Source organism: Thauera mechernichensis (genome assembly GCF_029588855.1).
Taxonomy (GTDB): domain Bacteria; phylum Pseudomonadota; class Gammaproteobacteria; order Burkholderiales; family Rhodocyclaceae; genus Thauera; species Thauera mechernichensis.
On record NZ_JARQZE010000017.1, the window covers coordinates 1 to 54,819 of the forward strand.

General features: G+C 65.6%; 57 protein-coding genes (1 of these 57 only partly in view). 30 read left to right on the forward strand and 27 right to left on the reverse strand.

Features of this window, described 5'->3' with window-relative positions:
• Together P7F68_RS16565 and paaN are read right to left on the reverse strand one after the other, a co-directional pair.
• The coding region (locus P7F68_RS16565) for an enoyl-CoA hydratase-related protein (protein ID WP_277834796.1) at positions 1-304 on the reverse strand (304 nt) is incomplete at its 3' end.
• 10 nt (positions 305-314) lie between these two features.
• Positions 315-1,982 (reverse strand): phenylacetic acid degradation protein PaaN, encoded by a 1,668-nt coding sequence (gene paaN / locus P7F68_RS16570; RefSeq protein ID WP_277834798.1) that lies wholly within the window; start codon positions 1,980-1,982, stop codon positions 315-317.
• 359 nt (positions 1,983-2,341) lie between these two features.
• Here paaN and paaX point away from each other — a divergent pair, with 359 nt between their 5' ends.
• Positions 2,342-3,436 (forward strand): phenylacetic acid degradation operon negative regulatory protein PaaX, encoded by a 1,095-nt coding sequence (gene paaX, locus P7F68_RS16575; protein WP_277834800.1) that lies wholly within the window; start codon positions 2,342-2,344, stop codon positions 3,434-3,436.
• A 19-nt stretch (positions 3,437-3,455) separates the two neighbouring features.
• Here paaX and paaY read toward each other — a convergent pair whose 3' ends face one another.
• Positions 3,456-4,079, reverse strand: a complete 624-nt coding sequence (gene paaY / locus P7F68_RS16580) for a phenylacetic acid degradation protein PaaY (RefSeq protein WP_002929391.1) — start codon at positions 4,077-4,079, stop codon at positions 3,456-3,458.
• Between the two features lie 64 nt (positions 4,080-4,143).
• Between paaY and P7F68_RS16585 the strand changes: the two genes are divergently transcribed.
• From P7F68_RS16585 to P7F68_RS16625, 9 genes are all read left to right on the forward strand, one after another.
• Positions 4,144-4,965, forward strand: a complete 822-nt coding sequence (locus P7F68_RS16585; protein WP_277834803.1) for an IclR family transcriptional regulator — start codon at positions 4,144-4,146, stop codon at positions 4,963-4,965.
• 346 nt (positions 4,966-5,311) lie between these two features.
• A complete protein-coding gene (locus tag P7F68_RS16590) occupies positions 5,312-6,460 on the forward strand; it encodes an ABC transporter substrate-binding protein (protein ID WP_002938929.1) in 1,149 nt (382 codons plus the stop codon).
• 111 nt (positions 6,461-6,571) lie between these two features.
• Positions 6,572-7,609, forward strand: a complete 1,038-nt coding sequence (locus P7F68_RS16595; RefSeq protein ID WP_002929384.1) for a branched-chain amino acid ABC transporter permease — start codon at positions 6,572-6,574, stop codon at positions 7,607-7,609.
• Positions 7,606-9,399, forward strand: a complete 1,794-nt coding sequence (locus P7F68_RS16600) for a branched-chain amino acid ABC transporter ATP-binding protein/permease (protein WP_002938928.1) — start codon at positions 7,606-7,608, stop codon at positions 9,397-9,399. Before P7F68_RS16595 ends, P7F68_RS16600 begins: the two co-directional genes overlap by 4 nt.
• A 14-nt stretch (positions 9,400-9,413) precedes the next feature.
• Positions 9,414-10,205, forward strand: coding sequence for an ABC transporter ATP-binding protein (locus tag P7F68_RS16605; RefSeq protein ID WP_002929376.1), 792 nt, complete (start codon positions 9,414-9,416; stop codon positions 10,203-10,205).
• A gap of 43 nt (positions 10,206-10,248) precedes the next feature.
• A complete protein-coding gene (locus P7F68_RS16610) occupies positions 10,249-10,851 on the forward strand; it encodes a hemerythrin domain-containing protein (protein WP_277834807.1) in 603 nt (200 codons plus the stop codon).
• Positions 10,852-11,031: 180 nt separating this feature from the next.
• A complete protein-coding gene (gene argA, locus P7F68_RS16615; protein WP_277834872.1) occupies positions 11,032-12,357 on the forward strand; it encodes an amino-acid N-acetyltransferase in 1,326 nt (441 codons plus the stop codon).
• Positions 12,354-13,715 carry a GGDEF domain-containing protein gene (locus P7F68_RS16620; protein ID WP_002929371.1) on the forward strand — a complete coding sequence of 454 codons (1,362 nt, stop codon included), beginning with the start codon at positions 12,354-12,356 and terminating at the stop codon, positions 13,713-13,715. The genes argA and P7F68_RS16620 overlap by 4 nt, the downstream gene beginning before the upstream one ends.
• A 70-nt stretch (positions 13,716-13,785) precedes the next feature.
• Entirely contained in the window at positions 13,786-14,058 is a 273-nt protein-coding gene (locus tag P7F68_RS16625; RefSeq protein ID WP_002929370.1) for an oxidative damage protection protein, read from the forward strand.
• An 81-nt stretch (positions 14,059-14,139) separates the two neighbouring features.
• On the opposite strand, the gene phoU is transcribed toward P7F68_RS16625, so the two are convergent.
• The 4 genes from phoU to P7F68_RS16645 all read right to left on the reverse strand — a co-directional run bounded on the left by phoU (position 14,140) and on the right by P7F68_RS16645 (position 17,859).
• Positions 14,140-14,835, reverse strand: a complete 696-nt coding sequence (phoU, locus tag P7F68_RS16630) for a phosphate signaling complex protein PhoU (protein WP_277834810.1) — start codon at positions 14,833-14,835, stop codon at positions 14,140-14,142.
• Positions 14,836-14,929: 94 nt separating this feature from the next.
• Positions 14,930-15,589 (reverse strand): ribose-5-phosphate isomerase RpiA, encoded by a 660-nt coding sequence (gene rpiA / locus P7F68_RS16635; protein ID WP_277834812.1) that lies wholly within the window; start codon positions 15,587-15,589, stop codon positions 14,930-14,932.
• Between the two features lie 26 nt (positions 15,590-15,615).
• Complete coding sequence (moeA, locus tag P7F68_RS16640; protein ID WP_277834814.1) at positions 15,616-16,866, reverse strand: molybdopterin molybdotransferase MoeA; 1,251 nt, start codon at positions 16,864-16,866, stop codon at positions 15,616-15,618.
• Between the two features lie 363 nt (positions 16,867-17,229).
• Entirely contained in the window at positions 17,230-17,859 is a 630-nt protein-coding gene (locus P7F68_RS16645) for a c-type cytochrome (protein WP_002929361.1), read from the reverse strand.
• Positions 17,860-17,981: 122 nt separating this feature from the next.
• Here P7F68_RS16645 and yihA point away from each other — a divergent pair, with 122 nt between their 5' ends.
• From yihA to P7F68_RS16660, 3 genes are all read left to right on the forward strand, one after another.
• The gene (gene yihA, locus P7F68_RS16650) at positions 17,982-18,632 is read left to right on the forward strand and encodes a ribosome biogenesis GTP-binding protein YihA/YsxC (protein ID WP_270069432.1); all 651 of its coding nucleotides are present in this window, start codon (positions 17,982-17,984) and stop codon (positions 18,630-18,632) included.
• A 177-nt stretch (positions 18,633-18,809) separates the two neighbouring features.
• Positions 18,810-19,826 (forward strand): porphobilinogen synthase, encoded by a 1,017-nt coding sequence (hemB, locus tag P7F68_RS16655; RefSeq protein ID WP_002929357.1) that lies wholly within the window; start codon positions 18,810-18,812, stop codon positions 19,824-19,826.
• Between the two features lie 8 nt (positions 19,827-19,834).
• Positions 19,835-20,341 carry a GNAT family N-acetyltransferase gene (locus P7F68_RS16660; RefSeq protein WP_277834874.1) on the forward strand — a complete coding sequence of 169 codons (507 nt, stop codon included), beginning with the start codon at positions 19,835-19,837 and terminating at the stop codon, positions 20,339-20,341.
• A 5-nt stretch (positions 20,342-20,346) separates the two neighbouring features.
• Here P7F68_RS16660 and P7F68_RS16665 read toward each other — a convergent pair whose 3' ends face one another.
• Both P7F68_RS16665 and P7F68_RS16670 read right to left on the reverse strand, forming a co-directional pair.
• Positions 20,347-20,994, reverse strand: a complete 648-nt coding sequence (locus tag P7F68_RS16665; protein ID WP_277834818.1) for a pyrimidine 5'-nucleotidase — start codon at positions 20,992-20,994, stop codon at positions 20,347-20,349.
• 23 nt (positions 20,995-21,017) lie between these two features.
• Complete coding sequence (locus tag P7F68_RS16670) at positions 21,018-21,941, reverse strand: methyltransferase domain-containing protein (protein ID WP_277834820.1); 924 nt, start codon at positions 21,939-21,941, stop codon at positions 21,018-21,020.
• 98 nt (positions 21,942-22,039) lie between these two features.
• Here P7F68_RS16670 and P7F68_RS16675 point away from each other — a divergent pair, with 98 nt between their 5' ends.
• Both P7F68_RS16675 and P7F68_RS16680 read left to right on the forward strand, forming a co-directional pair.
• Positions 22,040-22,759, forward strand: a complete 720-nt coding sequence (locus tag P7F68_RS16675) for a ComF family protein (RefSeq protein ID WP_051018794.1) — start codon at positions 22,040-22,042, stop codon at positions 22,757-22,759.
• A gap of 60 nt (positions 22,760-22,819) precedes the next feature.
• Positions 22,820-23,290, forward strand: coding sequence for a tRNA (cytidine(34)-2'-O)-methyltransferase (locus P7F68_RS16680; protein WP_277834824.1), 471 nt, complete (start codon positions 22,820-22,822; stop codon positions 23,288-23,290).
• 79 nt (positions 23,291-23,369) lie between these two features.
• Here P7F68_RS16680 and P7F68_RS16685 read toward each other — a convergent pair whose 3' ends face one another.
• The 6 genes from P7F68_RS16685 to P7F68_RS16710 are packed head-to-tail and all read right to left on the reverse strand — an operon-like array spanning position 23,370 to position 26,424.
• Complete coding sequence (locus P7F68_RS16685) at positions 23,370-24,362, reverse strand: NAD(P)H-dependent glycerol-3-phosphate dehydrogenase (RefSeq protein ID WP_002938912.1); 993 nt, start codon at positions 24,360-24,362, stop codon at positions 23,370-23,372.
• On the reverse strand, positions 24,359-24,838 hold the full coding sequence (locus P7F68_RS16690) for an SH3 domain-containing protein (protein WP_002938908.1): 480 nt from the start codon (positions 24,836-24,838) through the stop codon (positions 24,359-24,361). Before P7F68_RS16690 ends, P7F68_RS16685 begins: the two co-directional genes overlap by 4 nt.
• Positions 24,839-24,848: 10 nt before the next feature.
• On the reverse strand, positions 24,849-25,313 hold the full coding sequence (gene secB / locus P7F68_RS16695; RefSeq protein ID WP_002929331.1) for a protein-export chaperone SecB: 465 nt from the start codon (positions 25,311-25,313) through the stop codon (positions 24,849-24,851).
• Between the two features lie 56 nt (positions 25,314-25,369).
• Positions 25,370-25,645 carry a glutaredoxin 3 gene (gene grxC, locus P7F68_RS16700; protein ID WP_232431598.1) on the reverse strand — a complete coding sequence of 92 codons (276 nt, stop codon included), beginning with the start codon at positions 25,643-25,645 and terminating at the stop codon, positions 25,370-25,372.
• Positions 25,642-26,058: a rhodanese-like domain-containing protein gene (locus tag P7F68_RS16705; RefSeq protein ID WP_002938900.1), complete on the reverse strand. Its 417-nt coding sequence runs from the start codon at positions 26,056-26,058 to the stop codon at positions 25,642-25,644. The genes grxC and P7F68_RS16705 overlap by 4 nt, the downstream gene beginning before the upstream one ends.
• 36 nt (positions 26,059-26,094) lie before the next feature.
• Positions 26,095-26,424: an ArsR/SmtB family transcription factor gene (locus P7F68_RS16710; protein WP_002929327.1), complete on the reverse strand. Its 330-nt coding sequence runs from the start codon at positions 26,422-26,424 to the stop codon at positions 26,095-26,097.
• A gap of 172 nt (positions 26,425-26,596) precedes the next feature.
• On the opposite strand from P7F68_RS16710, the gene P7F68_RS16715 reads away from it, so the two are divergent.
• Genes P7F68_RS16715 through P7F68_RS16730 form a run of 4 tightly spaced genes read left to right on the forward strand, consistent with a single transcriptional unit; the run spans position 26,597 to position 30,591 of the window.
• Positions 26,597-27,937: a murein hydrolase activator EnvC family protein gene (locus P7F68_RS16715; protein ID WP_037982611.1), complete on the forward strand. Its 1,341-nt coding sequence runs from the start codon at positions 26,597-26,599 to the stop codon at positions 27,935-27,937.
• A gap of 49 nt (positions 27,938-27,986) precedes the next feature.
• Positions 27,987-29,354 (forward strand): S41 family peptidase, encoded by a 1,368-nt coding sequence (locus P7F68_RS16720; RefSeq protein WP_277834830.1) that lies wholly within the window; start codon positions 27,987-27,989, stop codon positions 29,352-29,354.
• Positions 29,355-29,377: 23 nt separating this feature from the next.
• Positions 29,378-29,827: a hypothetical protein gene (locus tag P7F68_RS16725; protein WP_277834831.1), complete on the forward strand. Its 450-nt coding sequence runs from the start codon at positions 29,378-29,380 to the stop codon at positions 29,825-29,827.
• An 8-nt stretch (positions 29,828-29,835) separates the two neighbouring features.
• Positions 29,836-30,591 carry a HesA/MoeB/ThiF family protein gene (locus tag P7F68_RS16730; RefSeq protein WP_277834833.1) on the forward strand — a complete coding sequence of 252 codons (756 nt, stop codon included), beginning with the start codon at positions 29,836-29,838 and terminating at the stop codon, positions 30,589-30,591.
• Between the two features lie 27 nt (positions 30,592-30,618).
• Here P7F68_RS16730 and ribD read toward each other — a convergent pair whose 3' ends face one another.
• From ribD to pmbA, 8 genes are all read right to left on the reverse strand, one after another.
• Positions 30,619-31,710 (reverse strand): bifunctional diaminohydroxyphosphoribosylaminopyrimidine deaminase/5-amino-6-(5-phosphoribosylamino)uracil reductase RibD, encoded by a 1,092-nt coding sequence (gene ribD, locus P7F68_RS16735; RefSeq protein ID WP_277834835.1) that lies wholly within the window; start codon positions 31,708-31,710, stop codon positions 30,619-30,621.
• The gene (gene nrdR, locus P7F68_RS16740) at positions 31,691-32,206 is read right to left on the reverse strand and encodes a transcriptional regulator NrdR (protein WP_002931684.1); all 516 of its coding nucleotides are present in this window, start codon (positions 32,204-32,206) and stop codon (positions 31,691-31,693) included. The genes ribD and nrdR overlap by 20 nt, the downstream gene beginning before the upstream one ends.
• 59 nt (positions 32,207-32,265) lie before the next feature.
• Positions 32,266-33,516 carry a serine hydroxymethyltransferase gene (gene glyA / locus P7F68_RS16745; protein WP_277834837.1) on the reverse strand — a complete coding sequence of 417 codons (1,251 nt, stop codon included), beginning with the start codon at positions 33,514-33,516 and terminating at the stop codon, positions 32,266-32,268.
• A 104-nt stretch (positions 33,517-33,620) separates the two neighbouring features.
• Positions 33,621-34,259 carry a histidine phosphatase family protein gene (locus tag P7F68_RS16750; protein WP_002931691.1) on the reverse strand — a complete coding sequence of 213 codons (639 nt, stop codon included), beginning with the start codon at positions 34,257-34,259 and terminating at the stop codon, positions 33,621-33,623.
• Positions 34,260-34,263: 4 nt separating this feature from the next.
• A complete protein-coding gene (locus P7F68_RS16755; RefSeq protein ID WP_277834839.1) occupies positions 34,264-35,937 on the reverse strand; it encodes a TRAP transporter large permease in 1,674 nt (557 codons plus the stop codon).
• The gene (locus tag P7F68_RS16760) at positions 35,934-36,521 is read right to left on the reverse strand and encodes a TRAP transporter small permease subunit (protein ID WP_002938886.1); all 588 of its coding nucleotides are present in this window, start codon (positions 36,519-36,521) and stop codon (positions 35,934-35,936) included. Before P7F68_RS16760 ends, P7F68_RS16755 begins: the two co-directional genes overlap by 4 nt.
• A gap of 131 nt (positions 36,522-36,652) precedes the next feature.
• Positions 36,653-37,735: a TRAP transporter substrate-binding protein gene (locus P7F68_RS16765; protein WP_002938884.1), complete on the reverse strand. Its 1,083-nt coding sequence runs from the start codon at positions 37,733-37,735 to the stop codon at positions 36,653-36,655.
• Positions 37,736-37,859: 124 nt separating this feature from the next.
• Positions 37,860-39,206, reverse strand: coding sequence for a metalloprotease PmbA (gene pmbA / locus P7F68_RS16770; RefSeq protein ID WP_002938883.1), 1,347 nt, complete (start codon positions 39,204-39,206; stop codon positions 37,860-37,862).
• A 56-nt stretch (positions 39,207-39,262) separates the two neighbouring features.
• Here pmbA and yjgA point away from each other — a divergent pair, with 56 nt between their 5' ends.
• The 3 genes from yjgA to P7F68_RS16785 are packed head-to-tail and all read left to right on the forward strand — an operon-like array spanning position 39,263 to position 41,682.
• A complete protein-coding gene (gene yjgA, locus P7F68_RS16775; protein WP_277834843.1) occupies positions 39,263-39,868 on the forward strand; it encodes a ribosome biogenesis factor YjgA in 606 nt (201 codons plus the stop codon).
• 31 nt (positions 39,869-39,899) lie between these two features.
• Complete coding sequence (mog, locus tag P7F68_RS16780) at positions 39,900-40,490, forward strand: molybdopterin adenylyltransferase (RefSeq protein ID WP_277834844.1); 591 nt, start codon at positions 39,900-39,902, stop codon at positions 40,488-40,490.
• 13 nt (positions 40,491-40,503) lie between these two features.
• Positions 40,504-41,682 (forward strand): class I SAM-dependent methyltransferase, encoded by a 1,179-nt coding sequence (locus P7F68_RS16785; protein WP_277834876.1) that lies wholly within the window; start codon positions 40,504-40,506, stop codon positions 41,680-41,682.
• Here the strand turns inward: P7F68_RS16785 and P7F68_RS16790 are convergent.
• Both P7F68_RS16790 and msrP read right to left on the reverse strand, forming a co-directional pair.
• Entirely contained in the window at positions 41,669-42,340 is a 672-nt protein-coding gene (locus tag P7F68_RS16790; RefSeq protein ID WP_277834846.1) for a protein-methionine-sulfoxide reductase heme-binding subunit MsrQ, read from the reverse strand. The genes P7F68_RS16785 and P7F68_RS16790 overlap by 14 nt on opposite strands.
• A complete protein-coding gene (gene msrP, locus P7F68_RS16795; RefSeq protein WP_002938877.1) occupies positions 42,340-43,293 on the reverse strand; it encodes a protein-methionine-sulfoxide reductase catalytic subunit MsrP in 954 nt (317 codons plus the stop codon). Before msrP ends, P7F68_RS16790 begins: the two co-directional genes overlap by 1 nt.
• A 163-nt stretch (positions 43,294-43,456) precedes the next feature.
• Here msrP and aroG point away from each other — a divergent pair, with 163 nt between their 5' ends.
• Positions 43,457-44,542, forward strand: a complete 1,086-nt coding sequence (gene aroG, locus P7F68_RS16800; protein WP_002931714.1) for a 3-deoxy-7-phosphoheptulonate synthase AroG — start codon at positions 43,457-43,459, stop codon at positions 44,540-44,542.
• Positions 44,543-44,621: 79 nt separating this feature from the next.
• On the forward strand, positions 44,622-45,716 hold the full coding sequence (gene dinB / locus P7F68_RS16805) for a DNA polymerase IV (RefSeq protein WP_277834849.1): 1,095 nt from the start codon (positions 44,622-44,624) through the stop codon (positions 45,714-45,716).
• A gap of 3 nt (positions 45,717-45,719) precedes the next feature.
• Here the strand turns inward: dinB and P7F68_RS16810 are convergent, their stop codons facing one another.
• Positions 45,720-46,271 (reverse strand): cob(I)yrinic acid a,c-diamide adenosyltransferase, encoded by a 552-nt coding sequence (locus P7F68_RS16810; RefSeq protein ID WP_002938875.1) that lies wholly within the window; start codon positions 46,269-46,271, stop codon positions 45,720-45,722.
• Between the two features lie 151 nt (positions 46,272-46,422).
• Between P7F68_RS16810 and P7F68_RS16815 the strand changes: the two genes are divergently transcribed.
• The 3 genes from P7F68_RS16815 (at position 46,423) to alaS (ending at position 49,762) form a co-directional block, all read left to right on the forward strand.
• Positions 46,423-46,674 carry a ribbon-helix-helix protein, CopG family gene (locus P7F68_RS16815; protein ID WP_002931721.1) on the forward strand — a complete coding sequence of 84 codons (252 nt, stop codon included), beginning with the start codon at positions 46,423-46,425 and terminating at the stop codon, positions 46,672-46,674.
• Complete coding sequence (locus P7F68_RS16820) at positions 46,664-47,077, forward strand: type II toxin-antitoxin system VapC family toxin (RefSeq protein ID WP_002938874.1); 414 nt, start codon at positions 46,664-46,666, stop codon at positions 47,075-47,077. Before P7F68_RS16815 ends, P7F68_RS16820 begins: the two co-directional genes overlap by 11 nt.
• Before the next feature lie 63 nt (positions 47,078-47,140).
• Positions 47,141-49,762 carry an alanine--tRNA ligase gene (gene alaS / locus P7F68_RS16825; protein WP_002938873.1) on the forward strand — a complete coding sequence of 874 codons (2,622 nt, stop codon included), beginning with the start codon at positions 47,141-47,143 and terminating at the stop codon, positions 49,760-49,762.
• A gap of 52 nt (positions 49,763-49,814) precedes the next feature.
• Here the strand turns inward: alaS and P7F68_RS16830 are convergent, their stop codons facing one another.
• Positions 49,815-50,594: a ParA family protein gene (locus P7F68_RS16830; RefSeq protein ID WP_277834855.1), complete on the reverse strand. Its 780-nt coding sequence runs from the start codon at positions 50,592-50,594 to the stop codon at positions 49,815-49,817.
• 353 nt (positions 50,595-50,947) lie between these two features.
• Here P7F68_RS16830 and P7F68_RS16835 point away from each other — a divergent pair, with 353 nt between their 5' ends.
• From P7F68_RS16835 to P7F68_RS16845, 3 genes are all read left to right on the forward strand, one after another.
• Entirely contained in the window at positions 50,948-53,242 is a 2,295-nt protein-coding gene (locus P7F68_RS16835) for an NADP-dependent malic enzyme (RefSeq protein WP_002931737.1), read from the forward strand.
• A 98-nt stretch (positions 53,243-53,340) separates the two neighbouring features.
• Positions 53,341-54,528 carry a phospholipase A gene (locus P7F68_RS16840; protein ID WP_232431596.1) on the forward strand — a complete coding sequence of 396 codons (1,188 nt, stop codon included), beginning with the start codon at positions 53,341-53,343 and terminating at the stop codon, positions 54,526-54,528.
• A 56-nt stretch (positions 54,529-54,584) separates the two neighbouring features.
• Positions 54,585-54,819, forward strand: partial view of a quinone oxidoreductase family protein gene (locus tag P7F68_RS16845; protein ID WP_002931739.1) — the 5' end (the start) only. The gene runs 740 nt beyond the window's last position; 235 of the gene's 975 nt are visible here — the first part of the coding sequence; it begins with the start codon at positions 54,585-54,587; its stop codon lies beyond the right edge, outside the window.

The following is a 54,819-nucleotide window of genomic DNA, read 5'->3' on the forward strand; positions in this document are numbered from 1 at the left end:
GCAGGTTCTGCAGGCGCAGCACCAGCGGCTTGTAGTTCTTGTCGACGACGTCGCCGATGTCGGGTAGGCGGCCGTCGGGCTGCGTGGCCATGTCGGGGTCGGCGAGGTCCTGGCCGGCGCAGAAGGCTCGCCCGGCACCGCTCAGCACCAGCACGCGCGCGGCATGGTCGGCGTGCACGCGGTCCAGTGCGTCACGCAGTTCGGCATGCATGTCGCCGGTGAAGCTGTTGAGCTTGTCGGGGCGGTTGAGCGTCAGGCGGGCGACGCCCGCCTCCACTGCGAACTGGATGTTCTGGTATTCCACGAGCGCCTCCTCAGACGTGATAGCGGCGCTGAACGACACGGAAGCGGTTGGCGACGAAGGCGGAGTCCGCATACGAGGCGTTGGCAGCCGGGTTGCCACCTGTGCCGTGGTAGTCGGAGAAGGCGGCCGACTGGTTCACGAACACGCCGCCGGTGAGGTTGATCGACAACGCAACCTTGCCGCGCCAGGTGGCCTCGGTCATGGCGTCGATGACGGCCTGCTTGGTCGAGTACAGGCCGACTGTGAGCGCACCATGGACGCTGACTACGCGCTCGGACAGCGCGATGCCGGCGGCGGTGTCGGCGACCTTGACAATGAAGCTGATCGGTCCGAAGCGCTCCTCCATGTAGGCCTTTTCGTCGGCGGCGTCGCAGGCGAGCAGCACCGGGGTGCGTACCTTGGCGTTCGGGAACTCCGGGTTGTCGAGCTTCTGCGAGGCGAGCACCACCTTGCCCAGTTCGCCGCTGTTGGCGATGTCGATGCGCTCTGCGGTGTCGGCCGACTGGATCGCGCCGAGCACCGCGTGAGCGACCTCGGGCTTGGACAGGAAACGCTCGACGGCGCGGGCGAGGTCGGCGCAGAACTCGTCGTAGCTCTTGTGGCCGTCTTCGGTCTCGATGCCGCCCGCGGGCACGAAGATCGCCTGCGAGGTGGTGCACATCTGGCCGGAGTAAAGCGACAGCGTGAAGGCCAGGTTGCCGAGCATTGCCTTGTAGCTGTCGGTGGAGTCGATGACGATGTTGTTCACGCCAGCGAGCTCGGCATAGACCTGGGCCTGGCGGGAGTTGTCGATCAGCCACTGGCCGAACACGTTGCTGCCGGTGAAATCGACCGACTTGACCGCCGGGTGGGTGGCGAGCTTCTGGGTGACACTGCGCTGGGTGGCGACGCACAGGCTCACCAGATTGGGGTCGATGCCATTTTCGGCGAGCACGGCGCGGATGGTGCGCACGGTGATCGCTGCCGGCAGGATGGCGTTGCTGTGCGGCTTGACGATGACTGCATTGCCGGTGGCGAGTGCTGCAAACAGGCCCGGGTAGGTGTTCCAGGTCGGGAAGGTACCGCAACCGATCACCAGGCCTACGCCGCGGCCGACGACCTGGAAGTGCTTCTTCATGACCAGGGGCGGGTTCTTGCCCTGCGGCTTTTCCCAGGTGGTCTCAGCCGGCACGAAGCTCTGCTCGCGCCAGGCGTAGGTTACGGCCTCGAGCCCGCGGTCCTGGGCGTGCGGGCCGCCGGCCTGGAAAGCCATCATCCAGCCCTGGCCGGTGGTCATCATCACCGCGTGAGCGATCTCGAAGCTCTGTTTGTTGAGGCGGTCGAGGATCTCCAGGCAGATTCCGGTGCGGCCATCCGCTCCCACGGCCTGCCAGCCCTTCATGGCCTCGAGACCGGCAGAGATCAGTGCATCCGGGTCGCACACCGGGTAGCTGACGTCGAGCGCGATGCCGTAGGGCGAGGCTTCGCCTCCGTGCCAGCCGGTCTGGCCCGGCTGATCGAGCTCGAAGCGCTTGCCCAGGTGCGCCTCGAAGGCACGCTTGCCGTCGTCGGCTGAGGTTTCGCCGTAGAGCTTCGGGCTCGGCATCTCCGGGAAGGGCGTCCAGTAGCCACGCGTCGCAATCGCGGACAGCGCGCCATCGAGGGTGTCACGGTGCTTGTCAAGAAGGGGGTGGCTCATTCGTCTCTCTCCGGGGGAGTGGTTCTGTGTTCAAACGATACAAATGTGATGCCGAATGGTCAATAGAAAGTATCGTTCTGATGTTGTTGAAAACGCTCGTATTACACTATTGGAAAGACGTTCCGTAAAACAAAATAATAATAAAAACAGATGGATAGGATTTATTTCGTCTGCACTACAGGTCCTGTATATTTTCCATAGAAAGTTTTTATGATTTATGGTGGTTGTTGATGTGATACAAAAATGGTCAGAAAAAATGTTTTCAGGAGTCGTTTTGTGGATTCTTTCAGATCGTCCGCTGCAGCGCCGAGAACCTGCCCTCGGACCGGCTTCGATATGGCGGGTGGGGCGTGGCGCGAGTGATCGGCGGCGGTACTGCGATGGCGTCGAAACGGGGGCTCGGCGTTGCCGAAGAGGTGCCTGAGGGGCGTCATCTGCCTGTACGCAAGCCACTGAATCCGCTAGACTTCCGCCCCCAAAACGCACGCTCTCCCGCCGCTATCGTGTCCTCTCCCTCGCAGCAGATCCTCGACGATTTCCGTCGCAAAGACCGTGTGCATGCGGGCTCGCTCATCATCTCGGTGTTCGGCGATGCCGTGGTGCCGCGGGGAGGGCGCATCTGGCTGGGGAGCCTCATCCGCTTGCTCCAGCCTCTGGGTCTCAATGAGCGTCTCGTGCGGACGGCGGTGTTTCGTCTGGTGCGTGACGAGTGGCTGGCGAGTGCGCCTGCAGGGCGGCGGACGGACTACCTGCTCACGCCGTCGGCAGAGCAGCGCATGGATGAGGCGTCGCGGCTCATCTACGCGGCTGCGATGCCGCAATGGGACCGGCGTTGGCGGCTGATCGTCACTGTCGGCGAGTTCTCGTCCCGGGACCGTGATCGCCTGCGCAAGGCCTTGACGTGGCACGGCTTCGGGGCACTCAACAACGACTGCTTCGTGCATCCAAGCGTTGACTTGATCGCTACCTTTGACGCGCTCGTGGCCGAGGGCCTGGGCAGCCTGCTCGATCGGCTGAAGCCGCTGATCGCGGCGGACGCTGCGCTGGGCGCGGCGGCGACGGATGCGGCGATGGTGCATTCGGCCTGGGACCTGGCGCACCTTGCTGACTTGTATCGGGACTTCGTGGCGCGCTACCGGCCCGTGCTGGGGCAGTTGCGCGAGGGCAGCTTCGAGACGAGCGATGAGACAGCCCTGCTGCTGCGCGTGCTGCTGATCCACGACTACCGTCGTCTGCTGCTGCGCGACCCGGTGCTGCCCGACGTCCTGCTGCCGTCCGACTGGCCGGGTCAGAAGGCCCGGCTGCTTTGCCGAGAGCTTTACCGCAGGCTTCTGAGCGCGTCGGAACGCCACCTCGATGCCTGCTTCCAGCTTGCCGACGGTTCGGTGCCCGAGGCGTCGCCGCGCCTGCATGAGCGTTTCCGGGACCCGGACCTGCTTTCCCTGCCGACCTGATGCAGTGCTTGTGCGGGGCTCAGCCCTCGCGCTTGCGGGTTTCGACGAGCGGGATCACGTCCGGCATCTCGATGCGCTTGCGGCCAGGCTCGACCGCGGCCAGCGGTGTCGTTTCGCATAGCGTTGCCAGGCAGCGCCGGGTCAGGTCCTGATAGGTCGCGGTGCCCTGGCTCTTCCAGCGGATCTCGTCTTCACTGAGCGGGCGGACGACCTTTGCCGGCACGCCGGCGACGAGCACGCGTGCCGGGATCTCCGCTCCCGCCTTGACGAAGGCCGAGGCGGCGACGATGGCTTCCTCGCCGATCACCACGTTGTCCATGATCACCGCGTTCATTCCGATCAGCGCATTGCGCCCGATGCGGCAGCCGTGCAGTACGGCGCCGTGACCGATGTGGCCGTCCTCTTCAACCACCGTGTCGGTGCCCGGGAAACCGTGCATGACGCAGGTGTCCTGCAGGTTTGCACCGCGTTCCAGGATGAGGCGGCCGAAGTCGCCGCGCAGGCTGGCACAGGGGCCGACATAGCAGCCCGGGCCGATGATCACGTCACCGATAAGGATCGCCGAGGGGTGAACGTAGGCGGTCGGGTCGACCACGGGCACGATGCCATCGATTGCATAGACTTTGAGTTCCGGCTTGATCACGCGCGCGCTCCTGAGGTTTGTGTTACATATAAATAAACGATTTCTCCAATAAGGAATAGTCCCGATGGGCAGCGCGAACGAAGAACTTGACGGCAAGCATGGGGTTCAGTCGCTCGAGGTGGGCATGAGCATTCTGCGTGCGATGGCGACGGGAAGGCGTTCGATGATGCTCAAGGAGATCGCCGAGGCAGCTGGCATGCCGCCGTCGAAGGCGCACCGCTATCTGGTCAGCCTCATCCGCAGCGGGCTGGTCGAGCAGGACCGGCTGACCTCGCGCTACGACCTGGGGCCCTTTGCGCTCAACCTCGGCCTGGTGGCCCTCGATCGCATTGATCGCATCCGTCTGGGTCTGCTCGCGATCACTGATCTGCGTGACGAAACCAACGAGACCGTCGCCCTCACGGTGTGGAGCGATGCCGGTCCGGTGGTGGTGCGCTGGGAGCGTCCGCGCCGACCGATCACGGTGAACGTTGTCACCGGTACGCATCTGAGTCTGCTGCGCTCGGCGGGTGGGCGCGTGTTTGCGGCCTGGCTCCCCGAGCGCCAGACCGAAGCCCTGCTGCGTCGCGAACTGGAGACGGGCAGGGCGCCCGCGGGGGTTGCGACCCTTGAGGACGCGCGGGCGCTGCTGGCGCAGGTGCGCGAGTCCGGTGTCGTCGTCCTCAGTGGCGACTATTTTGCGCGCGGCGTCGAAGCTGCCGCGGCGCCGGTTTTCAACTTCAAGAACGAGATCACCATGGCGATCGCGATCGTTGGTGTCGAAGGGTCGATGGACCTCTCCATGGACGGCGAGACGATTGCGGCGCTGCGTCGTACCGCGGCAGCGCTCTCGCGACGGCTTGGCGCCACGTTGGACTCGCTTGCGATGGACGCCGATATTCAATAGAGCGGCACGGCGCGGGCTTGGCGCGACCGCGGCGAAGGTCGCGGATGAGAGTGCGGATGAGGCAGGAGGAGGCTCGGTTGTGAGCGTCCTCCTGCCTTTTTCGTTGTTGGGGCAGAGGGGCTCAAGCAGGGTGTTCATGCGATACAAAATAATGTCTTGACGCGCTGTTTTGTATCATTTCTAATAAGAGAAACGTTTTCTGTAATGCAGAATTTGGTCCAGGCGGATGCCTCGCCCAGGTTCTCGGCAAGGTCCAGAAGCACAAGGCGCCGAAGTCCGGGGCGGCGCCGTGAGACAGGCCCGTCACGGGTACCCGGCTGTTTGCATCAATATCGGAGGAGAAACCATGAAACTGCGTCATACCCTGCTGGCAGCAATCAGCCTCGCCTTTGCCGCCTCCGCCGCCCACGCCGAAATCAAGGTCGGTGTCGTCGTCTCGGCCACCGGTCCTGCGGCGTCGCTGGGCATCCCGGAGCGCAACACCGTGGCGCTGCTGCCGACCACCATCGGTGGCGAACCGGTGCGCTACATCGTGCTCGACGACGCTTCGGACACCACCACGGCGGTCAAGAACGCGCGCAAGCTGGTTGCCGAGGACAAGGTCGATGTGCTGATCGGTTCGACGACCAGCCCGGCCTCGCTGGCGATGATCGATGTCGCGGCCGAGACCAGTACGCCGATGATCTCCCTTGCCGCTTCGGCGCGCATCGTGTCGCCGATGGACGACAAGAAGCGCTGGATCTTCAAGACGCCGCAGAACGACCAGCAGATGGCTTCGGCGATCGTCGAGCACATGACCGCCAACAACGTGAAGCGGGTGTCCTTCATCGGCTTTGCCAACGCCTACGGCGAAGGCTGGTTCGAGCAGTTCAAGAAGCAGGCCGAGGAGAAGGGGATCGAGCTCGTCGCCAACGAGCGCTTCAACCCGGCCGATACCTCGGTAACCGGCCAGGCACTCAAGCTCATGGCCGCCAAGCCGGATGCCGTTTTCATTGCCGGTTCGGGTACGCCGTCCGCGCTGCCGCAGAAGACGCTGCGCGAGCGTGGCTACAAGGGGCCGATCTACCAGACGCACGGCGTGGCCAACAACGACTTCCTGCGTATCTGCGGCAAGGACTGCGAAGGCACGCTGCTGCCGGTCGGTCCGGTGCAGATGGCACGCAGCCTCGACGACAGCCACCCGGTCAAGGCGAGCGCGCTGGCCTATGTGGAGAAGTACGAGGCGGTGCATGGCGAGGGTTCGGTGTCGAGCTTTGGTGCCTACGCCTGGGATGCGGGCGTGCTGCTCGAAGCGGCCGCTCCGGTTGCGCTGCAGGTGGCCAAGCCCGGGTCGGCCGAGTTCCGCAGCGCCTTGCGCGACGCGCTCGAGGGCGTGAAGGAGGTGGCGGGTGCGACCGGCATCTACACCATGAGCGCGGATGACCACCTTGGTCTGGACGAGCGCTCGCGCGTGATGATCGAGATCCGCAACGGCACCTGGTCGCTGCTCAAGTAAGTCCTGAGGCGCGGAGCGCTTGCGCTCCGCGCCTGCCCGTGTCGCGCGGCCGGCACGGTGTTTTCAACTCGACTGGCGTTTTATGGCGGCCAGCGGACATGGGGTACATCCATGGATATGTCAATTGCACTGATCCTGGGCCAGGACGGCATCACCAACGGCGCGATCTACGCGCTGCTGGCGCTGGCTCTGGTACTGGTGTTTGCGGTCACACGGGTGATCTTCATCCAGCAGGGCGAGTTCGTGGCCTACGGCGCGCTGACACTGGCGATGATGCAGTCGGGTGCGACCCCTGCGACGGTTTGGCTGCTGGTGGCGATGGGGGGGCTGGTGACGGCGTTCGACGGCCTCAAAGCCCTCAAGGCCGGCCAGATGCAGCGTGCGGGCATGGTGGCGGGCTGGAACCTGGCCTATCCGTTGGCGCTGGTGGCTGTGTTGTCCGCGCTGCCGGTCAATGAACTGCCGCTGGTGCTGCAGGTTGTGCTCACGCTGGCGATCGTGGTGCCGATGGGACCGATGATGTACCGCCTGATGTACCAGCCGATCGCCTCTGCGCCGGTGCTGATCCTGCTGATCGTGTCCGTGGCCCTGCATATCGCGATGGTGGGCCTGGGGCTGCTGTTCTTCGGCGCCGAGGGGCACAGAACGCCGGCCTTCAGCGAGCTCAGCTTCGATCTCGGCCCGCTGATGGTGACGGGGCAGACGATCTGGGTGCTGGTGGTGTCGGTGCTGCTGATCGTGGCGCTCTACCAGTTCTTCGAACGCACGCTGTACGGCAAGGCCTTGCGCGCAACCGCGATCAACCGCGTCGGGGCGCAGTTGATGGGGATCTCGCCCGCGCTTGCCGGCAAGCTCACCTTCTTCCTGGCCGCTTTCATTGGCGCGCTCTCGGGCGTGCTGATCGCCCCAATCACCACCATCTATTACGACACCGGATTCCTGATCGGGCTCAAGGGCTTCGTTGCCGCCATCATCGGCGGCCTGGCCAGCTACCCGATCGCCGCGCTGGGCGCCATTGCAGTCGGGTTGCTCGAAGCCTTCGCTTCATTCTGGGCCAGCGCGTACAAGGAAGTCATCGTGTTTACGCTGATCATCCCCGTGCTGCTGTGGCGTTCGCTGACCAGCCACCACGTGGAGGAGGAAGAATGAGAACCGACCGTCTGGTGCTGGGGGCCTTCCTTGCCCTGCTGTTGATGGTGCCGGCGATCCTGTCGCCGTACTACGTGACGCTGCTCAACTACATCGGCCTGTATGCGATGGTCGCCCTCGGCCTGGTGCTGCTCACCGGCGTGGGCGGGCTCACGAGCTTTGGCCAGGCGGCCTTCGTCGGCCTGGGGGCCTACACCACCGCTGCGCTGACCACGGCGACGGACCTGCCGGCCTGGCTGGCCTGGGTGGGGGCTTCGCCCTGGCTCACGCTTGTGGCGGGCTTGCTCATTACCGCTGCCGTGGCGGTCCTGCTGGGTTCGCTCACGCTCAAGCTGTCGGGCCATTTCCTGCCCTTGGGTACGATCGCCTGGGGCATCAGCCTGTACTTCCTGTTCGGCACCATGCAAAGCCTGGGCGGGCACACCGGCATCACCGGCATTCCGCCCATCGAGTTGTTCGGCTGGACGCTCGATGGCGGCGGCGAGATCTTCTACCTGATCTGGGCCTTCCTGCTGCTGGGCATGCTCACCACCCACAACCTGCTCGACTCGCGCGAAGGGCGCGCGATCCGCGCCTTGAAAGGAGGCAGGGTGATGGCAGAGGCGATGGGTGTCGACACCGGCCGTGCGCGCATGATCATCTTCGTGATTGCCGCGCTGCTGGCCTGTGCCTCGGGCTGGCTGTATGCGCACATGCAGCGCTTCGTGAACCCGACTCCGTTCGGTGTGCATATCGGCATCGAGTATCTATTCATGGCGGTGGTCGGCGGTGCTGGCTATGTGTGGGGGGCGATCGTCGGCGCGGGCGTCATCACCGTGCTCAAACAGTGGCTGCAGGATTGGCTGCCGAGCCTGCTGGGCGCGAGCGGCAACTTCGAGATGATCGTATTCGGCATCCTGATGGTGCTGGTGCTGCACCGCGCCCGTGAGGGCCTGTGGCCGATCCTCAAGAAGCTTGTGCCGATGCGTACCATCCACAAGACGATCGATGCCCAGGCCGAGCCTCTGCCGCGGCGTACGCTGCCCGCGCCCGGGACGCTGATCCTCGAGGCCAAGGACGTCACGCGCAGGTTCGGCGGTCTGGTGGCGAACAACAACATGAGCCTCGAGGTCAAGGCCGGCGAGATCCTCGCCTTGATCGGCCCCAACGGTGCGGGCAAGAGCACGATGTTCAACCAGATCTCGGGTGTCGATACGCCGACCTCGGGCGAGGTGCTGTTCCTGGGCAAGCCGGTGGCCGGTCGTGACTCGCGTGAGATCGCCCGCATGGGCATGAGCCGCACGTTCCAGCATGTGAAGCTGCTGCCCACCATGAGCGTGCTCGAGAACGTGGCCATCGGCGCACACCTGCGCAGCCACAAGGGCGTGCTCAGCTCGGCCTGGCGCCTGGACCGCGCCGAAGAGGCGCGCATCCTCAAGGAGGCCGCGCACCAGATCGAGCGTGTGGGTCTCAAGGACCATATGTTCGACGAGGCCGGCAGTCTTGCGCTTGGCCAGCAGCGCATCCTCGAGATCGCACGGGCCCTGTGTGCCGACCCCTGCCTGCTGCTGCTCGACGAACCCGCGGCCGGCCTGCGCTACAAGGAAAAGCAGGCGCTCGCCGAACTCCTGAAGAGGCTGCGCTCGGAAGGCATGGCCACGCTGATCGTCGAGCACGACATGGATTTCGTGATGAACCTGGTCGATCGCGTGGTGGTGATGGAGTTCGGCCAGAAGATCGCCGAAGGCCTGCCGGAAGAGGTGCAGCAGAACCCGGCGGTGCTTGAAGCCTATCTGGGCGGCGTGGAGTGAGCGAGGAGAACGCGATGACACAACAAACCCAAGCCAGCGCGCCCTCGAACGCGAGTGCGAAGAACCCGGTGCTCGAGGTCAAGGAGCTGTGTGTGTCCTACGGCAAGGTGGAGGCGCTGACCAACGCCAGCATCACCGTCGGCGAGGGCCAGATCGTCACCGTGATCGGCCCCAACGGGGCGGGCAAGACGACGATGCTGTCGGCGATCATGGGGGTGCTCGGTTCCAGAGGGCAGGTCGCCTTCGACGGCAGCCTGGAGGTGGTACCCGAGGTCGAGCGCATGGTTGCGCGCGGCATGACCCTGGTGCCGGAGAAGCGCGAGCTTTTCGGCGAGATGAGTGTCGAAGACAACCTGGTGCTTGGCGCCTTCCAGCGCTACCGCATGGGCAAGCGCGACCACGCGCAGACGCTCGAGGAGGTCTATGCGCTGTTCCCGCGTCTGAAGGAGCGCCGCGATCAGCACGCCGGCACGATGTCGGGTGGCGAGCGCCAGATGCTGGCGGTGGGCCGCGCGCTGATGGCCAAGCCCAAGCTGCTGATGCTCGACGAGCCGAGCCTCGGGCTTGCGCCGCTGATCGTGCGCGAGATCTTCCGCATCATCAGCGAGCTGCGCCGGCGCGGCGTGTCGATCCTGCTTGTCGAGCAGAACGCGCGCGCCGCGCTGCAGGTGGCCGACTACGCCTATGTGCTCGAGACCGGCCAGATCGCCATGCAGGGCCCGGCGCACGAACTCGCGGATGACCCGCGCGTGATCGAGGCCTATCTCGGCTTTGGTGGCAAGCACCAGGCGATGCTGTCGACCTGAGCTCGCCCGCGAAGCCGGACCCCAAACGTTAAAGGACATTCCCATGGACGCGATGCGCATCCTGATGGACGAACACCAGTCGCTGGCGGCGATCATCCACGCCATCCGCCACATGATCGGCGAGATCGGTGCGGGCCGCCTGCAGCCCGACCACAAGTTGCTCGAGGCGATGGTGCACTACCTCGATGCCTACCCCGAAAGGCGCCACCACCCGAAGGAAGACGAGTTCCTCTTCGGGCCGCTGCGCGCACTCACGCATGATGCCGATGCCGCGCTCGACCGTCTCGAAGCCGAGCACGCTCAAGCCGAGGCGCGCATCGCCGTGCTGGACGCTGCGGTCAAGGGCTACGCGCAGGACCCCACGGGCGGACTCGAGGCTTTCAAGCGTGCCTTCGAGGACTATGCGGCCTTCTACCGCAGCCACATGATCACCGAGGAGCGTGAGGTGCTGCCGCTGATCCGCAAGCACTTCACCGCCGAGGACTGGGACAGGGCCAATGCCGGCTTCATTGCCGATGATCCCTTGAGCGGCGCGCGCGCCGGCGCCAGGGCAGGCGAGGAGGACTTTGCGCAGATCTTCTCCCGGCTGGTCGCTGCCGCACCGGCGCCGATCGGGCTTGGTGCGGGGCCGTACAAGGCCGATTAGCGCGCTGCACCGCCCTTTCGGCGGCGAGGGCCGCGCTGCGGCGGAGGATCCGGGCTAGAATTCCGGCATCAATTCCATTTGGCCGGGCAGCCCGCGCGCACGCCCGGCTTCAGCAGCGGTGAATGTGTGAGCGCCGAAAACAACAACGCCAGCCCCGGATCTACTTCTTCCTCTCCCACCGTGCCGCGGGTCGATGACGCCACGGCTCAGTTCGTCGCCTGGGTGCGCGGCGCGGCGCCTTATATCCACGCCTTTCGCGGCCGTACCTTCGTCGTCGGATTCGGTGGCGAGGTGGCAGCCGGTGAGCGCGCACAAAGCCTCGCCTACGACTGCAACCTTCTCGCGGCGCTCGGCATCCGCCTCGTGCTGGTGCATGGCGCGCGTCCCCAGATCGACGCCGAGCTTGCTCGTCGCGGCCTGGAGTCGCGCTTCCACCACGGTTTGCGCGTCACCGATGCAGAGGCGCTCGAGTGCGTCAAGTCGGCCATGGCGGTGACCCGCTTCGAGGTCGAGGCGCTGCTCTCCCAGGGCTTGCCCAATACCCCGATGGCCGGCAGCTATATGCGCGTGACCGGTGGCAACTTCATCACCGCGCGGCCAGTGGGGGTGATGGAAGGCGTCGATTACCAGTACACCGGCGCCGTGCGCAAGATCATCGCCGACGAGATCAACGCCGACCTCGACCAGCAGAACGTTGTGCTCATCACGCCGCTCGGCGTGTCGCCGGCCGGCGAGATCTTCAATCTGGCCATGGAAGAAGTGGCCGAGGCGGTGGCGATCGCACTCAAGGCCGAGAAGCTCATTTACCTTTGCGACGCCCCTGGCTTGCTTGACGAGGCAGGCCTGCTCATCGAGTCGGTCACCGCGGACGAGGCCCAGCGCAAGCTCGACACTGGCGAAGGCCTGACCGAGGACCTGCACTTCTTCCTGCCGAGTGCGATTCGTGCAGTACGCAAGGGTGTTGCACGCTGCCACCTCATCGATCGCGACCTCGACGGCGGCCTGCTGCTCGAGTTCTTCACCCATGCCGGCGTCGGTACGGTGGTGTCGCGCGACCCGCTGTTCCGCCTGCGTGAGGCCTCGGTGGACGACGTGGCGGCGCTGGTGTCGTTGATATCGCCGATGGAGGCCGACGGCACCCTGGTCAGGCGCGGGCGTGAACTGCTGGAACAAGAGATCGAACGCTTCACCGTGGTCGAACACGATGGTGTTCTGGTCGGCTGCGCAGCGCTTTATCCGTTCAGCGAGGACAACGCGGCCGAACTCGCCTGCCTGGCGGTCATGCCCGAGTATCGCCGAGCCGGGCTCGGCGACCAGCTGCTGCGGCGCATCGAGCGGCGGGCGCGCCTGCAGCGCCTGGAGCGCCTGTTCGTGCTCACCACGCGCACCGCACACTGGTTCCGCGAGCGCGGCTTCAGCGAGATCGGCCCGGAGGCGCTGCCGCGCCAGAAGCGCGAGCTCTACAACCTTCAGCGGCGCTCGAAGGTGTTCGTCAAGACCTTATGATCTGGGGGCGCAAGCTGGACCGGGACGATGAGCTCGCCAGCCTGCGCGAGCTGGCCGAGGGCGTTCACGGCGTCGAGGCCTTGTTCGACGAGGCGCTGCGTCTGACCTGGATCAGTCCCTCGATTGGCCGGCTCACCGCGCAGGCGCCTGCCGACTGCATTGCGGCCGGGGACTTCTTTGCGTTCCTGCTCCACGAGTCGGATCGCGATTTCTGTCGGCGCATGGCCAGGCAGGTGCTCGACACCGGCTTGCCGCAGGATTTCGAGTTGCGTCTGGTGGCGCGCGATGGGCGGGTGGTGTGGGTCGCCATGCACTGGCGGCGTCGGGCTGGCGGCCTGCGCCTGTCGGCCGAGGATATCCAGGCGCGCAAGGAGGCCGAGTACGCATTGCTCGAGACGGTGGCCGAGTTGCGCCGCGCTCAGGCCCTGCGTGAGCACTACCTGTTGCGCAGCAACGACGAGCGCCAGCGTTTGTCGGCCCTCTTGAATCTGATCCGCTTGGGGATCCTGTTCATCGATCATGACCGTCGCGTGCTTTACCACAACCGCGCCATGCTCGAAATCTGGGCCTATCCGCCCGCTACGGAGCTGGTCGGCAGCAGGGAGGCCGTGCTCAAGCGCCAGGCCGCGCACGTGCTGGCAGATCCTGAAGCGTACTTCGGTCATATCGATGCGGTGGTGGGTGGCCGGGAATCCGCAAGCGAGGAGCACGAGTTCGTATTCGCTGATGGTCGTGTGGTGACCGATCGCTCGGCCGTCGTGCAGGGGGGGGAGCAGGGGCGAGGTATCGGCCGGGTGTGGATCTACGAGGACGTGAGCGAGGCACGCCGGACCTCGCGGCAGTTGGTAGAGCTGGCGGTGCGCGACGAACTGACCGGGCTCTACAATCGCCGCCGTTTCCATGAGGAGCTCGAGCGCTTGCTCGCGGACGCCGAGCGGCGACATTCGGCAGTGGGCCTGCTCGCTTTCGATCTCGATGGCTTCAAGCCCATCAACGACTCATTCGGGCACCAGGCCGGAGACGAGGTGCTCGTTGGACTTGCACGGGCGCTCGGGCGCATCGTGCGCAGGAACGAACTGCTTTTCCGTATCGGTGGCGACGAATTTGCCCTGCTTGTGCCCGATGCGAGCATTGATGAGTTGCTCGAGCTTTCGCACCGTTTGCTTGAGACGGTCGCGGCGTCGCGATTCTGCTTCGAGGGTGATGAAGTGGGTGTTACCGCGAGCGTGGGCATTGCGCGCTTCCCGGCAAACGCCCGACGTGGTGATGCGCTCGTGGCGGCGGCCGACGAGGCGCTCTACCGCTCCAAGAGCGAGGGGCGCAACCGCGCGACGGTGTCGGGACGGATGGGCGCCTAGGGTTTGCGCCGAATCGGCTAGAATCGGGGCTTCGTGTATCAATGAACCCGACAGCAGAGAGGATTGAAAGATGGCTCGCATGGTCAACTGCGTGAAGCTCGGTCGCGAGGCCGAAGGTCTGGACCTTCCGCCGGTTCCGGGCGCGCTCGGCAAGCGCATCTTCGAGAGCGTTTCGAAAGAGGCATGGCAGCAGTGGGTCAAGTACCAGACCATGCTGATCAACGAGAACCGCCTCAACCTGATGGATGCGCGCGCGCGCAAGTACCTCGCCGAACAGATGGAGAAGCACTTCTTCGAAGGTGGCGCGGATCAGGTCTCAGGCTACGTACCGCCCAGCAACTGAACCCGGGCGATCGGCAAGAAAAACGGGGATGCCTGCGCATCCCCGTTTTTCTTTTACCGCGGCTTCGATTCGTGCGGACGCTCAGTGCTTTCCGCCGAGCACGGCTTGCGTGTTTTCGAAGCGCACGTCTTCGCCGCTCACCATATAGACGACGTGCTCGGCGACGTTCATCGCGTGATCACCGATGCGCTCGATCGACTTGGCGATGAACAGCGTCTCCAGGCTGCTGGTGATGGTGCGCGGGTCTTCCATCATGTAGGTGATGAGCTGGCGCATCGTGCCCTTGAACTGGGTGTCGACCTCGGCGTCCTTGAGCTTGATCTCCTGAGCGTGGCTGGCGTCTGCGCGGGCGAAGCCGTCGAGCGCGGTACGCAGCATCTCGAGCACGAGTTGAGCGGACTGGCTCAGGCCCACGCGCGGCGTGAAAGGGACGTCGGCCGAATGCAGGCGGCGGGCTGCCTTCGCGATCTTCTTGGCTTCGTCACCGATGCGCTCGAGGTCGGCCACGGCCTTGATTGCCGACAGTACGAAGCGCAGGTCGGTGGCGGCAGGTTGGCGCCGGGCGATGAGCCGGCTGCATTCGTCATCGAGCTTGATCTGCGCGAGGTTGACTTCCTTGTCTCCCGCTGTAACCGCATCCAGCAGGGCCAGGTCGCCACTTGCCAGGCCTTCCAGCGCGCGTGCGACCTGGGTTTCGACCAGACCGCCCATCTGCAGTACGCCGCGGCGGATTTCTTCGAGTTCGACGTCGAACTGCTTAAGAGTGTGTTGAGTCATTGTTGCCATGGTCCAGTCGGAAGAAATGGAAGGCTAGCAGGCGTTTGTTAAGCTTTTGTTTCATTCTGCTCTTGCCGTCCTGATTTGCTCCGCCCTATCGAACGTAGCGCTCGACGCCGCCGGCGGTTGCCAGCAGCAGGATGTCGGCGCCGCGCTCGGCGAACAGGCCGTTGGTGACGACGCCGACGATCTGGTTGATGCGCGCTTCCATCTCGATCGGGGTATCGATCGACAGGCCGTGGACGTCGAGGATCAGGTTGCCGTTATCGGTCACGAAGCCCTCGCGCATGCGGGGTTCGCCGCCCAGGCGCCGCAGCGCACGGGCGACGTGGCTGCTCGCCATCGGGATCACCTCGACCGGTAGCGGGAAGCGGCCAAGCACGTCGACGCGCTTGCTGGCGTCGCAGATGCACACGAAGCGCTCGGCAACCGCGGCGACGATCTTCTCGCGCGTCAGGGCGCCGCCGCCGCCCTTGATCATGGCGAAGCCTGCGTCGATCTCGTCGGCGCCATCGACGTATACAGGGAGGGTGTCGATGCTGTTCAGATCGAACACGTCGATGCCGTGCGCGCGCAGGCGGGCCGAACTCGCCTCGGAGCTCGATACGGCGCCGCGGATGCGTTCACGCATGCCGGCCAGGGCGTCGATGAAGTGGTTGACCGTCGAGCCGGTACCGACGCCGACGATGGTGCCCTCGGTGATGTAGTCCAGCGCGGCATGGGCGGCGGCTTTCTTGAGTTCGTCCTGGGTCATGGCTTGGGGTCCGGGAGGATGGCTGCTCAGAGCAGGCCGTGAAAGGGTTGAACGTAAACGGTGTCGCCCGGTTGCACCGACAGGCAGTCCTCGGGAAGGACGACGAAGCAGTCGGCCTCCGACATCGAGCTGAGCACGCCCGAGCCCTGAGCGCCGGCGAGGGCGACCGAGCATGCCGCGCCGTCGCGCTGCAGGCGTCCGCGCAGGTACTCGGTCCGTCCTGGCTGCTTGCGCAGGGTGAAGGCCGCCTGGACGGCAAAGCGCTGGGCGGGAGGCAGTGGGGTGACGCCCATGAGCTTGAGCAACGCGTCCTGGACGAACTGAAAGTAGGTGACCATGACGGCGACCGGGTTGCCCGGGAGTCCGAACAGCACTGCATTGCGGATGCGGCCGAAGGCCATCGGCCGTCCAGGCTTGATCGCCAACTTCCAGAACGCGACCTCGCCCATGCGCGCCATCATCTCGCGGATGAAGTCCGCCTCTCCCACCGAGACGCCGCCGCTGGTGATGATCACGTCGGCCGCTTCCGACGCGTCGCGAAAGGCCGCCTCCAGCGCATCGGGCCGGTCGGGGATGACCCCCATGTCAATCAAGTCGCAGCCCAGCCGGGACAGTGCGCCGAAGAGGGTGTAGCGGTTGCTGTCATAGACCTCGCCAGGGCAGAGCGGCCGGCCGATCGAGGCGATCTCGTCCCCGGTGGAGAAAAATGCCACGCGCAGTGGCCGGTATACATCCACTTCGGCAATGCCCAGGGAGGCGATCAGGCCGAGTTCCGCCGGGCCGCAGCGCCGGCCCGCGGCAAGGGCGACCCCGCCTTCGGCAAGATCCTCGCCTGCGCGGCGAAGGTTCTGGCCCTTCTTCTGGCCTGCAGGCACGAAGACCCGGTCGTCGCTGCGGCGCACGACCTCCTGCACGACGATGGTGTCCGCGCCTTGCGGGATCGAAGCGCCCGTCATGATGCGCACTGCCTGGCCCGCGCCGACGATGCCCGAGAACGGCCGTCCGGCGTAGGCCGTGCCGACCACGGCGAGCGCGGTGTCGGTGCCCGCATCGAGATCTGCAGCACGGATCGCGTACCCGTCCATCGCCGAGTTGTCATGCGAAGGTACGTTGTAAGGGGCGATGACGTCGGTACGCAGTACGCGGCCAAGCGCCGCTCGCACAGCCACTTTTTCCCAGCCGCACAGCGGAGAGAGTGAGTCCAGTATGGCTGCGCGTGCCGTATCGACCGACAGAAAGCTGCGTGCGGGATCGGCGCTTGAGCTGGAGGAATTCATGGCTGTCGTGGTCCTGAGTGAGGGCCGGCCTTCGGCGTCAAGGGTCTGGCGTGCGGCAGGTCGCCAGCGTGATCGTGGGCGGGGCGCCACCGTCGCCTCTGCATGCGGACTTGAAAGCGGGGCGGCACGGCGATCTCAGGCGGCGCAATCCTGGCGCAGAGGCTCACCGGAGCGGCGCCGCGCGCGCGCGGGGCCAGCAGCGCAGGGCTCGCCTGGGGCGGCTGGAGCGGACCGAAGAATCGGCGCCGAGGGGCTGGAAACCAGCCGGAAGGGTGGGCTGCGGCGCTCAAGGAGGGCAGGGCTGCGGCCCGCCGCGGCAACCAGGGCGGGTGAGCCGCCCCCGTTGCCGCGGACTGCAGTTGCTTAGCGCAGGCCGGCAGCGTAGTCCGAAACGGCCTTGATTTCCGCATCGGTCATCTTGAGCGCAATCATGCGCATCATGCTGTTCGGGTCGTTGTGGCGAACGCCGTCGCGGAAGGACTTCATCTGCGCTTCGGTGTACTCGGCGAACTGCCCGGACAGGCGCGGGTACTGTGCAGGCATGCCGGCGCCGGCGGGGCCGTGACAGGCTGCGCACGCAGGTACGCCCTTGTCGGCGATACCGGCACGCCAGATGGCACGGCCGCGCTCGATGGTGTCGAGGTTCTTGGCCGGCTCGGGCTGCAGCTCGAAGGAGGCGTAGTAGCGTGCCAGCGCCCGCATGTCGTCTTCCTCGAGGCCGGCGACCATGGCCGACATGACTGCGTTTTCACGCGCCGGGGTGTTGCCGTTCCAGCCCTTGAATTCGCGCAGTTGCTTGAAGAGGTAGTCTTCATGCTGCCCGGCGATCTTCGGGTTGGCCGAGAGCTGGCTGTTGCCATCGGCGCCGTGACAGGCCGCGCAGAGCGTCTCGGCGGTCTGTTTCGCCTTGGCGAGGTCCGGAGCCTGGTCCTGAGCCTGGAGGCTGCCGGCGACCAGCAACAACGACGAGAGCAGCAGGGAACGCTTGATCATGATGTCCTCGGAAAGCCGTGAGTGATTATTTCAAACGCGGTATTCTATAACACGAAACCCCGCTTGCGCGATGCGAAGTGGGGTTTATCCCGCAGCCAACCGGCTTTTCCGGCCGATTCTTCATGCCAATTTTCCGCAACGCACAATTCGAGATCTCGATCGCCAAGCCATCCGGCCTGCCTCCGCCCTCCGGGCCGGAGGTTGCCTTCGCAGGGCGTTCCAATGCCGGCAAGTCGAGCGCGATCAATACGCTCGCCGGACACGTCCGCCTGGCTTACGTGTCGAAGACGCCTGGGCGTACCCAGCTCATCAACTTCTTTCGTCTGAACAATGGCGCGCTGCTCGTCGACCTGCCGGGCTACGGTTACGCGGCCGTCCCGGAGAAGGTCAGGCGTGACTGGCAAGGCCTGATCGAGACCTACCTGAAGAAGCGCGAGAGCCTCATCGGCCTGGTGCTCATCATGGACTCGCGCCACCCGCTCACGCCGCTCGATCGCCAGATGATCAACTGGTTCGCTGGCACCGGGCGACCGATGCATGTCCTGCTGACCAAGAGCGACAAGCTGTCGCGTGGCGCGGCTGCGGCGACCTTGCAGGATGTGCGAGCGCAGCTGCGTCCGCTCGGCCCGCTCGTTACCGTGCAACTCTTTTCGAGCTTGAAGAAGAGCGGCGTGGAGGAGGCGGAGAGGGTGATCGGTGGCTGGCTCAACGGGGAGGCTGCGCCCCCCGATGAAGCTGGAGAGGAAACAAAAGCCCCCGACCAGGGGACTTAGTCGGGGGCCAAAAATGCCTCACGGGGCGTGAGGCACCCGCTCAGGGAGGTGAAGCGGGAGATGGCCGGCAAGCGGCCGGGCGCCATCTGCTTGCTAAGATGCATGACTTCGGCCGGAAGTTCCGCGGCCACTGCCCGGGCAGCCTTTGAGAATTTGCGAGAACAGCGAGAACACACTATGCGACCGACTGGAGCATTCCCCTCGATCCGCATGCGCCGCATGCGTCGTGACGATTTTTCGCGGCGATTGATGCGCGAGCATGTGCTGACTGCGGACGACCTCATCTACCCGGTTTTCGTCCTCGATGGCAGCGCGCGCAGCGAGGCCGTGCCGTCCATGCCTGGCGTGGAGCGGGTGTCGATCGACCGCCTGCTGAAGGTGGCCGAGGAGGCGGTGGCGCTGGGTGTGCCGGCGTTGGCGCTGTTTCCAGTCATCGATGCCGCAGGCAAGACCGAGGGGGCTGAGGAGGCGTGGAATCCCGATGGTCTTGTGCCGCGCACCGTCCAGGCCCTCAAGGCGCGTTTCCCCGAGCTTGGTGTGATCACCGACGTCGCGCTCGATCCCTACACCAGCCACGGCCAGGATGGCCTGATCGATCCCGCAGACCCGCGCGGCTATGTCATGAACGACGAGACGCTCGAGGCGCTGGCCAAGCAGGCGCTGTGCCATGCACAGGCGGGCGCGGACGTGGTGGCACCCTCCGACATGATGGATGGGCGGGTCGGGCGCATCCGTGCCGAGCTCGATGCGGGCGGGCACATCCACACGCGCATCCTCGCCTACTCGGCCAAGTATGCCTCGAGCTTCTACGGCCCTTTCCGTGATGCCGTCGGTTCCGCGGGCAACCTGGGCAAGGGCAACAAGTACACCTACCAGATGGATCCGGCCAACAGCGACGAGGCGATCCGTGAGGTTGCGCTCGACATCGCAGAGGGGGCGGACATGTTCATGGTGAAGCCGGGCATGCCGTATCTCGATATCGTGCGGCGGGTCAAGCAGGAGCTCGAGGTGCCGACCTACGTTTATCAGGTCAGTGGCGAGTATGCGATGCTCAAGGCGGCTGCGGCCAATGGCTGGCTCGACGAGAAGGCGTGTGCGCTCGAGGCGCTGCTTGCCTTCAAGCGCGCGGGCGCGGATGGCATCCTCACTTACTACGCGCTCGACGCCGCGCGCTGGATGAAAGCCGGCGCGTGAGCGGGTGGATGGAGATGGAGGAGGTGGCAAACGGCGTGACGCTGCGACCGATGCGGCAGGCTGACCTTGGCGCGGTGCTGGCAATTCAGCGCCTCGCCTACGGCGACGATTACCAGGAGGGCGCCGAGGTGTTCGCCCGCAAGCTCGCACTCGCGCCCGCTGCGTGCTGGTTTGCCGAGCATGGGGGTAAGGCACTCGGCTATGTCTTTGCTCACCCCTGGTCGTCGGGTGTTCCTCGCCTGCATGCGCCGATCGAGCGCCTGCCGGACGTCCTCGAGCAGGGCTTCCTGCACGATCTCGCGGTGTCGCCCGCAGCGCGCGGGCTGGGCCTTGGACGGGCCTTGTTCGGCAAGGTGCAGGCCTGGTCTCGGGCGAGCAATCTGCAGGCTCTCGGCTTGGTCGCGCTCGCCGATGCGGTCGATTTCTGGCGCGGGCTTGGTTTTGCTGCCGATGGCGCTGAGTTGCCCTGTGGGTACGGTGCAGGGGCGCTCTACATGCGTCGCTCCGCGGTCTGATCGCCTCAGGCAAGCAGGGCGCCGAGGCGTCGGCGCAGGTCTAGGATCGAGGCCAGCTTCAGATCCACATACCCCGGCGTGCGCAGACCTCGGCCAACCAGCACCGTGCGCATGCCCAGGCGCTTGGCCGTGCGCAGATTCACCGCTGAGTCTTCGAGCATGATGCAGTGCGCCGGGTTGAGACGGTGCGCACTCAGCAGGCTGCGATAGGCGCGAATGCCGGGTTTGGGGTGGAAGTCCAGGTCCTCGATGCCGATCACTGTCTCGAACAGATCGGACACGCCCATGATGTCGAGGACGGCGTTCGCATAATGGCGGGGTGCGTTGGAGAACACGAAGCGCCGACCGGGCAGTTTGCGCAGCATGCCGCGCAGGGCGCGATCGAATACCATCATTTCGTGCAGGCGGTCGAAGCGGTGAGTTTCGTGCAGGAAATGGCGTGGATCGGTGCCGTGGTGGCGCATCAGGCCGAGCAGCGTGGCGCCGTAGCGGTGCCAGTAGTGTGTGCGCAAGGCGTTGGCCTCGCCGCGGGCCAGCCCGAGGTGCTGCTCGAGATAGTCCGTCATGCTGCGGTTGATGTGCGGGAAGATGTGCGGGCTGGCGTTGTGCAGGGTGTTGTCGAGGTCGAATAGCCAGATCGGGGTGCGGGGCATCTTGTTCGGCTTCCGTGTCGGGGTCAGCGTCCGCCGTGGCGAGGCTGGAACCGCACGATGCTGCGGCCATCGTCGGTGGTCTTCGCTGCCGTTTTCCAGGCATGGCCCTGGATGATCTCGAAGGTTGCGGGCAGTCGGCCGTCCTTGCGCAGGCGCTCGTATGCGGCGCGCGCGGCTTGCCAGCCGCTGCGCCCGGACAGGCCGCGCGGGCGGTTCGTCGCTGCGTTGCGTGCGCCGCAGGCACGCAGGTCGGCGAACAGGGTGTCGAGATCGGTGTAGGTGAGGGTCAGCACTTCCATGTCCATCACCGGGTCGGAGAAACCGGCTTGCACAAGGGCGTCGCCGAGGTCGTGCATGTCGATGAAGCGGTGCACGCGTTCGCCGTGGGTGGTCGGCAGGGTCGCACGCAGTTCGCGCAGCGTGTCGGGGCCGAGGGTGGAGAACATCAGCAGTCCGCCCACCTCGAGGCTGCGGTGAGCCTCCTTGAATACCGGCAAAGGGTCGGTCAGCGCGGGCAGCATGAGGTTGGACCAGATCAGGCTCAGGCTCGCTCGCGCCAGCGGCAGCGCTGCAGCGTCGGCCACCAGGTGCGGCAGTGGGGTTGCGGGATGCCTGCCGAAGAGGCGGTCGAGCAGGCCGCGACCACCCGTGGTGTTCGCGCGCGTGCGCGCGCCGGCCCGGGCCAGCATTGCGGGAGAAAAGTCGGCGGCGAGTACACTTGCCTCGGGGAAGCGTGCGCTGAGGCGGGCGAGGTCTGCGCCGGTGCCGCAGCCGAGGTCGAGGATGCGCCGCGGCGCGATGCGTATGTAGTCGAGACGCTCATCCATTCGCCGTGCGACTTCGCGGGCAAGGACGTCGGCGCCGTCGACCGTGCCCGCTGCACGCTCGCAGCGGCGGCGCAGTAGTGCGCGGTCGAGCGCGAAGACCGGGGCGGTATCGGTGCTCATCGCTGCGGGTTGCGGTCTGGCGGCTTCGACACCGTTGTCATGAGCGGCATTCCGGGCTGTAATTGCGAGGTGCGCATGTTCTTTCATCGGAAGAAAACTTGTCAAACTCCGCGCTTGATCTGCTCGCCCTGTGGCAACGCGTCGCCGACGTCCTTGCGCCGCAGGATTGCTTCGTCTGCGGAGCGAATGCGGGTGGCCAGGCTGTGTGCGAGCACTGCGTTGCAGAGTTGCCGCGGCGTCCCGCAACGGCGTGCCCGCGTTGCGCCTTGCCGGGGCTGGCGGGGGCCGAGTGCGCAGCCTGTCAGCGTACGCCTCCCGCGTTCGATGCGACACGCGCCCTGTACGATTTCGCATTCCCTGTCGATGCGATGGTGCATGCGCTCAAGTATCGGCATCAACTCGCGCTGGCATCATTCTTTGCCGATGCGCTCATCGCGCTTGCGCGCGACTTCGGCGGCGATGCGGACCTGGTATTGCCGATGCCATTGCATCCGCTGCGCCTGGCCGAGCGTGGGTTCAACCAGGCAGTCGAGATCGCACGCCCCTATGCGAGAGCAAGGGGCTTGCCGCTCGCGCTCGCCCTTGTCGCCAAGGTGCGCAACGCCGAGCCGCAGGCCGGCCTGGACCGCGCGGCACGCTTGCGCAATCCGCGCGGCGCTTTCGGCTGCGACACCGCACTCCATGGCAAGCGGGTCATCGTGGTGGATGACGTGATGACTACGGGCGCCACCCTCGACGAACTTGCACGCTGTCTCAAGTTGCGCGGTGCGGCGTGGGTGGGCAACCTGGTGGTCGCGCGTACCCCCGCCCCTTACTGAACAGGCCGTGCTGCGGTACAGTGCGCGCCCGATACCCCTTCCGTTTCCGCATGGGCCCCGATGTTCGAGATCGTCCTCTACCAGCCCGAGATTCCGCCCAATACCGGCAATGTGATCCGCCTCGCGGCCAACAGCGGCTGCCGCCTGCATCTGGTCGAGCCGCTCGGTTTCGACCTGACGGACAAGCAGTTGGCCAGGGCCGGGCTCGATTACCACGACCTCACCTGCGTGAGCGTGCACTCGGACTGGGCGCATTGCCTGGAGGTACTTGCTGGCCGCCGGATGTTCGCCCTCACTACGCGCGGAACGGTACGTCATGACAAGGTGGCTTGGCTGCCCGGCGATGTTCTCGTCTTCGGTCCCGAAAGCAGGGGCTTGCCCGACGCCGTTCTGGATACGTTCGCGCCGGAGCAGCGCATTCGCATCCCGATGCGCCCGACCAATCGCAGCGTGAATCTCTCGAACTCGGTCGCGATCGTGACCTATGAGGCCTGGCGCCAGCACGATTTTGCCGGGGCGCTTGCGGTTTAGCGCCCGATGGCTGCAGATCGACGTCGCATGCTACGGCGCCGAGCCGATGCGGCCCGTAGCACTGCGCGGTCCATGCGGGTTACTCGTCGCGGGGGTCGCGGGCGAGCAGCAGCTCAACCGCCTTGCGAGCATTGAGGCCGTGGTGGAGCAGGGCGTCGATCGCCTCGCAGATCGGCATCTCGATGGCGTGGCGATGGGCGAGCCCCACCACTTCGCGCGCCGTCGATACCCCTTCGGCAACATGACCAAGTTCGCGCAGGATGTCGTCCAGCGTCTTTCCGGCAGCCAGGGCGAGGCCGACACGCCGGTTGCGTGAAAGGTCGCCGGTGCAGGTCAGGATCAGGTCGCCCATGCCGGCAAGGCCCATCAGCGTTTCCGCGCGACCGCCCAGCGCCTGGGCGAGGCGGGCGATTTCGGCCAGTCCGCGCGTAATGAGCGCGGCACGGGCATTGAGGCCGAAGCCCATGCCGTCGGAGACCCCCGCAGCAATTGCCATCACATTCTTGACCGCGCCGCCGATTTCGCAGCCGACGAGGTCGGTGTTGGCGTACAGGCGCAGGCGCGGTTGATGCAGCGCTCCGATCCAGTGGCGGGCAAAAGCGGGGTCGTGGGCAGCCAGGGTGATGGCGGCAGGCAGTCCGCGTGCGACCTCTGCGGCGAAGCTCGGGCCAGTCAGAACCCCGCACGGCGCATCCTTGCCGAGCTCTTCGGCCACGATCTCGTGCGGGAGCAGGCCGGTACCCGCCTCGAAGCCTTTGCAGGCCCATAGCAGCGGGGTCGCCGGCTGCAGGCGGTGGAGCTGGCGTGCGGTGTCACGCAGCCCGGACAGCGGGGTCACGACGAGATGAAGGTCGGCGCGGTGTGCCGCAGTTTCAAAATCGGGTTCGATGGCCAAGGCGTCGTGGAGCCGAACGCCCGCCAGGTATCGCAGGTTTTCGCGGCGATCCGCCATCTCGCCGAGATGTACGCGGTCGCGGCCCCACAGGCAGACGTCGTGGCTCGCGCTGAAAGCCTGGGCGAGCGCGGTGCCCCAGGCGCCCGCGCCGAAGACGGCAATGCGGCAGCGCTTCACAGGCCCCACACCTCACTCACGCGCACGTAGCCCTCGACGCCGTCGCGATGGCGCACGCGCGCCCAGCCCACCGCTGCCGGCTCGACGAGATCGAGCACGACGTTTCGTGTGGCTTCGAAGCTCACGGCTGCATCCTCGCGAGCTTCCCGGCGGATGCTTGCGCGTTCCACGGACACCATCACGGTGCGTCGCGGCACGAGCACATGGCCTTCAATCCAGCTCAGGCTGCCTTCAGGGTCGCGCACCCGTACCCAGCCGTCCTGAGTGACGATGATCTCGAGTGGTGTGCCTGCACGCAGCACGAACAGCTGTCGCCCTTGTGGCGAGGGTGCGTCGCGGACGACTGCCTCCTCGCCGAGCGAGCGGAACTCGATCGCCTGGGCGCTCGCCATGGCCGGGGCCGCGCTCGCGGCAAGCACCGACAGGAACCGTAGCCCGGTCTGCCAGTGTGCGGTCCTGCGATGCCCGGCGTTCATGAGCGTGGTCTCACTGAATGGGGACTTCGGCAGGCGCGCCCTGGCTGGCCTGCTGGCGCTGCGCCTGATAGAGCGCCTCGAAGTTGACCGGCGACAGCAGCACGGGCTGGAAGCCGGCGCGGGTGACGGCGTCGGAAACCGCTTCGCGGGCATACGGGAAGAGAATGTTCGGGCAGCCGATCATCATCACCGGCTCGAGATCGGCTTCGGGCAGATTGCGGATCTGGAAGATGCCGCACTGGGCCACTTCGACGAGGAACAGGGTGCGGTCCTCGCCGATCTTCGCGCTTACGGTGACGGTCAGCGCAACCTCATAGACGCCCTCGTCGACCGCCTGCCCGGAAGTGCGCAGCTGAACGTTGATCTGCGGGCTCTCGCGTTCGAGGAAGATCTGCGGTGCGCCGGGAACCTCGAGCGAGAGGTCCTTTACGTACAGCTTTTCGATGGAGAAGACGGGTTGGGTATTTTCCGACATGGATGAGAGTCCGTTCAGGGTTCGTTCAGTAAAGGGCGGTTGCGCTGGTCCGTGCTTCAGGCAGGCTCGCCACGCAGCAATGCATCGAGCTTGCCTGCGCGGTCGAGTGCGTGGAGGTCGTCGCAGCCACCGACATGGTAGTCGCCAATGAAGATCTGTGGAACCGTTCGCCGCCCGCTTGCCTTCATCATTTCTTCGCGGCGTGCAGGGTCGAGGTCCACGCGGATCTTGTCGAACTCGCCGACGCCCTTGTGCAGAAGAAGCTGCTCTGCCCGAATGCAGTAGGGGCAGGTGGCGGTCGCATACATGCGGACGCGGGGCTGAGTGCTCATTTGCGCTTCTTGCTGACCGGCTGGCCGGCCTTCTGCCATTCCATCATGCCGCCGCGCAGGTTGTAGAGCTTTTCGAAGCCCGCCTGGCGCAGTTGCTTGATCGCTGTGTTGGAGCGGCTGCCGGTGGCGCAGCACAGGATCACAGGATGGCTCTTGTACTTGTCCATCTCCTTGCTGCGGCGCTCGAGCTCGCCGAGCGGGATGTGGCGCGCGTTGGGAATATGGCCCTGGGCATATTCGCCTTGTTCGCGCACATCGATGATCACCGCGTCTTCACGGTTCACAAGGAGCGTCGCCTCGATCGGCGAGAGTTGGCTCTTGTCGCCGCGGTTGCGGATCATGTCGACCATGAGCCAGGTGCCCGAGAGGGCTGCGAGGGCGGCCCAGTACCAGTTCTGCTGCAGAAAATCCACGAAAGGGGGTGCTCCGTCTGTTGGGTTCGGTTGGGGTCAGCTCTTGCCGGGTTCTACGCCGCAGAAGACCTCGCGCATCAGGACGATCAACTGCAGGGTGCGTTGGTCGCCTACCCGGTAGTAGACCCGGTTGGCGTCCTTGCGCGTCTGCAGCACGCCCTTGTCGCGGAGGATGGCAAGATGCTGGGAGATGTTGCTCTGCGAGGTGCCGACCGCATCGACGATGTCCTGGACGCACTCCTCGCCTTCGCCGAGCACGCACAGGATCTTGAGGCGCAGCGGATGGGCGATCGCCTTCAGGGCGCGAGCAGCGGTTTCGATGTGCTCGTGCTTGTCGATGAGGGCGAATATGTCGTCATTGTTCACGATGAAGTCGGCTCATTGGAAAGCGCTAGTATAAAATAACGTGTTGCCCTGATGCAGGGGTGGCCGCTGTTGGCGACGATTATTGCAGGTGGACGAAGGCGCATTCTGATGTACGTGCATTGCTTCCCGTATCCGGGGAAACCGAACTCTCGTGCCGGGCGTCGAAGCGAACATGCGTGATCGCTCCAGGGCAATGCTGGCGGGACTGGCGCTAGCCTGTATCGGCGCCGTGCTCTCGTCGCCCGCGGCAGCACAGGCTCAGTCGGGGGGCGAGATCGTGGAGCGCCGCTCCGATCTCGAAGACCTCAAGAAGCGTATCCAGGATCTTCAGCAGGACATCGCCCGTACCGAGCAGGTGCGCTCCGGCGCTGCCGAGGCGGTGGTCGAGGCCGAACGCGGCGTGTCGCGCGTCCGTCGGGAGCTTGCCCGCATCGAGGGCGAGCGCCGTGAGGTGGAGAAGATGCTCCGCCTGCTCGAGGCGGAACAGCGTGCCACGGAGCAGCGTATCGAGGCTCGGCGTGGCGAACTCGCGGAGTGGTTGAGGCGTCACTACGTGCATGGCGGTGCCGATGGCGTGGCGCCGCTGCTGTCCGCGCGGGATCCGAACCAGCTTGCGCGTGACGCGCACTATCTCGAACACCTGGGGCGCGCGCGCCTGGGGCTGATCGATGGCCTGCGCACAGACCTGCGCGAGACGGCGGCGCGTGCCGCCGAGATCCAGTCGCGCCGTGACGGCCTGGTGGCGCTCGAGGCTACGCAGCGCAGTCGGCAGGCCGAGCTCGAAGCCGTGCAGGCGCGGCGCAAACAGGCGCTGGCGGAGGTTTCGCGCCAGTTGCAGGACCAGAAGAAGCAGGTCAGCACGCTGCAGCAGGACGAGCAGCGCCTGGCCAAGGTCATCGATACCCTGGTGCGCAGGGCGCGCGAGGCCGCAGCGCGCGAGGCTGCGCGTCGGCTCGCCGAGCAGCGCGAAGCCGAGCGTCGCGCTGCGCAGGCCGCTCTGGCTGCACAGGCGCAGCGCCAGCCTGCAGAGGGTGCCGCATCGCGGCCCACGCGCCGTGCCGAGCCTGCGGTTGGCGAGGTGCGTGCGACGCCGACGCCGACGCCGACCGGCGTGCGTTTCGCGCAACTGCGCGGACAGTTGCGCTTCCCGGTGCGGGGCGAACTCGTTGGCCGTTTTGGTGCTCAAAGAGCCGGTAGCGGCACAACCTGGAAGGGTGTATTCATCCGTACCGGCGCGGGTGCCGAAGTCAAGGCCGTTGCTGGCGGCGAGGTGGTGTTCTCCGACTGGCTGCGGGGTTACGGCAACCTCCTCATCATCGATCATGGTGGCGACTATCTCTCGATCTACGGCAACAACGATGCCTTGCTGAAAGAGGTCGGAGATCGCGTGGCCGGTGGCGATACGGTTGCCAGCGTGGGCAGCAGCGGGGGGGGCGAGGATTCGGGTTTATACTTCGAGATCCGCCACCAAGGACAGCCGCTGGACCCGATGCAATGGGTGCGGCTCAACTAGCTTACGGCCACGGGACGAGCGCCCGGGTGGGCGAAACAACGGAGTTTTCATGGGCAGCAAGCTGAAGCAGTTCGGTCTGGTGATGACCGGCGTGGTCGCCGGCGTGATGATCAGCCTAAATTTTTCCGCAAACGCCGACCGTAGCGCGCCGATGCCGCTGCCGGTCGATGAGTTGCGTGCCTACGCCGACGTATTCAATGCGATCAAGCAGGGCTACGTCGAGCCGGTCGAGGACAAGAAGCTCATCACCGACTCGATCAGCGGCATGCTGTCGGGTCTCGACCCGCATTCGGCCTATCTCGATGCCGAGGCCTTCAAGGACCTTCAGGTCGGCACCCAGGGCGAGTTCGGCGGCCTGGGTATCGAGGTTGGCATGGAGGACGGCTTCGTCAAGGTGATTTCGCCGATCGAGGATACGCCTGCGTTCCGGGCAGGTGTGCAAGCCGGCGACCTGATCGTCAAGCTCGACGAAACGCCGGTCAAGGGCATGAGCCTGAACGACGCGGTCAAGCGCATGCGCGGCAAACCGCGTACCGACATCACGCTCACCATCATGCGCAAGGGCGAGTCGCGTCCGATCGTGCTCACCCTCACGCGTGAGGTCATCAAGGTGCAGAGCGTGCGTTCCAAGGTGATCGAGCCTGGCTTCGGCTACCTGCGCATTGCGCAGTTCCAGGAGAACACCGCGGCCTCGGTGGTCGAGCATTTCAACAAGCTCGCTGCGGACGCTCCGCTGCAGGGACTGGTGCTGGACCTGCGCAACGATCCGGGTGGTCTGTTGCATGGCGCGGTGGGCGTTTCGGCGGCGTTCCTGCCTGCCAACACGCTGGTCGTGTCCACCGATGGGCGTACCGATGATGCCCGGCGCGAATACCGCGCCACCCCTGCGGACTACCTGCGCGGCACGCGGGACGACTTCCTGCGCCGGTTGCCGCCCGCAGCGAAGGATGTGCCGATGGTGGTGCTGGTCAACGCCGGCTCCGCATCCGCGTCAGAGATCGTCGCCGGTGCGCTGCAGGACCACAAGCGCGCCACCGTCATGGGGACGCAGACCTTCGGCAAGGGCTCGGTGCAGACCATCCTGCCGCTGAACAACAACACCGCCATCAAGTTGACGACGGCGCTTTACTACACGCCCAGTGGGCGCTCCATCCAGGCCAAGGGGATCGAGCCCGATGTCGTCGTCGAGGAAAGCGCCAATGGGTCGAGCCGCCGTGTGCGGGAGGCCGACCTCGTCGGCCACCTTGGCAACGGCAAGGGCGGCGAGGGTGAGGCCGCGAAACCAGAGGCTGGTCGTGGCGCCGATGCCGAGGAGGCCGAGCCGGTCCGATTCGAGCTCGCCGGCGAGAACGATCATCAGCTCCAGCAGGCTATCCGCCTTCTCAAGGGTGAGCAGATCGTCCAGAATCAGGAATAATCCATGATAAAGGGAGGGGCATGATGCGCAGGGAGACCGCCTATAAGCTTGCAGGCAGGCATCATGATCGTCCCGTGCCGGGCGCGGACATCCACAAGCAGCGTGAGATCCGCTTCAAGCCTTTGCCGCCGGGGCAGATGGAGAGGGCCTGGCGGGCGCTGCGCCTGCTCAAGGATCTTCACATCGAGCGCACGGCCGACCCGCTGTGTGTCGTGGTGCGCTACTCGGTGCTCGACTATTCGCTCGAGACGCTCGAGGACGCGCTGCGCGAGGCCGGCTTTGCACTCGAGAACTCGCTTTATGTGAGGCTGGTGCGGGCAATCGTGTATTTCAGCGAGGAGACCCAGCGTCACAACCTGCTCTCGCCCGAGCGCCTGATCAAGCAGTCGAACGAGGTCTATATCCAGGCATGGAACCACCATGCCCATGGTGACCACGATGACACTCCGCCCGAGTTGCGCGAGTACAAGTGAGTTCTGCAATGGATGACGAGCAACTGCTGCGTTACAGTCGGCACATTCTCCTGCCCGAGATCGGCGTCGAGGGTCAGCAGGCTTTGCTGGACGCGCGCATGCTCATCATCGGCGCCGGGGGGCTGGGCTCGCCTGCTGCCATGTATCTTGCAGCCGCCGGCGTCGGTACCATTGCGATCGCTGACGATGATGAGGTCGATCTCACCAATCTGCAGCGACAGATCCTGCATACGGCCGACATGGTGGGGGCGCCCAAGGTCGAATCAGCGCGCCTGACACTGAACCGGCTCAATCCGCTCACGCGCGTCGAGCCGCTCAAGTTGCGGCTGGAGGGCGAGTCCCTTGCTGCCGAAGTTGCGCGTGCGGACGTGGTGCTCGACTGCTCCGACAATTTCGCCACCCGGCATGCCATCAACCGCGCCTGTCTGCAGCATCGCAAGCCGCTGGTCTCGGGGGCGGCGATTCGCTTTGATGGGCAGGTGTCGGTGTTCGATCTGCGCCGAGCCGACAGCGCCTGTTACCACTGCCTGTTTCCGGAGGGCGAGGATCTTGAAGAGGTCCGCTGTGCCGTCATGGGGGTGTTCGCTCCGATTGTCGGCATTGTTGGCACCACTCAGGCGGCCGAGGCGCTCAAGCTCGTGATTGGCTGCGGTAACTCGCTTGACGGCCGCTTGCTGCTGCTTGACGGCCTAGACATGGAGTGGCGCAGCATCAGCCTCGGCAAGGATCCAGGCTGTGCAGTGTGCGCGCGTGCGGCCGCCTGACTGAGGGGCTGGTTACGCAGCGTGCGTTCAGCGTCTGGGACGTGCGATGACGCGCAGGTCACGACCGATCGTGCGCATGTCGGTCACATCGAGTTGGGTCGCGTCGTCCAGCCGGGTCAGGGCGGGCAGGTTGAACAGCCCCTGGGCGGTGTCGCCGGCCAGCATGGGTGCGAAGTAGAGCAGCAATTCATCGACGCAGCCCTCGCGCAGCAAGGAGCCGTTGAGCTTCAGTCCCGCTTCGGCGTGTATCTCGTTGAAACCGAGGCGGCCGAGCTCTCGCATCAGCGCAGGTAGGGCTACTTTCCCGTTTGTGTCTGGCAGCACGATGATCTGGTGTCCGCTCTCGAGCAACGGCGCCATGCGCGCGTGCTCCTCGCACGCGGTGGCGATCAGGATCGGAGCACCCTGCAGAATACGAGCCGCTGCGGGAACCTCCAGTCGCGCATCGATGAGGATGCGCTGCGGCTGACGTTCACAGACTATGTCGCGTACGGTCAGCTGTGGATCGTCTTCGCGTACGGTGCCAATCCCGGTGAGGATGGCGCAGGCACGTGCGCGCCAGCGGTGACCGTCCCGTCGCGCCTCCGCGCCCGTGATCCACTGGCTGACGCCGTTGTTAAGCGCAGTCTTGCCGTCGAGGGTGGCAGCGGCCTTGAGGCGCAGCCAGGGCCGGCCGCGGGTCATGCGCGACACGAAGCCGATGTTGAGTTCGCGTGCTTCGGTGTCGAGCAGGCCGTGTTCGGTGACGATTCCTGCCGCGCGCAGGCGTGCCATGCCGCGGCCGGCCACCAGCGGGTTGGGGTCTTCCATTGCCGCGACGACGCGGCTGACGCCTGCCTCGATGAGGGCGTCGGCACATGGCGGCGTGCGACCGAAGTGCGAGCATGGCTCGAGCGTGACATAGGCGGTGGCTCCGCGTGCGTCGGCGCCAGCCTGCTGCAAGGCGTGGATCTCGGCGTGCGGTTCGCCAGCACGTTGATGCCAGCCTTCGCCCACCGTCCTGCCGTCGCGCAGCAGCACGCAGCCGACGCGTGGGTTGGGAGAAGTGCTTTCCAGTCCGCGCCGGGCGAGCGCGAGCGCGCGCGCCATCGCGGCATGGTCAGTTGCCGAAAAGGTCATCTTCGGATGTGGCAGGCGGGTTTGCTGCACCGCGTCCCCGCTTGGGGCGACTCTGTACCTCACGGATCACTTCCGAGAACTCGTCGACATCGGCGAAGTTGCGATACACGGATGCAAATCGGATGTATGCCACCTTGTCGAGCTTCTTGAGCTCCTTCATGACCAGTTCGCCAATCTTCTCGCTCGGGACTTCCGGTTCGCCCATGGAGAGCAGGCGCGCTTCGATGCGGTCGACCGCAGCATCAATGGCCTCGATGGTGACAGGTCGCTTACGCAGCGCCAGCTTCATGCTGCCGGCCAGCTTGGCGTGGTCGAACTCGCTGCGGTTGCCGTTGCGCTTGACGATATGCGGCATCTTCAAGTCGATGCGCTCGTAGGTGGTGAAGCGCTTGTCACAGCTCACGCAGCGGCGGCGGCGGCGGACGACGTCACCGTCCTCATTCTCGCGGGTGTCGGTGACCTGGGTGTTGGGATCGCCGCAGAAGGGGCATTTCATGGCCGGGGGGGCTCGTGGGCGGAGCGGGCCTCAAGTCGGCACGCGCCCCGCCCCGCAGCTTACTTGCCGTAGACCGGGAACCTGGCGCACAGCTCGGCCACCTGGCCGCGCACGCGCTCGATGACTGCCTGGTCTTCCGGGGCGTCGAGCACGTCGGCGATGAGGTGTGCAATACGCTCGGACTCGATCTCGGTAAAGCCGCGCGTGGTCATCGCCGGCGAGCCGATACGGATGCCCGAGGTGGTGAACGGCTTCTCCGGGTCGTTGGGAATCGAGTTCTTGTTGACCGTGATATGGGCGCTACCCAGCACGGCTTCGGCAGCCTTGCCGGTGATCTTCTTGTTGCGCAGATCAACCAGGAAGACGTGCGATTCGGTGCGACCGGAGATGATGCGCAGGCCGCGCTCCTCTCCCAGGACACGCGCCATCACGCGCGCGTTGGCGATGACCTGTTCCTGGTAGTTGCGGAACTCGGGTGTTGCTGCTTCCTTGAAGGCTACCGCCTTGGCTGCGATCACGTGCATCAGCGGGCCACCCTGCAGACCGGGGAAGATCGCAGAGTTGATCGCCTTCTCGTGCTCGGCCTTCATCAGGATGATGCCGCCGCGCGGGCCGCGCAGCGTCTTGTGGGTGGTCGAAGTGACGACGTCGGCGTGCGGCACCGGGTTGGGGTAGAAGCCCGCAGCGATGAGGCCGGCATAGTGCGCCATGTCGACCCAGAAAATGGCGCCGATCTCCTTGGCGATCTTCGCAAAGCGCTCGAAGTCGATGCGCAACGAATAGGCGGAGGCACCTGCGATGATGATGCGCGGCTTGTGTTCGCGCGCGAGTTCTTCCATCTTGTCGTAGTCGATCTCTTCCTTGTCGTTGAGACCGTAGGCGACAACGTTGAACCACTTGCCGGACATGTTCAGCGGCATGCCGTGGGTGAGGTGGCCGCCTTCGGCCAGGCTCATGCCCATGATGGTGTCGCCCGGTTTGGCGAAGGCCATCAGCACTGCCTGGTTGGCCTGGGAGCCGGAGTTCGGCTGCACGTTCGCGGCCTCGGCGCCGAACAGTGCCTTGAGGCGGTCGATGGCGAGCTGCTCGGCCACATCGACATGCTCGCAGCCGCCGTAGTAACGCTTGCCGGGGTAACCCTCGGCGTACTTGTTGGTGAGCTGGGAGCCTTGAGCCTCCATGACCGCGGTGGAGACGTAGTTTTCGGAGGCGATCAGCTCGATGTGATCTTCCTGACGGCGGTTTTCTGCCTGCACGGCAGCCCAGAGTTCAGGGTCGACCTTGGCGAGGGTGTCTTGCGCGGAGAACATGGGGCGAAGTCTTCAGCGGTTGATTAAAAAGGAATTCTACCATGTGGTGCGCCGCCGCAAGCGAGTGGGCCCGGTGTTCGCTGGTGTGCCCCGGTGCGTCCGCCTCAGGGGTGAGGCAGTTCGTCCATGCTGCTGCCAAGATGGGTCTGGTCTGCCCAGCACTCCAGCCGCCACCCCTGCGCGTCGTGCGCGATCCAGTTGAGCGCCGCGTTCGGAATCGCGAAGTCGCGTGCGGCCTCGAGCGGCTTTCCGGACGCCAGCCGGTGGATGATGTCGAGCACGCCGCCATGGGTGACGACCAGCACTGTCTGCCCTGTGTGGGCGCGCAGGATCGCGTCCATTGCTTGACGCACGCGGGCATCGAACTCGGCCAGGCTCTCGCCGCCGCCGGGGAATGAGTAGGCCGGGTTGCGTCCTTTGAAGTGCCGCCAGACTTCAGGATGCTGGGCCTCGGCCTCATCGTAGGTCCGCCCCTGGAGCACTCCGTAGTGGCGCTCGCGCAGCCCGCTGTGAGGTAGCGGCTGCAGCCCGCAGGCGCTGGCGGCTGCAGCTGCTGTCTGCAGTGCGCGGGCGAGGTCGCTGCTGTACAGCGCGTCGAAGCGGTGCGCGGACAATACGCGGGCGGTGGCGGCCGCCTGGCGGCGACCGGTGTCATTGAGCGGCACGTCGATATGCCCCTGGAGGCGCAGTTCTGCGTTCCAGGGGGTTTCGCCATGGCGTACGAGACAGAAGCGGGTCAGCACGTTCTTACCAACCGTCCTTCTCGCCGCCTTCCTCGCCCCAGCCTCCGCCGCCGCTCGGGGCCTCGATGCGGATGGTGTCGAGGTCGACCTCCACCTTGGCATCGAGATTGCCCGTGACCAGCTGCGGGAAGGCAATCAGCAGGGCGATCATGATGATCTGGATGATCACGAATGCGACCGAGCCCGCATAGATCTCCTGGGTGCGCACGCCCGGCACGCGCTGCCCCGTGACGCGGTCGATGAAGGAGGATACGGGGGCCACGCTGCGCAGGTAGAACAGCGCGAAGCCGAAGGGCGGCGTGAGGAAGGAGGTCTGCAGGTTCATCGCGATCAGGACCCCGAACCAGATCAGGTCGATGCCGAGCTTGTCGGCGACCGGCGCGAGCAGCGGGATCAGGATGAAGGCGATCTCGAAGAAGTCGAGGAAGAAGCCGAGGAAGAAGATCATCGCATTCACGAACAGCAGAAAGCCGATCTGCCCGCCCGGAAGCTGGTCGAACAGATGCTCGACCCACTGCTTGCCATCGACTGCAGTGAACGTGAAGCTGAACACCGTGGCGCCGATGAGGATGAACATCACGAACACCGACAGCTTTGTCGTAGCTTCGAGCGCCTCCACCAGCTTGCCGAAGCTCAGACGGCGACGGCCGAGGGCCATCAGCAATGCGCCGAGTGCGCCCATCGCACCACCTTCGGTCGGCGTCGCGATGCCGAGGAAGATCGTGCCGAGCACCAGGAAGATCAGCGCCAGCGGCGGCACGAGTACGAAGGTGACGCGTTCGCTGATGCGTGACAGCAGGCCAAGGCCGAGCAGCTTGTTGATGCCGGCCAGAACGAGTGCCAGCGCGGTGCCGAAGGTGAGCGCCACGACCGCAACTTCCTCGCGCCCCGGTGGAACCGCGCTGGCGCTGAGTTGCGGGTAGATCCCGGCGAAGCCGATGGTGGCCAGCGCGATCAGGACGCCGAACACGACCAGTGAGCGAAGGCCCGAACTGCCATCCGGTTCGCGGAACCTGAGCGCCTCGGGCGGCAGGGCAGGCACCAGCTTGGGCCGGAAGATTGCCACGCCGATGATGAACAGGGCGTACATCGACACCAGAATGAAGGCGGGCAGGAAGGCGCCCTTGTACATGTCTCCGACGCTGCGACCGAGTTGGTCTGCCATCACGATCAACACCAGCGAGGGTGGGATCGCTTGTGCCAACGTGCCGGAGGCCGTGATCGCGCCGCATGCGATCGGCCGGCTGTAGCCGTAGCGCAGCATGATCGGCAGCGAAATCAGGCCCATCGAGATGACCGAGGCCGAGACGACGCCAGTGGTGGCGGCGAGCAGTGCGCCGACGAAGATCACCGCCAGCGCGAGGCCGCCGCGCACTGGGCCGAAGACCTGACCGGCGGTGTCGAGCAGGTCCTCGGCCATGCCGCTACGTTCGAGTACGAGCCCCATCAGGGTGAAGAAGGGGATGGCGAGCAGGATGTCGTTCTGCATGATGCCGAACACCCGCAGCGGCAGGGCCTGGAACAAGGTGCCTGGCAGCAGGCCAAGCTCCATGCCGATGAAGCCGAACAGCAAGCCGCAAGCCGCCAGCGCGAACGCGACCGGAAAGCCCGAAATCAGGAAGAACACGACGGCGCCGAACATGATCGGCGCGAGGTTGGCAGAAATGAACTCGATCATTGTCCGGCCTTGGCTGCAGGTGCGTCGGGTGCAGCGCCGGAGTCGGCGTGCGGGTCATGGGGCAAAGCCATCGGGTCGGGGCCAGCGCCGCGCAGGAAGGCGATGCGCTTGATCAGCTCCGACAGCCCTTGCAGGGCGAGCAGGCCGAAGCCGGCGGGGACGAGGGCATACAGGGGCCAGCGGATGAGGCCGCCAGCGTTCGACGATACCTCGCCGGTCTTGATTGCGGACATCACGATCGGCCAGGCAAAGACAGACAGTAGGTAGCACATCGGCAGCAGGAAGATGACGATTCCGCCGATATCAACCCAGGCGCGTGTACGCGCTGAAAATTTGTTCGACAGCACGTCGATGCGGACATGCGTGTTCTTGAGCAGGGCGTAGCCGCCGCCCAGCATGAAGACCGCCGCATAGAGGTACCACTGGATCTCGAGCATCGCGTTCGAGCCAATGTTGAGCGTCTTACGTACGATGGCATTGCCGGCGCTGATGAGGGTAGCTGCAAGCACGAGCCAGATCAGTGTGCGGCCGACGAGGTTGCTGATCGCATCGATCAGTCTGGATATCTTGAGTAGCGGTCCCATGGCAGGGCAGGCTTTCCTAAGGTGAATGCGTGCCGCGCGGACACGATTCCGCCCTCGTGTCCACGCGGCGCACGAGGGCGGTGATCATCAGGCAACGCCCTGCCGGAGCGGGTCATTGCCTCAGAGGTCGATCAGAGCTTCTGTGCCGCCATGTACTGGTCGTAGCTGCCATCCGCCAGCGGAATCCACTGATACTGGTCGCGCATGAAGCGCTCGTAGTCAGCGAACACCTTGCGCCAGTTGGCGTTGGTGTCGTTCAGTTCCTTGTAGACCTCGTTGCGTGCCTTGAGCGCGGCGTCCATGACTTCGCGCGGGAAGCGCTGCAGCTTGGCGCCTTCGGCGATGAGTTGCTTGAGCGCGGTCGGGTTGCGCGCGTCGTACATGGCCTGCATGTTGACGTGGGCGTGGGATGCCGCAATCTGCACGATCGTCTTGTACTCGGGCGACAGGGCGTTGTAGGCCTTGTCATTGACGTACAGCGAGATCTGCGCACCGCCTTCCCACCAGCCGGGGTAGTAGTAGAACGGAGCGACCTTGTGGAAGCCGAGCTTGAGGTCATCGTAGGGGCCGACCCACTCGGTGGCGTCGATGGTGCCGCGCTCGAGCGCCTGATAGATCTCGCCGCCAGGAATGTTCTGCGGTACGCCGCCGAGCTTGCTGACGACGCGGCCGGCGAAGCCGCCGATGCGCATCTTGAGGCCGTTGAGGTCGGCCGGCGTCTTGATTTCCTTACGGTACCAGCCACCCATCTGCGCGCCGCTGTTGCCCATCGGGAAGTTCACGATGTTGTAGCCAGCGAAGAACTCACGCATGAGCTTGAGGCCGTTGCCGTCGTAGAACCACGCCGTGAGCGAGCGCGAGTTCATGCCGAAGGGGATGGCGGTGTCGATGGCAAAGGTCTCGTCCTTGCCAAAGAAGTAGTAGCCGCAGGTATGGCCGCACTCGACCGTGCCCTGCTGTACGGCATCAACGACGCCGAAGGCCGGCACCAGTTCGCCCGGTGCATGAACCGAGACCTGGAACTTGCCGCCGGTGGCGTCCGATACCAGCTTGGCGAACACGTCGGCCGCGCCGTGGATGGTGTCGAGTGCCTTGGGGAAGCTCGAGGTCAGACGCCAGCGGACTTGTTCCTGCGCGTTGACGATGGCCGGTGCGGTGCCCGAGGCGAGGATGCCGGCAATGCCGGCGCTCTTGATGAATTTGCGACGCTCCATGGTTCCTCCTGTGGAAAAGCCTGTGTTCTGATGGTTCTCGGCTGACGACGATTATATGTAGCGCCTCGGGCGTCGAAAGCACGGAAAACCCTAATCGCCCCTGCGGCCGGGCAGGGCGTCGCCTTCAGCGGCCTGCAACCTTCATGCGTTCGATCAGCACCGAGCCGCACAGTTTGGCGCCGCGCGGCAGTGCATCGTTGCCGACGGCGACGATGTTGCGGAACATTTCGCGCAGGTTGCCGGCGATGGTGACTTCCTCCACCGCGTGCTTGATCCGGCCCTTTTCCACCCAGAAGCCCGCCGCGCCGCGCGAGTAGTCTCCGGTCACATAGTTGACGCCGTGGCCGAGCAGCTCGGTGACCAGCAGGCCCTTGTCCATGTGCTTGATCAGGCCTGCGAGGTCCTTGTCGCCGGCCTTGACGATCAGGTTGTGCGAGCCGCCGGCGTTGGCGGTCGTCTGCATGCCGAGCTTGCGTGCCGAGTAGGCGGAAAGGAAGTAGCCGTTGAGTACGCCATCGGTGACGACTTCGCGGTCGCGGGTGGCGACGCCATCGCTGTCGAAGGGGCTGGAGCCGAAGGCGCGTTTGAGGTGGGGGCGCTCGGAGATGCTGACCAGCGGCGAGAAGACCTGCTGGCCAAGGCTGTCGAGCAGGAAGCTCGACTTGCGGTAAAGCGAACCGCCGCTCACCGCCTGCACGAAGTTGCCGATCAGCGCCACCGCCAGCGGGGCTTCGAACAGCACCGGCACCTCGCAGGTGCGGATCTTCCGCGCCCCCAGGCGAGCAATGGCGCGTTCGCCGGCGCGGCGGCCGATCTCCTCCGGCGACATCAGCTCGGCCGGGTCGCGGCGCGAGTCGTACCAGTACTCGCGCTGCATCGCGTCGCCCTCGCCGGCGATCACCGAGCACGACAGGCCGTGGCGGGTGGTGGCATAGCCGCCGATGAAGCCGTGGCTGTTGGCCGATACGAAGTGCGACTGCTGGATCGAGGTGTTCGCCCCCTCAGAGTTGCTGATCTGCGGGCTTACCGCGAAGGCTGCGTCCTCGCAGCGTCGAGCAAGCACGATCGCCTCATTGACGTCGATCGCCCAGGGGTGGAACAGGTCAAGCTCGGGCATGTCCTTCGCGCGCGCCATCAGTGCCGCATCGGCCAGGCCTGCGCAAGGGTCGGGCGCGGTGAAGCGCGCGATCGACAGCGCCGCGTCGACGGTGGCCTTGAGCGCCTTCCTGGAGAAGTCCGAGGTGCTGGCGTAACCGCGCTGCTGGCCCACGTACACCGTGACGCCGACGCCCTTGTCGCGGTTGTATTCGATGGTGTCGACTTCGCTCTTGCGTACTGCGATCGACTGGCCGAAGCCTTCCGAGACGTCGGTTTCGCACGCCGAGGCACCGCGCTTTCGGGCGTACTTGAGAATGTCGGTGGCGATATCGGCGAGGTGCGCCTGGGAGAAGGAGAAGCCTTGAGCGGACATGGAGCGGGCCGGGTGCGTGCAAAGGCTATAATCTTAACCCGATCAAGCCAGCCCCCATGTCCGCAATGCGTCCAGATTTGCGCCAGTCCCCCCATCCCGAGTCCGACGACGAGGCCTATGCCGAACCGCCGAGCAAGAGTAGCCGCAAGCGCGAAATGCTGGCCTTGCAGGATCTCGGCGAGCAGCTCGTCGCGCTGTCGGTAGACCAGTTGAAGAAGGTGCCCCTGCCCGAATCGCTGTTCGACGCCATCCGCGCCGCCCAGGGCTTCAAGATGGAAGCGCGCCGTCGCCAGCTTCAGTACATCGGCAAGCTGATGCGCAAGATCGACCCCGAGCCCATCCAGGCCCAGCTCGAAGTCTTCGCCGGCAATTCCGCTGCCGAGGTGGCGAAGATGCACCGCCTCGAACGCCTGCGTGCAGACCTGCTCGAGGACGACAAAGTGATCGGCGTCATCGCCGAGACCTGGCCGGGCGCCGATCTTCAATACCTGCGCACCCTGCGCCGCAACGCGCTCAAGGAGCGCGAGGCCGGCAAGCCGCCCAAGGCCTTCCGCGAGATTTTCCAGGTGCTGCGCCAGTTGCAGCTCCAGGCCGAGGCTGAAACTGAAGCAGAGGGTGCCGGACAGGATGATGCCGAGAGCGGTAGTCACGCTCAATCCTGACCCCAGATAAACCCATACCGAGAACTCCTGCATGAGCGAACACATCCGTATCGGCCTGGTGTCGATCAGCGACCGCGCCTCCGAAGGCACCTATGAAGACCAGGGTATTCCGGCCCTGAAGGATTGGCTGGGCAAGGCGCTGAGTTCGCCATGGACCGCCGAGGCTCGCCTGATTCCGGATGATCGCGCCACCATCGAACGTACCCTCGTCGACTTGGTCGATGTGGCCGGCTGCAACCTGATCCTCACCACCGGGGGTACCGGGCCGGCGCCGCGCGACGTCACACCGGAGGCCACGCTGGGCATCGGCGACAAGGAGATGCCGGGCTTCGGCGAGGAGATGCGCCGCATCAGCCTCAACTTCGTGCCCACCGCGATCCTGTCGCGTCAGGTCGCGGTGATCCGCGGCAAGAGCCTCATCATCAACCTGCCCGGCCAGCCCAAGTCGATCCGCGAGACGCTCGAGGGGGTGCGCGACGTGGAAGGCGCGGTGCGCCATGTCGGCATCTTCGCCGCGGTTCCGTACTGCATCGATCTCATCGGTGGGCCCTACATCGAGACCGACGAAGCCGTGATCAAGGCCTTCCGGCCCAAGCATGCGATCCGTCCCCGGCAGGCCTGAGGCCGACGTGGAGATGGTGGCCGAGCTGTGCTGGGAGGAGCCCTCCGTCGCGCCCGGGGCGTCGGCGGGCTGCACGCCGATCGTTCACCGCGCACGCTGGCGCTCGGAGAATGGACTGCCGCCGCCGCGCCGGGTGGTCGTCGCCGACGACACGATGAAGGCGGACACCGCCTGGCGTCTGGCCTGCGAGGGTACGGCAGTGCTCTGGCGCGGCGATTACCACAACGCCCGCCAGTTGTTGCAGGCCATGGGGCGCCGCGCCGATTCGCGTCCGCGCAAGCGCACGCAGGCGCCGGCTACGACGGCGGAGGTCTTTCATCTCCACCGCATGGCCCAGGCGCAGCGCGCGCGTACGCTCGGCATGCTGCTGATTCCGGTCGAGGCGGGCGGGCGCATCCCGCTGCGGCGCGCGCCCGACGTCGCTCAGGTGCTGGCCGAGGCGGTCGTGGGCACACGCGATGCCGATCTGCTCGATGCGCCCTTCGTGATCTCGCTGCGCGAGCTGCTCGGCCTTATTGGCGCGCACGAATGGCGCAGCAAGGGCGTGACGGTGGCGGCGCTCGGCGCGCTCATCCACCCATGGTATGGCGTGTTCTCGCCGATCCGCGGTGAATATCTCGACCTCGTCGCGCGCGCGCCCTTGCCGGCGAGCACGCTCGCCTTCGATATCGGCACCGGCACAGGCGTGATCGCGGCCGTACTCGCCCGCCGCGGGGTGGCGCGCGTGTTGGCGACCGACCAGGATCCGCGCGCGCTCGGCTGCGCCCGCGACAACCTTGCCCGGCTCGGCGTCGGCGAGCGGGTCGAGGTGGTCGAGGCCGATCTGTTCCCGCCCGGTCGTGCGCCGCTGGTGGTGTGCAATCCGCCCTGGGTGCCGGCCAAGCCGACGGCGGCAATCGAGCGCGCGGTCTACGACCCCGACAGCCGCATGCTGCGCGGCTTCCTCGAGGGCCTCGCCGAGCACCTGACGGCGGACGGTGAGGGCTGGCTGATCCTGTCCGACCTCGCCGAGCACCTCGGCCTGCGCACGCGCGCGCAGCTGCTGGGCTGGATCGAGGGCGCAGGCCTGCGTGTGCTCGGTCGAGAGGACATCCGCCCGCGTCACGCCAAGGCGGCTGACAGTGGCGATGCGCTGCACGCGGCGCGTGCAGCGGAGATCACCTCGCTGTGGCGGCTGGCTATTTCGGCATGATCCGGATCACCGGCCGCTGCAGGTGCTTGGCCGGCGGTGGCACCGACAGCTGACGCTGACGTTCCTGTTCGCGCCACCAGGCGCGCAGGCCGAGCAGCACGGCGAGCACCAGTGCATACACGAGCGGTTCGAGCACGTCGGCCTTCACCAGCCACCAGAAGTGCAGTACGCCGAGGATGGCGATGCCGTAGGTGGCGCGGTGCAGGGCCTGCCACCTGCGCCCGCCCATGCGGCGGATGGCGAAGGTGTTGGAGGTCGCAGCGAGCGGAATCATCAGCACCAGGGCCGCGAAGCCCACGGTGACGAAGGGGCGCTCGAGGATGTCGCGTGCGATCGCGGGCCAGTCGAGATACAGGTCGAGCCAGATCCAGATTGCAAAATGGCCGAGCGCATAGGCGAAGGCGAACAAGCCCAGCATGCGGCGCAGGCGCAGCAGCCAGTGCAGGCCGCTGAGGCGGCGCAGGGGCGTGACCGCGAGCGTGAGCAGCAGCAGCCGCAGCGCCCAGTCGCCGGTGGCGTGGGTGAGGGTTTCGATCGGGTTGGCGCCGAGGGTGTCGGTCTGCCAGCCGAGAGCGAGCTGCCCTGCGGGGATCAGGCAGAGCACGAAGACGAGCGCCTTGATCGCGTTCAGCGCGAGCGGCGAGGGGGTGCGCAGCATCAGTAGTGCTTCCTCAGGTCCATGCCCTGGTAGAGGCTGGCGACCTGTTCGCCGTAGCCGTTGAACATCAGGGTCGGCCGTCGGCGCAGTTCGCCGATACGGCGCTCGGTAGCCTGGCTCCAGCGCGGATGCGAGACCTCCGGGTTGACGTTCGAGTAGAAACCGTACTCCTGCGGTGCGGCGCGGTTCCAGGCGGTGGGCGGTTGCTTCTCCGTGAGGCGGATGGTGACGATGGACTTTGCGCTCTTGAAGCCGTACTTCCAGGGCACCACCAGGCGTACCGGGGCTCCGTTCTGGTTGGGCAGGGTCTCGCCATACAGGCCGACCGCGAGCAGGGTGAGCGGATGCAGTGCCTCATCCATGCGCAGGCCCTCGCCATAGGGCCAGTCGAGCACCGGGCGGCGGGTCATGATTTCGCGGTCGTAATGGGTCAGGAACTCGACGTACTTGGCGCTGCCGAGAGGATCGACCTCCTTGAGCAGGGCTGCGAGCGGGAAGCCCACCCAGGGGATCACCATCGACCAGCCTTCGACGCAGCGCATGCGGTAGATGCGCTCCTCGAGCGGCGCGAGCTTGATCAGGTCGTCGATGTCGAAGGTGCGCGGTTTGCCAGCCAGGCCTTCGACGCTCACCGTCCATGGACGCACAGCCATGCGACCCGCGTTACGCGCCGGGTCGTCCTTGCCGGTGCCGAATTCGTAGAAGTTGTTGTAGGTTGTGACCGACTGGTAATCAGTCTTCGCCTCGTCGGTGCTGAGTGCCGACGGTAGGCCGGCGAGGGCCGTATTGGTACTGCTTCGCGCGGCCCGTGCCGGGGATGTCAGTCCGTGCCAGAGCGCGGCGCCGGCGGCAAGGCCGACACCCGAGCGGGTGATGAAGGCGCGCCGGTTTTCGAACAGCCGACGGTCGGTGATTTCGGAATTGAGAATGTCTGAGGGGCGCTTGATGAGCATGAGAGTGGAGGCTGCACGAAAAAACGTTTGTGAAGTGTACGAACAGACGCGCTGAACGACGATCGGTTCAGTGCATCGTTGGCATAGCGGTGGCCGCATGTCGGCTCGGGGTGGTTTCGGCTAGAATCGGGCGCTTCCTTCAGTCAAGACGCCGAGTAGCCGAATGTCCGCCTCCATGAAGATCCACATCGACGACGTCCGCATTCAGGAGATCAAGGAGCTTGTGCCGCCCGCGCACGTGCTGCGCGAGTTTCCGGCCACTCCGAAGTCGGCAGAGGTCGCTTACGAGGCGCGCCAGGCCATCCACCGCATTCTCTACGGCGCGGATGACCGCCTGCTGGTGGTGATCGGGCCGTGCTCCATCCACGATCCCGATGCCGCGATCGAGTACGCCACCCGGCTCAAGACCGAGGCCGAGCGCCTCAAGGACGACCTGCTGGTGGTGATGCGCGTGTATTTCGAGAAGCCGCGCACCACGGTGGGCTGGAAGGGCCTGATCAACGATCCCGGGCTGGACAACAGCTTCCGTATCAACGACGGCGTGCGCCTGGCGCGCAAGCTGCTGTGGGAGGTCAACGAGCTCGGCCTGCCCGCCGGTACCGAGTTCCTTGACATGATCACGCCGCAGTACATCGGCGACCTCATCTCCTGGGGCGCGATCGGTGCGCGCACGACCGAGAGCCAGGTGCACCGCGAGCTTGCCTCCGGCCTGTCCTGTCCGGTTGGCTTCAAGAACGGTACCGATGGCAACCTGCGCATCGCCGTCGATGCGATCAAGGCCGCGCAGGCGCCGCACCACTTCCTGTCGGTGACCAAGGCCGGTCACTCGGCCATCGTGTCGACCCGCGGCAACGAGGACTGCCACGCCATCCTGCGCGGCGGCAAGGAACCCAACTTCGATGCGGCCAGTGTCGAGGCTGCCTCGCGCGAGCTTGCCGGCGCCGGCGTGTGCTCCAAGCTGATGGTCGATTTCTCCCACGCCAACAGCCGCAAGCAGCACCGCCTGCAGATCGAGGTTGCGCGTGACGTGGCCGGGCAGATGGCGGCCGGTGACGATCGCATCATGGGCGTGATGGTCGAGTCCCATCTCAACGAAGGCCGCCAGGACCTGGTGCCGGGCAAGGCGCTCGAGTACGGCAAGAGCATCACCGATGCCTGCATCGGCTGGGAGGACAGCGTCGAGGTGCTCGATATCCTCGCCGAGGCCGTGCGCCAGCGCCGCGTCAAGCGCGCAGCCGAGTTCGAGTGAGCCTCGGTTCCTGACGGCACGACGCGTCCCGCCGTCAGCGGGCCGCGCACGTTTTCAGTGAGCGGGCGGAGTCGGGGCCATGGCCTTGCTTGAGCCGCGGCTGCGCAAGATCATCCATTGCGATTGCGACTGCTTCTATGCCGCGATCGAGATGCGTGACGACCCCGCGCTCGTCGGCCGGCCGGTCGCCGTTGGCGGGCGCGCCGAGACGCGCGGTGTGATCGCCACCTGCAACTACGAGGCGCGCGCCTTCGGTGTGCATTCGGCAATGCCGACGGCGCGCGCGCTGCAACGCTGTCCTCAGCTCATCCTGCTGGCGCCGGATTTCGAGCGCTATCGCGCAGCCTCGCGCCAGATCCTCGCCATCTATCGCGACTACACTCCGCTGGTCGAGCCCCTGTCGCTGGACGAAGCCTACCTGGATGTGAGTGGCGTCGAGCGCTGCCGGGGCTCTGCCACTCTGATGGCGCAGGAGATCCGGGCGCGCATCCATGCCGAGGTCGGCATCACCGCCTCAGCGGGCATCGCGCCCAACAAGTTCATCGCCAAGGTGGCGAGTGACTGGAACAAGCCCGACGGGCAGTTCGTGGTGCGGCCCGAAGAGGTGGATGCGTTCGTTGCCGCGCTGCCGGTGAAGAAGATCTTCGGCGTTGGCAAGGTCACCGCGGAGAAACTCAACCGGCTTGGCGTGAATACCTGTGGCGAACTGCGGGCCTGGAGCGCGGCCGAGCTGACCCGTGAGTTCGGCAGCTTTGGCGCCAGCCTCTACCGGCTGTGCCGGGGCATCGACGAGCGCCCGGTGCAGCCCTACCGGGTGCGCAAGTCGCTGTCGGTGGAGACCACTTACACGCCGGACCTGCGCGATCTGGCCTCCTGCCGGAGCGCGTTGCTGGCGCTGCTGGAGGACTTTCGCCGCCGCTTCGAGCGGGCACAGGACCGGCCTCCGGTCCACAAGGCCTTCGTCAAGGTGAGGTTCGCCGACTTCAGCCGCACCACGGCGGAGTGCGTCAGCAGTGCGCCCGATGAGGGCGTTTGGCTGCGGCTGCTGGACGAAGCTCACGCCCGCAGCCCGCTGGCGGTGCGCCTGCTTGGGGTCGGCGTGCGTTTTGCGGCCGAGGCCGCGGACTCGGGCCCGGCACAGATCCCGCTTTTCGACCCCGCGCCGGGCGGATGAACGTCAGGCGTTCTTGCGCTTCTGCCACAGTACGTCGCCGCGGCCGCCGGCGCGGTTGAGCACGCGGCCGAGCACGAACAGCAGATCAGACAGGCGGTTGAGGTACTGGCGCGGGGCGTCATTGACTGCCTCTTCCAGTGCCAGCGCCACCAGCGCGCGTTCGGCGCGACGGCACACGGTGCGGGCGTGGTGGGCGTAGGCCGCAGCGCGGGTGCCACCGGGCAGGATGAAGTCCTTGAGCGGCTCGAGGTCCTCGTTGAAGCGGTCGAGTTCCTCTTCGAGGTGGGTCACCTGCTTGTCGGTGATCATGCTCATGCCCGGGATGCAGACCTCGCCACCGAGATCGAAGAGGTCGTGCTGCACGTTGGTGAGCAGGGCGCGCACCTCCTCGGGAAGCTCCTCGCACAGTAGGAGGCCGATGATGGCGTTGGTCTCGTCCACCTCGCCCAGAGCATGGATGCGCAGGCTGTTCTTGGAGACGCGCTTGCCGTCGCCCAGGCCGGTGGTGCCGGCGTCGCCGGTACGGGTGTAGATCTTGGAGAGGCGGTTACCCATGGTGTGCTCGTGTCCCGTGGTTGGTTGACGTGAACGTCAATTATAGGCGCCGCTTGCGCCTACATGCCATGCGCTGAAATTGACTTGCTGCCGGGCGAGGACGTAGCATGCAATACGTTGTGTATTACAAAAATGGCAAGGAGCCGACACGATGACCCTGTCGATCCGTCTCGACCCCGAACTCGAGTCCGAACTCGCGCGCGCTGCGGCGCAGACCGGGCGCAGCAAGAGCGAACTGGTGAAGGCCAGCTTGCGGGAGTATCTCGCCCGTGTCGCGCCGCGCAAGACACCGTATGAACTCGGCAAGGATCTTTTCGGAGGCCCCGACGCAGGACCGGGCGACCTCGCCGAACGCCGCAAGGACTATCTTTCGGAGTCGCTGCGTGCGAAGCATGATCGTTGACGCGGGTCCGCTGCTGGCATTGTTCAACCCGGCCGACCGTCATCATCAGGCCTGCGTGTCCTTCCTGCGCGGCAACGAGGTTTCGCTGGTGACGACCTGGCCCGTGCTGACCGAGGTCATGCACCTGCTGCGCTACAGTGTGGACGCGCAGTTGCGCCTGCTGAGCTGGATCGATCGCGGCGGGCTGGCGATCGTCGAACTGGAGCAAGGTTGCGTCGGCGCCATCGCCGCCCTGATGGACAAGTACCGTGACCGTCCGATGGATCTCGCAGACGCCTCTGTCGTGCAGCTTTCCACACAGAGTGGCTGTCGCGAGGTGCTGTCGATCGACAGCGACTTCGACGTTTACCGGCTGCCGGATGGCGCCTGGCTCAACAACCCGCTGCGCGACAATACGCATTGAATTGCGCCCCCGCGCGCGCAACCGAAGAACACGGCTTGAACTTCTCTCATATCTGGACCCTTCATGAAATCCGCTGAAATCCGCGACGCCTTCCTCAAATTCTTCGAATCCAAGGGCCACCAGATCGTGGCCTCGAGTTCGCTCGTACCGCACGAAGACCCGACGCTGCTGTTTACCAACGCCGGGATGAACCAGTTCAAGGACGTGTTCCTCGGCTTCGACAAGCGTGCCTACACGCGCGCCACCACCTCGCAGAAGTGCGTGCGCGCCGGCGGCAAGCACAACGACCTCGAGAACGTCGGCTACACCGCGCGCCACCACACCTTTTTCGAGATGCTGGGCAACTTCAGCTTCGGCGACTACTTCAAGCGCGATGCGATTTCGTACGCCTGGGAGCTGCTCACCGAGGTCTTCAAGCTGCCCAAGGACAAGCTCTGGGTCACCGTGTATGCCGAGGACGATGAGGCCTACGACATCTGGACCAAGGAAGTCGGCGTGCCCGCCGAGCGCGTGATCCGCATCGGCGACAACAAGGGCGCGCGCTACGCCTCGGACAACTTCTGGATGATGGGTGATACGGGGCCTTGCGGTCCGTGCACCGAGATCTTCTACGACCACGGCGAGCACATCTGGGGCGGCCCCCCGGGATCGCCCGAGGAAGACGGCGACCGCTACATCGAGATCTGGAACAACGTATTCATGCAGTTCAACCGCGATGAGCAGGGCGTGATGCATCCGCTGCCCAAGCCCTCGGTGGACACCGGCATGGGTCTGGAGCGCATCTCGGCGGTGCTGCAGGGCGTGCACGCCAACTACGAGATCGACCTGTTCCAGGCGTTGATCAAGGCCGCGGCCCGCGAAACGTCGGCCGCCGACATGGACTCGCCGTCGCTGAAGGTGCTGGCCGACCACATCCGTGCCTGTTCCTTCCTGATCGCCGATGGCGTGATCCCGGGCAACGAAGGTCGCGGCTACGTGCTGCGTCGCATTATCCGCCGTGCGATCCGCCACGGTTACAAGCTTGGCGCGCGCGCCGCCTTCTTCCACAAGATGGTGCCCGACCTGGTCGGCGAGATGGGCAGCGCCTATCCCGAGCTCAAGGACGGCGAGCGCCGCATCGTGGACGTGCTGCGCCAGGAAGAAGAGCGCTTCTTCGCCACCATCGAGAACGGCATGGCGATCGTCGAGGCCGAGCTCGCGGCGATGGAGGCCGCGGGCAAGAAGGTCTTCGACGGCAACACCGCTTTCAAGCTGCACGACACCTACGGCTTCCCGCTCGACCTCACCGCGGACATCTGCCGAGAGCGTGATGTGACCGTCGACGCCGTCGCCTTCGACGCCGCGATGGCACGCCAGAAGGAGCAGGCGCGTGCCGCAGGCAAGTTCAAGATGGCGGCCAACCTGGACTACGACGGCCCCGAGACCGCCTTCCACGGCTACACGCTGCTGGAGGAGAAGGGCAACATCCTCGCGCTGTACAAGGATGGCGCGCCGGTCAATGAGCTGCTCGAGGGCGAGATGGGGGTGGTGGTGCTCGACCACACGCCGTTCTACGCCGAATCCGGCGGCCAGGTCGGCGACCGCGGCGAGCTGCGCGGCGGCGCAGGCATCTTCGGTGTGGAAGATACGCAGAAGATCCAGGCCGCGGTGTTCGGCCACCACGGCGTGGTGCGCACCGGCAGGCTGTCGGTGGGCCAGGGCGTGAGCGCCCGGGTGGACGTGGCCGCACGAGCCGCCACTGCGCGCAACCATTCGGTCACCCACATCATGCACAAGGCCCTGCGCGAGGTGCTCGGCGCCCACGTGCAGCAGAAGGGCTCGCTGGTGGACCCCGACAAGACCCGCTTCGACTTCGCCCATACTGCGCCGATGACGGCCGAGGAGATCCGTGAGGTCGAGGAGTTGGTGAACCGTGAGGTCCTCGCCAACACCGACACCCGCGCCGAGGTGATGGCGCTGGAAGCAGCGCAGAAGTCCGGCGCGATGATGCTGTTCGGCGAGAAGTACGCCGACGAGGTGCGCGTGCTGTCGATCGGCAGCTCCAAGGAGTTGTGTGGCGGGACCCATGTCGAGCGTACTGGCGACATCGGCCTGTTCAAGATCGTCGGCGAGGGCGGTGTCGCCGCCGGCATCCGCCGTGTGGAGGCGATCACCGGTGAGAACGCACTGCGCTATACACAAGAGCAGGAGCGTCGTGTGCAGGGCATGTCCGCACTGCTCAAGGTCCAGCCCGACGAGGTCGCCGAGCGCGTTGCCGGCATTCTCGACAACGTACGCGCGCTGGAGAAGGAACTCGCCCGCCTCAAGGGCAAGCTTGCCGCCAGCCAGGGTGACGAGCTGGTGAGCCAGGCGGTGGAGATTGGCGGCCTCAAGGTGCTCGCCGCGATGCTCGAAGGCGCTGACGTGCCGACCTTGCGCGACACCATGGACAAGCTCAAGGACAAGCTCAAGTCGGCCGCGATCGTGCTGGCGAGCGTGGGCGAGGGCAAGGTCAGCCTGATTGCCGGTGTCACTGCCGACCACACCGCCAAGGTCAAGGCCGGCGAGCTGGTCAACTTTGTCGCCCAGCAGGTCGGCGGCAAGGGCGGCGGCCGTCCCGACATGGCCCAGGCCGGCGGCACCCAGCCGGAGAACCTGCCGGCGGCGCTGGCGGCGGTGAAGGACTGGGTGGCGGCGAAGCTCTGAGCGGCTTCGCACGGTAAGGCACGGGCAGCGTCATCGCCGCCCGTGCCGCACATCATGCGCCGTACTTGCGTGCCAGCGTGTCGTGCAGGGCGACGAACTCTTGCGACAGCTTGTGCTTGGGATCGAGGTGGATCATCGGTTTGGCCTGCTCGTGCGATTCCTTGATCTTCACCGAAGCCGACAGGTAGGGCTGCAACACGGGCAGACCTTCATCGATGAGTTCCTGCACCACCTTTTGCGGCAGGGTGGCGCGCGGCTGGAACTGGTTGACCACGATGCCCTCGACCTGCAGGTTGCGGTTGTGGTCGGACTTGATCTCCTGCACGTTCTCGAGCAGCGAGTACAGGGCCTTGCGCGAAAACTCGTCGCAGTCGAAGGGGATCAGGCAGGCGTCGGCCGCGATCAGCGCCGAACGGGTGAAGAAGTTGAGCGCGGGCGGCGTGTCGATGTAGACGCAGTCGAAGTCCTTTGCCAGCTCTTCGAGCGCATCGCGCAGCTTGTAGATCTTGTAGCGCGACTCGAGTTTGGACTGCAGCTCCTCGAGTTGCGGATGCGAGGGCATCACGTGCAGGCACTCGAAAGGGGTGGCGACGATGAAGTCCTCGGTGCCGCGCGGGTTGAGCTTGAAGTTGAGCGTCTGGTCGAAGAAGTCCGCCAGTGTGGCTTCGAGGTCCTCGCCATTCGCGCCGAGGAGGTATTGGGTCGAGTTGCCTTGCGGGTCGAGGTCCACGACGAGGGTGCGCTTGCCCTGTTGCGCGCTGATCGCCGCCAGGTTGCAGGTGATGGTGGATTTGCCGACTCCGCCCTTCTGATTGAACACCACTCGCCGCATGCCTTTCTCCCCCTGTTCGTATGCGCCACGCCCTGCCTGCGGCGCGTCCGGAGCACGCATTCTGCCAAAAACGGCCGCTGGCGGGGTGTGTGGCGGTGTCCATCGCCGTCGTGATGCGCCAGATCAGTCCGGCGCGATGCCAAATGGGGGCGGCTGCGCTAAACTTCCGCGACGTCAATCGAGGTCGTTCCTGCGCCGCTCGACGCGCAGCCACAAAAACAATTCCGCTTTTCCGAGAACATCCCGAACGATGCCCACGCAGCGCGACCGTCCCGGTCCGCTGTCGCCCCGCGGGCGAAGTGCTCGCCCGCGTTTCAGACACGACATACCTCAAGACTCGCAGAGGGGAGAACATGGACCAGGATTTCATCGCCGCCGCACTCGACTATCACCGCTCGCCGACACGCGGCAAGATTTCAGTCGTGCCCACCAAGGGGCTCACCAACCAGCGTGACCTCGCGCTTGCCTATTCGCCCGGCGTGGCGGCAGCCTGCGACGCCATCGTTGCCGATCCTGCGGAGGCCTTCGAACTCACCAGCCGTGGCAATCTGGTTGCGGTGGTCACCAACGGTACAGCGGTGCTCGGCCTGGGCAACATCGGGCCGCTGGCCTCGAAGCCGGTCATGGAGGGCAAGGGCTGCCTGTTCAAGAAGTTCGCCAATATCGACGTCTTCGATATCGAACTGGCAGAGAATGATCCCGACAAGCTGATCGAGATCATCGCCGCGCTCGAGCCCACGTTGGGCGGTATCAATCTCGAGGACATCAAGGCGCCCGAGTGCTTCTATATCGAGCAGAAGCTGCGCGAGCGCATGAAGATCCCGGTCTTCCATGACGACCAGCACGGCACCGCCATCATCTCTGCCGCGGGCCTGCTCAATGGCCTCAAGGTCATCGGCAAGGACATCGACAAGGTCAAGCTGGTGTGCTCGGGTGCCGGCGCGGCGGCGATCGCCTGCCTCGATCTGATGGTCAGCCTCGGTCTGAAGCGCGAGAACATCTTCGTCTGCGACTCCAAGGGGGTGATCTTCGTGGGCCGCGAGGCCAACATGGAGCCGACCAAGGCGCGCTACGCCCAGACGACCGATGCACGCACGCTGGGCGATGCGATCGTCGGCGCCGACGTCTTCCTTGGCCTGTCCACCGCCGGTGTGCTCAAGCCCGAGATGGTCGCGAAGATGGCCGACCAGCCGCTGATCTTCGCGCTCGCCAACCCGAACCCCGAGATCCTGCCGGCCGACGCCAAGGCCGTGCGTCCGGACTGCATCGTCGCTACCGGCCGTTCGGACTTCCCGAACCAGGTCAATAACGTGCTGTGCTTCCCCTTCATCTTCCGTGGTGCGCTGGATGTGGGTGCGACCACGATCAACGAGGAGATGAAGCTCGCCTGCGTGAAGGCGATCGCCGAACTGGCCGAAGCCGAGGCCAGCGACATCGTCGCCAGCGCCTACGGTGGCCAGGAGCTGAGCTTCGGCCCCGAGTACATCATCCCCAAGCCCTTCGATCCGCGTCTGATCGTCAAGATCGCCCCCGCGGTGGCGAGGGCGGCGATGGACTCGGGCGTGGCGACCAAGCCGATCGAGGATTTCGACGCCTACGTCACCAGCCTCAACGCCTTCGTCTATCAGTCCGGCATCGTCATGAAGCCCGTCTTCTCGGCGGCCAAGGCCGTGCCGCCCGAGCAAAAGCGCGTGATCTACTGCGAGGGTGAGGACGAGCGCGTGTTGCACGCGGTGCGCGTGGTGCTCGACGAAGGCCTGGCGCGCCCGATCCTGATCGGCCGTCCCGAGGTCATCGAGATGCGCATCAAGAAGATCGGCCTCAACCTCCGGCCCGAGCGTGACTTCGAGATCGTCAATCCGGAATCCGATCCGCGCTACCGCGAACTGTGGAACGAGTACTACCGGTTGATGAAGCGCGACGGCGTGACGCCCGACCTCGCCAAGGCCAAGATCCGCCGCGATACCACCCTGATCGGCGCCATGCTGCTGCGCCGCGGGGACGCCGACGCGATGGTGTGCGGCACCTTCGGTACCTACGATTACCATCTCAAGCAGGTGGAGGACGTCATTGGCCTCGCGCCTGGCGCCAAGCAGTTCGCAGCGATGAACCTGCTGCTGCTGTCCAAGCGCATGCTGGCGATCACCGATACCTACGTCAATGAGAATCCGAGCGCCGCAGAGGTGGCCGAGATTGCCCGCATGGCTGCTGAAGAGCTGAGCCGTTTTGGCATCGAGCCGAGCGTGGCGCTGCTGTCGCACTCCAACTTTGGCAGCTCGGGCTCGGCCTCGGCACGCAAGATGCGCGAAGCCTGCGAGATCCTGCGTGCGACCGTGCCTGGCCTGAATGTCGACGGCGAGATGCACGGCGATGCCGCGCTCTCCGAAGAGATTCGCGACAAGCTGCATCCGGACTCCGACCTGAAGGGCGAAGCCAACCTGCTGGTGATGCCTAACCTCGACGCCGCCAACATCTCCTTCAACCTGATGAAGATGGCCAATGGCGATGGCGTGTCGGTTGGGCCGATCCTGCTCGGGGCGGCGAAGTCGGTGCACATCGTGACGCCGTCGGCGACCGTGCGCCGGCTGGTGAACATGACAGCGCTCGCCGTAGTGGATGCCAAGGAGTCGCGCAACGCCAGAGCTTGATTCGGGCGGGTGCTTTTGATGTGGGCGCAGGCGTCGCCCATGACATGGGGTGGCCGCGCGAGCGGCTGCCCCACATCGTTTCAAGGGAGCATGCGGTCTTGATTGCATTGCCTGATCTTCTGTCGCGTCCGCTTTGTGTGGTCGGAGCGGCGCTGTTGCTTGCCTTCTCGGCACCCGTGCAGGCTGGCGATTGGTTGCTCGCGGCGACCGACACACGAGTCGTTCCCGGCCAACGCTTCGAGGTCGTCGTCGTCGCGGCGGGTAGCTCGGCACAGTGGCCGGATCGGCTGCCGGCGCGTATCGAGCTGCCCGGCGGCTCGCCCCAGGTCGCGATCGAACTCGTGGCCATGGCCGCGGCTCCAGGGGCTGCGGGCCAGCGGCGCTACTTTGCGCGCTGGCCGATGGAGGTCAATGGCGTGGTCACGCTGGCCCTGGCTGACCAGCCGCAGGCGCGTTTGCTGCTGGCCGCCGCCGCAACGACCGCCACCGATGCAGCGGAGCTTTCGCCAGCGGGCGCACTCGAACAGATGGCGCCCGTTGCCAGGATGGCTGCCGGCACGCCGCCGGTCGAGCCGTCGGGCCTCGCCTTCCATGAGCCGATGTACTTCCTGGTCGGTGGCAGGGACCCCGTGTCGGCGCGTTTTCAGTTCAGCTTCAAGTACCGCATCTTCGCCGAGCAGGGCATCGTCGGCGAGAATATCCCGGTGGCGACAGGGCTGTACTTCGGCTTCACGCAGACCTCCTTGTGGGATCTGCAGTCCGAATCCAAGCCCTTTCGCGACTCGAGCTTCCGGCCAACGCTGTTCTACAGCGTCGCAGCGACAGACGCCGAGGATCGCCTCGCGCTGACCTTGTCCGGCGGCTACGAACATGAGTCGAACGGCAAGGAGGATACGCCGTCGCGCAGTATCGACCTCCTGTTCCTGCGCGCCGAGGGGCGCTACCTGTTTGCCGACGGACGCACCTATCTTGGTGTGGCGCCAAAGCTGTGGACTTATCTCGATCGTGACGACAACCCGGATATCGCTCGCTACCGTGGCCATGGCGAGCTCGCGCTGCGTCTCGGGCGCGATGACGGCTTGCTGTTTTCCGCCCTGGTCCGGCGCGGGACTGCCGGCAAGATCGGTACGCAGTACGACCTGTCCTACCCCATCCGGCGCAGCGTGTTTTCCGGTGTGGGCGCATTCGTGCACCTGCAGGCCTACAGAGGGTACGGCGAGACCCTGCTCGAGTACGACGAGAAGAAGGACCCACAGTACCGACTGGGGATTTCGCTGGTACGCTGAGCGCCACCATGAGGAGCCGCCCATCTGGGCGGGCAACGAAAAAGAGGAGATCACGCATGAGCCACGCGATTCGTTTTCACCGCACCGGCGGCCCCGAAGTCCTGCAGTGGGAGGCGGTGGTGTTGCCGCCTCCGGCGGCGGGCGAGGTGCGGCTGCGCCACCACGCGGTTGGACTCAACTTCATCGATACCTATCATCGCAGCGGGCTCTATCCGCTTGCGCTGCCCTCCGGTCTGGGCATGGAGGCGGCGGGCGTGGTCGAGGCGGTGGGCGAGGGCGTTACCGAGGTGA

Excerpts from the sequence above, each read along its gene's own strand:
- P7F68_RS16810 (WP_002938875.1), bottom strand. The coding sequence starts at position 46,271 with ATGGGTAACCGCCTCTCCAAGATCTACACCCGTACCGGCGACGCCGGC.
- P7F68_RS16815 (WP_002931721.1), top strand. The coding sequence starts at position 46,423 with ATGACCCTGTCGATCCGTCTCGACCCCGAACTCGAGTCCGAACTCGCG.
- P7F68_RS16585 (WP_277834803.1), top strand. The coding sequence starts at position 4,144 with ATGGGCAGCGCGAACGAAGAACTTGACGGCAAGCATGGGGTTCAGTCG.
- P7F68_RS16730 (WP_277834833.1), top strand. The coding sequence starts at position 29,836 with ATGGATGACGAGCAACTGCTGCGTTACAGTCGGCACATTCTCCTGCCC.
- P7F68_RS16725 (WP_277834831.1), top strand. The coding sequence starts at position 29,378 with ATGCGCAGGGAGACCGCCTATAAGCTTGCAGGCAGGCATCATGATCGT.
- P7F68_RS16680 (WP_277834824.1), top strand. The coding sequence starts at position 22,820 with ATGTTCGAGATCGTCCTCTACCAGCCCGAGATTCCGCCCAATACCGGC.
- yjgA (WP_277834843.1), top strand. The coding sequence starts at position 39,263 with ATGTCCGCAATGCGTCCAGATTTGCGCCAGTCCCCCCATCCCGAGTCC.
- P7F68_RS16820 (WP_002938874.1), top strand. The coding sequence starts at position 46,664 with ATGATCGTTGACGCGGGTCCGCTGCTGGCATTGTTCAACCCGGCCGAC.
- paaN (WP_277834798.1), bottom strand. The coding sequence starts at position 1,982 with ATGAGCCACCCCCTTCTTGACAAGCACCGTGACACCCTCGATGGCGCG.
- P7F68_RS16690 (WP_002938908.1), bottom strand. The coding sequence starts at position 24,838 with ATGAACGCCGGGCATCGCAGGACCGCACACTGGCAGACCGGGCTACGG.
- yihA (WP_270069432.1), top strand. The coding sequence starts at position 17,982 with ATGCCAATTTTCCGCAACGCACAATTCGAGATCTCGATCGCCAAGCCA.
- P7F68_RS16765 (WP_002938884.1), bottom strand. The coding sequence starts at position 37,735 with ATGGAGCGTCGCAAATTCATCAAGAGCGCCGGCATTGCCGGCATCCTC.
- P7F68_RS16625 (WP_002929370.1), top strand. The coding sequence starts at position 13,786 with ATGGCTCGCATGGTCAACTGCGTGAAGCTCGGTCGCGAGGCCGAAGGT.
- glyA (WP_277834837.1), bottom strand. The coding sequence starts at position 33,516 with ATGTTCTCCGCGCAAGACACCCTCGCCAAGGTCGACCCTGAACTCTGG.
- secB (WP_002929331.1), bottom strand. The coding sequence starts at position 25,313 with ATGTCGGAAAATACCCAACCCGTCTTCTCCATCGAAAAGCTGTACGTA.
- hemB (WP_002929357.1), top strand. The coding sequence starts at position 18,810 with ATGCGACCGACTGGAGCATTCCCCTCGATCCGCATGCGCCGCATGCGT.
- P7F68_RS16620 (WP_002929371.1), top strand. The coding sequence starts at position 12,354 with ATGATCTGGGGGCGCAAGCTGGACCGGGACGATGAGCTCGCCAGCCTG.
- rpiA (WP_277834812.1), bottom strand. The coding sequence starts at position 15,589 with ATGACCCAGGACGAACTCAAGAAAGCCGCCGCCCATGCCGCGCTGGAC.
- P7F68_RS16835 (WP_002931737.1), top strand. The coding sequence starts at position 50,948 with ATGGACCAGGATTTCATCGCCGCCGCACTCGACTATCACCGCTCGCCG.
- P7F68_RS16755 (WP_277834839.1), bottom strand. The coding sequence starts at position 35,937 with ATGATCGAGTTCATTTCTGCCAACCTCGCGCCGATCATGTTCGGCGCC.
- aroG (WP_002931714.1), top strand. The coding sequence starts at position 43,457 with ATGTCCGCCTCCATGAAGATCCACATCGACGACGTCCGCATTCAGGAG.
- P7F68_RS16610 (WP_277834807.1), top strand. The coding sequence starts at position 10,249 with ATGGACGCGATGCGCATCCTGATGGACGAACACCAGTCGCTGGCGGCG.
- P7F68_RS16600 (WP_002938928.1), top strand. The coding sequence starts at position 7,606 with ATGAGAACCGACCGTCTGGTGCTGGGGGCCTTCCTTGCCCTGCTGTTG.
- pmbA (WP_002938883.1), bottom strand. The coding sequence starts at position 39,206 with ATGTCCGCTCAAGGCTTCTCCTTCTCCCAGGCGCACCTCGCCGATATC.
- P7F68_RS16720 (WP_277834830.1), top strand. The coding sequence starts at position 27,987 with ATGGGCAGCAAGCTGAAGCAGTTCGGTCTGGTGATGACCGGCGTGGTC.
- nrdR (WP_002931684.1), bottom strand. The coding sequence starts at position 32,206 with ATGAAATGCCCCTTCTGCGGCGATCCCAACACCCAGGTCACCGACACC.
- mog (WP_277834844.1), top strand. The coding sequence starts at position 39,900 with ATGAGCGAACACATCCGTATCGGCCTGGTGTCGATCAGCGACCGCGCC.
- grxC (WP_232431598.1), bottom strand. The coding sequence starts at position 25,645 with ATGAGCACTCAGCCCCGCGTCCGCATGTATGCGACCGCCACCTGCCCC.
- msrP (WP_002938877.1), bottom strand. The coding sequence starts at position 43,293 with ATGCTCATCAAGCGCCCCTCAGACATTCTCAATTCCGAAATCACCGAC.
- P7F68_RS16790 (WP_277834846.1), bottom strand. The coding sequence starts at position 42,340 with ATGCTGCGCACCCCCTCGCCGCTCGCGCTGAACGCGATCAAGGCGCTC.
- ribD (WP_277834835.1), bottom strand. The coding sequence starts at position 31,710 with ATGACCTTTTCGGCAACTGACCATGCCGCGATGGCGCGCGCGCTCGCG.
- P7F68_RS16595 (WP_002929384.1), top strand. The coding sequence starts at position 6,572 with ATGGATATGTCAATTGCACTGATCCTGGGCCAGGACGGCATCACCAAC.
- P7F68_RS16830 (WP_277834855.1), bottom strand. The coding sequence starts at position 50,594 with ATGCGGCGAGTGGTGTTCAATCAGAAGGGCGGAGTCGGCAAATCCACC.
- P7F68_RS16590 (WP_002938929.1), top strand. The coding sequence starts at position 5,312 with ATGAAACTGCGTCATACCCTGCTGGCAGCAATCAGCCTCGCCTTTGCC.
- P7F68_RS16670 (WP_277834820.1), bottom strand. The coding sequence starts at position 21,941 with ATGAGCACCGATACCGCCCCGGTCTTCGCGCTCGACCGCGCACTACTG.
- moeA (WP_277834814.1), bottom strand. The coding sequence starts at position 16,866 with ATGAATTCCTCCAGCTCAAGCGCCGATCCCGCACGCAGCTTTCTGTCG.
- P7F68_RS16715 (WP_037982611.1), top strand. The coding sequence starts at position 26,597 with ATGCGTGATCGCTCCAGGGCAATGCTGGCGGGACTGGCGCTAGCCTGT.
- P7F68_RS16660 (WP_277834874.1), top strand. The coding sequence starts at position 19,835 with ATGGAGATGGAGGAGGTGGCAAACGGCGTGACGCTGCGACCGATGCGG.
- P7F68_RS16645 (WP_002929361.1), bottom strand. The coding sequence starts at position 17,859 with ATGATCAAGCGTTCCCTGCTGCTCTCGTCGTTGTTGCTGGTCGCCGGC.
- dinB (WP_277834849.1), top strand. The coding sequence starts at position 44,622 with ATGGCCTTGCTTGAGCCGCGGCTGCGCAAGATCATCCATTGCGATTGC.
- alaS (WP_002938873.1), top strand. The coding sequence starts at position 47,141 with ATGAAATCCGCTGAAATCCGCGACGCCTTCCTCAAATTCTTCGAATCC.
- P7F68_RS16760 (WP_002938886.1), bottom strand. The coding sequence starts at position 36,521 with ATGGGACCGCTACTCAAGATATCCAGACTGATCGATGCGATCAGCAAC.
- P7F68_RS16785 (WP_277834876.1), top strand. The coding sequence starts at position 40,504 with ATGGTGGCCGAGCTGTGCTGGGAGGAGCCCTCCGTCGCGCCCGGGGCG.
- phoU (WP_277834810.1), bottom strand. The coding sequence starts at position 14,835 with ATGACTCAACACACTCTTAAGCAGTTCGACGTCGAACTCGAAGAAATC.
- P7F68_RS16605 (WP_002929376.1), top strand. The coding sequence starts at position 9,414 with ATGACACAACAAACCCAAGCCAGCGCGCCCTCGAACGCGAGTGCGAAG.
- P7F68_RS16665 (WP_277834818.1), bottom strand. The coding sequence starts at position 20,994 with ATGCCCCGCACCCCGATCTGGCTATTCGACCTCGACAACACCCTGCAC.